This window comes from Bradyrhizobium sp. Cp5.3, assembly GCF_000426265.1.
Taxonomy (GTDB): domain Bacteria; phylum Pseudomonadota; class Alphaproteobacteria; order Rhizobiales; family Xanthobacteraceae; genus Bradyrhizobium; species Bradyrhizobium neotropicale.
In genome coordinates this window covers 57,309-105,164 of record NZ_AUFA01000024.1, presented here as the reverse complement: position 1 = coordinate 105,164, position 47,856 = coordinate 57,309, and the positions used below count along the sequence as shown (strand labels likewise).

The 47,856-nt window shown below is 60.2% G+C and carries 44 protein-coding genes and 7 pseudogenes (1 of these 51 cut by a window edge); 30 read left to right on the top strand and 21 right to left on the bottom strand.

Going from position 1 to position 47,856, the window contains the following annotated elements:
* Positions 1 to 393: 393 nt before the first annotated feature.
* From K289_RS50730 to K289_RS0127395, 9 genes and pseudogenes are all read left to right on the top strand, one after another.
* Entirely contained in the window at positions 394 to 870 is a 477-nt protein-coding gene (locus K289_RS50730) for a hypothetical protein (RefSeq protein ID WP_027554447.1), read from the top strand.
* 98 nt (positions 871 to 968) lie between these two features.
* On the top strand, positions 969 to 1,478 hold the full coding sequence (locus K289_RS0127440) for a hypothetical protein (protein ID WP_027554446.1): 510 nt from the start codon (positions 969 to 971) through the stop codon (positions 1,476 to 1,478).
* A gap of 468 nt (positions 1,479 to 1,946) precedes the next feature.
* Positions 1,947 to 2,219: a hypothetical protein gene (locus K289_RS0127435; RefSeq protein WP_035685986.1), complete on the top strand. Its 273-nt coding sequence runs from the start codon at positions 1,947 to 1,949 to the stop codon at positions 2,217 to 2,219.
* Positions 2,220 to 2,612: 393 nt separating this feature from the next.
* A complete protein-coding gene (locus K289_RS49025; RefSeq protein ID WP_084788737.1) occupies positions 2,613 to 2,879 on the top strand; it encodes a DUF3551 domain-containing protein in 267 nt (88 codons plus the stop codon).
* Between the two features lie 679 nt (positions 2,880 to 3,558).
* Positions 3,559 to 4,089, top strand: a complete 531-nt coding sequence (locus K289_RS0127425; protein ID WP_027554443.1) for a MarR family winged helix-turn-helix transcriptional regulator — start codon at positions 3,559 to 3,561, stop codon at positions 4,087 to 4,089.
* A 5-nt stretch (positions 4,090 to 4,094) separates the two neighbouring features.
* A pseudogene (dnaA, locus tag K289_RS45320) lies at positions 4,095 to 5,525 on the top strand (chromosomal replication initiator protein DnaA); the annotation flags it as partial.
* 857 nt (positions 5,526 to 6,382) lie between these two features.
* Positions 6,383 to 7,486: a pyridoxal phosphate-dependent aminotransferase gene (locus K289_RS0127405; protein ID WP_027554441.1), complete on the top strand. Its 1,104-nt coding sequence runs from the start codon at positions 6,383 to 6,385 to the stop codon at positions 7,484 to 7,486.
* An 8-nt stretch (positions 7,487 to 7,494) separates the two neighbouring features.
* The gene (locus tag K289_RS45315) at positions 7,495 to 9,273 is read left to right on the top strand and encodes a 5'-methylthioadenosine/S-adenosylhomocysteine nucleosidase (protein WP_084788732.1); all 1,779 of its coding nucleotides are present in this window, start codon (positions 7,495 to 7,497) and stop codon (positions 9,271 to 9,273) included.
* 81 nt (positions 9,274 to 9,354) lie between these two features.
* Positions 9,355 to 10,464, top strand: a complete 1,110-nt coding sequence (locus K289_RS0127395) for a hypothetical protein (protein ID WP_027554440.1) — start codon at positions 9,355 to 9,357, stop codon at positions 10,462 to 10,464.
* A gap of 42 nt (positions 10,465 to 10,506) precedes the next feature.
* On the opposite strand, the gene K289_RS0127390 is transcribed toward K289_RS0127395, so the two are convergent.
* Positions 10,507 to 11,463, bottom strand: a complete 957-nt coding sequence (locus K289_RS0127390) for a hypothetical protein (RefSeq protein WP_027554439.1) — start codon at positions 11,461 to 11,463, stop codon at positions 10,507 to 10,509.
* 69 nt (positions 11,464 to 11,532) lie between these two features.
* Here K289_RS0127390 and K289_RS0127385 point away from each other — a divergent pair, with 69 nt between their 5' ends.
* The 20 genes and pseudogenes from K289_RS0127385 to hypE all read left to right on the top strand — a co-directional run bounded on the left by K289_RS0127385 (position 11,533) and on the right by hypE (position 28,562).
* Positions 11,533 to 12,225: a hypothetical protein gene (locus K289_RS0127385; RefSeq protein WP_156918208.1), complete on the top strand. Its 693-nt coding sequence runs from the start codon at positions 11,533 to 11,535 to the stop codon at positions 12,223 to 12,225.
* Positions 12,226 to 12,388: 163 nt separating this feature from the next.
* Positions 12,389 to 13,507 (top strand): IS630 family transposase, encoded by a 1,119-nt coding sequence (locus K289_RS0127380; protein WP_027554437.1) that lies wholly within the window; start codon positions 12,389 to 12,391, stop codon positions 13,505 to 13,507.
* A 513-nt stretch (positions 13,508 to 14,020) separates the two neighbouring features.
* Positions 14,021 to 14,298 (top strand): annotated as a pseudogene (locus K289_RS49020) (bifunctional methylenetetrahydrofolate dehydrogenase/methenyltetrahydrofolate cyclohydrolase); the annotation flags it as partial.
* A pseudogene (gene purU / locus K289_RS52445) lies at positions 14,294 to 14,434 on the top strand (formyltetrahydrofolate deformylase); the annotation flags it as partial. The pseudogenes K289_RS49020 and purU, both read left to right, overlap by 5 nt.
* Before the next feature lie 375 nt (positions 14,435 to 14,809).
* A complete protein-coding gene (locus K289_RS0127370) occupies positions 14,810 to 15,901 on the top strand; it encodes a hydrogenase small subunit (protein WP_027554435.1) in 1,092 nt (363 codons plus the stop codon).
* A gap of 30 nt (positions 15,902 to 15,931) precedes the next feature.
* Positions 15,932 to 17,722: a nickel-dependent hydrogenase large subunit gene (locus K289_RS0127365; protein WP_027554434.1), complete on the top strand. Its 1,791-nt coding sequence runs from the start codon at positions 15,932 to 15,934 to the stop codon at positions 17,720 to 17,722.
* Positions 17,723 to 17,731: 9 nt separating this feature from the next.
* Positions 17,732 to 18,475 (top strand): Ni/Fe-hydrogenase, b-type cytochrome subunit, encoded by a 744-nt coding sequence (cybH, locus tag K289_RS0127360; RefSeq protein WP_027554433.1) that lies wholly within the window; start codon positions 17,732 to 17,734, stop codon positions 18,473 to 18,475.
* A gap of 17 nt (positions 18,476 to 18,492) precedes the next feature.
* A complete protein-coding gene (locus K289_RS0127355; RefSeq protein ID WP_027554432.1) occupies positions 18,493 to 19,077 on the top strand; it encodes a HyaD/HybD family hydrogenase maturation endopeptidase in 585 nt (194 codons plus the stop codon).
* A 24-nt stretch (positions 19,078 to 19,101) separates the two neighbouring features.
* Positions 19,102 to 19,398 carry a HypC/HybG/HupF family hydrogenase formation chaperone gene (locus K289_RS0127350; RefSeq protein WP_027554431.1) on the top strand — a complete coding sequence of 99 codons (297 nt, stop codon included), beginning with the start codon at positions 19,102 to 19,104 and terminating at the stop codon, positions 19,396 to 19,398.
* A gap of 160 nt (positions 19,399 to 19,558) precedes the next feature.
* Complete coding sequence (locus tag K289_RS0127345) at positions 19,559 to 20,005, top strand: hydrogenase accessory protein (protein ID WP_027554430.1); 447 nt, start codon at positions 19,559 to 19,561, stop codon at positions 20,003 to 20,005.
* Complete coding sequence (locus tag K289_RS0127340) at positions 20,002 to 20,865, top strand: hydrogenase expression/formation protein (RefSeq protein WP_027554429.1); 864 nt, start codon at positions 20,002 to 20,004, stop codon at positions 20,863 to 20,865. The genes K289_RS0127345 and K289_RS0127340 overlap by 4 nt, the downstream gene beginning before the upstream one ends.
* Positions 20,862 to 21,071, top strand: coding sequence for a rubredoxin (locus tag K289_RS0127335; RefSeq protein WP_027554428.1), 210 nt, complete (start codon positions 20,862 to 20,864; stop codon positions 21,069 to 21,071). The genes K289_RS0127340 and K289_RS0127335 overlap by 4 nt, the downstream gene beginning before the upstream one ends.
* Positions 21,068 to 21,583, top strand: coding sequence for a [NiFe]-hydrogenase assembly chaperone HybE (gene hybE, locus K289_RS0127330; protein ID WP_027554427.1), 516 nt, complete (start codon positions 21,068 to 21,070; stop codon positions 21,581 to 21,583). Before K289_RS0127335 ends, hybE begins: the two co-directional genes overlap by 4 nt.
* Positions 21,580 to 22,650 carry a nickel-dependent hydrogenase large subunit gene (locus K289_RS0127325; protein WP_027554426.1) on the top strand — a complete coding sequence of 357 codons (1,071 nt, stop codon included), beginning with the start codon at positions 21,580 to 21,582 and terminating at the stop codon, positions 22,648 to 22,650. Before hybE ends, K289_RS0127325 begins: the two co-directional genes overlap by 4 nt.
* Positions 22,643 to 22,984, top strand: coding sequence for a hydrogenase maturation nickel metallochaperone HypA (hypA, locus tag K289_RS0127320; protein ID WP_027554425.1), 342 nt, complete (start codon positions 22,643 to 22,645; stop codon positions 22,982 to 22,984). Before K289_RS0127325 ends, hypA begins: the two co-directional genes overlap by 8 nt.
* Entirely contained in the window at positions 22,984 to 23,892 is a 909-nt protein-coding gene (gene hypB, locus K289_RS0127315; RefSeq protein WP_027554424.1) for a hydrogenase nickel incorporation protein HypB, read from the top strand. Before hypA ends, hypB begins: the two co-directional genes overlap by 1 nt.
* Positions 23,889 to 26,150: a carbamoyltransferase HypF gene (hypF, locus tag K289_RS0127310; RefSeq protein WP_027554423.1), complete on the top strand. Its 2,262-nt coding sequence runs from the start codon at positions 23,889 to 23,891 to the stop codon at positions 26,148 to 26,150. Before hypB ends, hypF begins: the two co-directional genes overlap by 4 nt.
* Positions 26,150 to 26,386, top strand: a complete 237-nt coding sequence (locus K289_RS0127305) for a HypC/HybG/HupF family hydrogenase formation chaperone (RefSeq protein WP_027554422.1) — start codon at positions 26,150 to 26,152, stop codon at positions 26,384 to 26,386. Before hypF ends, K289_RS0127305 begins: the two co-directional genes overlap by 1 nt.
* Positions 26,383 to 27,525, top strand: a complete 1,143-nt coding sequence (gene hypD, locus K289_RS0127300; protein ID WP_027554421.1) for a hydrogenase formation protein HypD — start codon at positions 26,383 to 26,385, stop codon at positions 27,523 to 27,525. Before K289_RS0127305 ends, hypD begins: the two co-directional genes overlap by 4 nt.
* A complete protein-coding gene (gene hypE, locus K289_RS0127295; RefSeq protein WP_027554420.1) occupies positions 27,522 to 28,562 on the top strand; it encodes a hydrogenase expression/formation protein HypE in 1,041 nt (346 codons plus the stop codon). The genes hypD and hypE overlap by 4 nt, the downstream gene beginning before the upstream one ends.
* Before the next feature lie 631 nt (positions 28,563 to 29,193).
* Here hypE and K289_RS0127285 read toward each other — a convergent pair.
* The 13 genes and pseudogenes from K289_RS0127285 to K289_RS45310 form a co-directional block, all read right to left on the bottom strand.
* Positions 29,194 to 29,494 (bottom strand): annotated as a pseudogene (locus tag K289_RS0127285) (alcohol dehydrogenase catalytic domain-containing protein); the annotation flags it as partial.
* A gap of 59 nt (positions 29,495 to 29,553) precedes the next feature.
* Entirely contained in the window at positions 29,554 to 30,048 is a 495-nt protein-coding gene (locus K289_RS0127280; RefSeq protein ID WP_051310871.1) for a DUF3788 domain-containing protein, read from the bottom strand.
* Positions 30,049 to 30,088: 40 nt separating this feature from the next.
* The gene (locus tag K289_RS0127275; protein WP_027554417.1) at positions 30,089 to 30,832 is read right to left on the bottom strand and encodes an FMN-dependent NADH-azoreductase; all 744 of its coding nucleotides are present in this window, start codon (positions 30,830 to 30,832) and stop codon (positions 30,089 to 30,091) included.
* Positions 30,833 to 30,875: 43 nt separating this feature from the next.
* Positions 30,876 to 31,421, bottom strand: coding sequence for a carboxymuconolactone decarboxylase family protein (locus K289_RS0127270; RefSeq protein WP_027554416.1), 546 nt, complete (start codon positions 31,419 to 31,421; stop codon positions 30,876 to 30,878).
* A 34-nt stretch (positions 31,422 to 31,455) separates the two neighbouring features.
* Positions 31,456 to 32,199 carry a nitroreductase family protein gene (locus tag K289_RS0127265; RefSeq protein ID WP_245284017.1) on the bottom strand — a complete coding sequence of 248 codons (744 nt, stop codon included), beginning with the start codon at positions 32,197 to 32,199 and terminating at the stop codon, positions 31,456 to 31,458.
* 129 nt (positions 32,200 to 32,328) lie between these two features.
* The gene (locus K289_RS0127260) at positions 32,329 to 33,285 is read right to left on the bottom strand and encodes an AraC family transcriptional regulator (RefSeq protein WP_027554414.1); all 957 of its coding nucleotides are present in this window, start codon (positions 33,283 to 33,285) and stop codon (positions 32,329 to 32,331) included.
* Between the two features lie 153 nt (positions 33,286 to 33,438).
* A complete protein-coding gene (locus K289_RS50725; protein WP_156918207.1) occupies positions 33,439 to 33,612 on the bottom strand; it encodes a hypothetical protein in 174 nt (57 codons plus the stop codon).
* 470 nt (positions 33,613 to 34,082) lie between these two features.
* Positions 34,083 to 34,475: a response regulator transcription factor gene (locus tag K289_RS0127255; RefSeq protein WP_027554413.1), complete on the bottom strand. Its 393-nt coding sequence runs from the start codon at positions 34,473 to 34,475 to the stop codon at positions 34,083 to 34,085.
* A gap of 39 nt (positions 34,476 to 34,514) precedes the next feature.
* Positions 34,515 to 36,116, bottom strand: a complete 1,602-nt coding sequence (locus K289_RS0127250) for an MASE4 domain-containing protein (RefSeq protein ID WP_245284016.1) — start codon at positions 36,114 to 36,116, stop codon at positions 34,515 to 34,517.
* An 807-nt stretch (positions 36,117 to 36,923) separates the two neighbouring features.
* A complete protein-coding gene (locus K289_RS53125; RefSeq protein WP_084788730.1) occupies positions 36,924 to 37,061 on the bottom strand; it encodes a zinc ribbon domain-containing protein in 138 nt (45 codons plus the stop codon).
* 604 nt (positions 37,062 to 37,665) lie between these two features.
* Positions 37,666 to 38,025, bottom strand: coding sequence for a hypothetical protein (locus K289_RS0127235; RefSeq protein ID WP_027554411.1), 360 nt, complete (start codon positions 38,023 to 38,025; stop codon positions 37,666 to 37,668).
* Between the two features lie 554 nt (positions 38,026 to 38,579).
* Entirely contained in the window at positions 38,580 to 38,957 is a 378-nt protein-coding gene (locus K289_RS0127230) for a hypothetical protein (protein ID WP_027554410.1), read from the bottom strand.
* Positions 38,958 to 39,367: 410 nt separating this feature from the next.
* Positions 39,368 to 39,802 carry a hypothetical protein gene (locus K289_RS45310; protein WP_198024784.1) on the bottom strand — a complete coding sequence of 145 codons (435 nt, stop codon included), beginning with the start codon at positions 39,800 to 39,802 and terminating at the stop codon, positions 39,368 to 39,370.
* Here K289_RS45310 and K289_RS49000 point away from each other — a divergent pair.
* Positions 39,729 to 39,908, top strand: a pseudogene (locus K289_RS49000) (ISL3 family transposase); the annotation flags it as partial. The gene K289_RS45310 and the pseudogene K289_RS49000 overlap by 74 nt on opposite strands.
* 111 nt (positions 39,909 to 40,019) lie before the next feature.
* Here K289_RS49000 and K289_RS50720 read toward each other — a convergent pair.
* The 7 genes and pseudogenes from K289_RS50720 to K289_RS45300 form a co-directional block, all read right to left on the bottom strand.
* Entirely contained in the window at positions 40,020 to 40,337 is a 318-nt protein-coding gene (locus K289_RS50720) for a hypothetical protein (protein WP_027554409.1), read from the bottom strand.
* 94 nt (positions 40,338 to 40,431) lie between these two features.
* On the bottom strand, positions 40,432 to 41,370 hold the full coding sequence (locus K289_RS0127215; protein WP_027554408.1) for a LysR family transcriptional regulator: 939 nt from the start codon (positions 41,368 to 41,370) through the stop codon (positions 40,432 to 40,434).
* A gap of 184 nt (positions 41,371 to 41,554) precedes the next feature.
* Positions 41,555 to 41,739: pseudogene (locus K289_RS48995) on the bottom strand (2Fe-2S iron-sulfur cluster-binding protein); the annotation flags it as partial.
* A 397-nt stretch (positions 41,740 to 42,136) separates the two neighbouring features.
* Entirely contained in the window at positions 42,137 to 42,601 is a 465-nt protein-coding gene (locus K289_RS0127205) for a nuclear transport factor 2 family protein (RefSeq protein ID WP_027554407.1), read from the bottom strand.
* Between the two features lie 208 nt (positions 42,602 to 42,809).
* The gene (locus K289_RS0127200; protein WP_027554406.1) at positions 42,810 to 45,671 is read right to left on the bottom strand and encodes a winged helix-turn-helix domain-containing protein; all 2,862 of its coding nucleotides are present in this window, start codon (positions 45,669 to 45,671) and stop codon (positions 42,810 to 42,812) included.
* Positions 45,672 to 46,280: 609 nt separating this feature from the next.
* On the bottom strand, positions 46,281 to 46,985 hold the full coding sequence (locus K289_RS0127195; protein ID WP_027554405.1) for a glutathione S-transferase family protein: 705 nt from the start codon (positions 46,983 to 46,985) through the stop codon (positions 46,281 to 46,283).
* Positions 46,986 to 47,336: 351 nt separating this feature from the next.
* A pseudogene (locus K289_RS45300) lies at positions 47,337 to 47,856 on the bottom strand (FAD-dependent oxidoreductase); its annotated part runs 77 nt beyond the window's last position; the annotation flags it as partial.

Sequence of the window (47,856 nt, the reverse complement as noted above, 5' to 3'; positions counted from 1 at the left end):
GTCAGGAAGTGACAATTGCTGCTCGATCGGCGGATCGTGGCGAGCCAGTTCCTCGACCCGAGCACGCACCCGCTGTAGCGCAGCTTCCGCCGCGAGGCGCTCACCGGCAGTTCCGGCACCCGCGAACAACGCCTCGATCTTCCGAAGCTTCTCGCGTAGCTGCGACTCGCTGGTCATTCCGAGGTCCCCCGTTGCCCGCTCTAACCCGCGATCACCCCATCATCGCGCAACGGCAGCGTCAATCACCTCGATCGGGCAATCCAAAGCAATCCGCGCAAGTCAAGGCCGGGCATGGTGATCCTCTCGTGACGCTCACGATTTACAGGCGGCACGGACCGCTGGCACTGATCGGCTCGCGCGCCAAGCTTATGCAGCATTGGGCTGACCGGATCGATGGCTTTGCCGATCCAAAAAAATCGAGTCGTTCTCAACGTGTCCGCACAGTCTCCAACAACAAAAGAGGAGGAGGAGGCGGCTGGTGGGCCCGCCTGGATTCGAACCAGGAACCAGACCGTTATGAGCGGCTTCATCGATCCCGAAGACCATGAAAACATTGGAGGATGGCGTCTCGCTCCAGCCTATGATTTCAATCCGATGCCCGTTGAGATCAAGTTGCGCATTCTGACCACGGCGATTGACAAAGAAGATGGCGCCGCCTCGCTCGAAATCGCGCTTGAAACGGCTTCGCGCAACAAGCTCAATGCAATGTGGCCCGCCGCATTATGCGAGAGGTGGGTACCGCAGTTAATGGCTGGCGACAGGAGGCCCAGAGTTTATATCGGCGAAGCTATGTCGGCACAATCTCGGCCGCGGCATCGACCTTTCATCGTCTCGATTGCCGCCGCGCCGAAGATCTCGAGGTCGTCATGAGCCGTGCCCACGCGACAAGCCATCGAACGAGCTTGAATCGGTCGTGGCGTCAAGTTGTACACATCAAAAGAAGGCATATCCCACGAAGGCATAGGCGGATGAAGACATCCTTTCTCGCGGTCGTACTATGTTCGGCTTTGGCTTTGCTCGGGCTGCGCGGGGGAGCGCTTGCGGACACGGTCCGGCGCTACGACTGCTCGATAGACGGGGTTGATCGAGAGCCACTAGGTGATCGGGATGAGCACTTCATTATTAGCCTTCAATATACCTGTCACGTGGCCGAGGGGCCATTGAGAGATGCCGGGATTACGGCGATTTCGGTCAGCGAGTTGAATGGCGAGAAAGGGACGTCTATAGCGTCGCTCGATATTCACCGTGCGATCGACGGATTTGCAGTCGGACAGCTCCTGGAGGGAGTCGCCTTCCTTGTCATGCGGGACAAGAGATCTCTTGGCATAGCAGCATCCGGTAAGATGGTCTTTAAGTTCGCATCCGGCTCATTGTCGGCTCTGTCAGGAAGGACTGTCAATTTTACGACCAAGCCGGCCGGATTTGGACGGTTCGAGATGGAGTTCTCAGATTGGCCTGAAGCCGCTCAACCGAAGTGAATAGGCGTCGCGCTGGCCGGTTGGCTTTCCGGAATCGGTCAAACCGCATGGTCTATGCGAAATCGCGGCTCGTGAGAATCTGGGCAATGCTTTGATAACCCGCGACAGGATTGTCGCGTCATCGACCGGTTGGTCCTGGAGCAGCGGTTCGGGCCCGATGGGCTCGTTGCCTGACATCGAATCTCCGGTGTCCATGAATTTCCGCCGCTGAGCACACCGCGGCACCGCTGTTGGGCTGCCGTTCCCGACCTGTCTGATAGCGGGTACTGGCGATCCTCAAGCACAGCTACGACCTCTCCGATTAGGTGTTGTGCCAGCGCTGGTTGGAGAAACCAGGTAGCCCTTTTCAATAAGTGCGTTCAGAAATTGGGCCGACTTACATGCGATCGGCGTCGGTGCCCATGATCGCAGCTTGGCTTTGTGAGGAATTGGCTAGCGAGCGCGGCGGTGCCGCACGGGAGGGCGCTAATGCATGACTGGAAGAGCGAACTCGACGCGCTCGTCGCCGAAACGATAGCATTCGCCAAATCGATGAAAGTGGAGATCGAGCGGCCCCGGTCTCTACCGAAAGAAGCCGTCGAGCGGGGTGGCCTCAGCGCGCCAGACTATGACGGTAGCGAACGCGATGAGATCAAGAAACGGGTCGAGAGCTTCAAAGCGAATCAAGAGCGCTTCATGCGCGAGCGCGAGGAATATGCCAATTCCTTGCTACGCCGCATCAGGCCGATTACGAAAGTTTAGACGACCTCGATCTCGCTGAATGCCCTGCCAAGCCCTAAGTCGCTCAGCTCAAGCGATGCGTGCTCGGCGGCACACCTGAGGGCGGGGATCTTCCGCCCTTTCAATCTTTGATAAGCGCGCCGTAGATTGGCGGCCGTCCCGATCCGACCTATTCCGGAGCGCGAGAGTTCTGCCCTAAGGTTTTCCGCTGTATATGCTTCCATCACGCTTGAAAAATGCGTTCCCTTCTAAAAATAGCAGGAATGCTGCTCCAAACTCGGAGCACCTGACGCTTGGATTTCTTTCGAAGGCGATCGGTCAAACGGCCTACGAAGCTTTTTGCCATTGACCAAAATCAAAGCATCAAATCTAGATTTTCTATCCTTTCAAGACTTAACGGAGGCTAGAGGTCTCATGCGCAACCTTCTCTTTATCGGTGTGCTTGCACTTCCCATCCTCGTCGGCTTCGGATTGCCTTCGACCGCCGCTCCGCGGGGGCGTTCGTACATCCCCCCGGCTCGGCAGGACGTTTATTGCCTGCAGGGACGTACCTGGGGATATCCGGGCAATTGCCAGTTCTCGACCTATTACCAGTGCATGGCCACTGCATCCGGTACCTACGCCTATTGCGGGCTGAATCCGATCTACGCATTCCAGCGACAAGGAGGTGAATTGCGCTGATGTGTGATCGTCAAGCGTGATCGAGACATCAGTCTTCGTTCATATAAATGGAGCCGCTGCGCAAGTTACGCGTTGGGCTTCCGTCTGATTGGACGTCCCGTTCACGCTTGCGTCCTCAGTTGCATCGGGACGCCAAGCAGCAACAACGATCGGGACGCAATGGCTCATCGGCGTCACGTGCAATCGGGCATCCTTCCGCAGCGGCCTCAATCCCCAGCGGGGCAACCTTCGGCACCGGTCGATTCTCCCTTACTTCGTGCCGTCGGCGGGCTCCGGCGGTTGATTTTAGCTGGGCGCTCTTCGGTTCGGTTCGCTCAATGCCGCTGATTGTTCGACGAGCCGCGGCCGCTTGGCGCAGGCCGCAGCCAGGTACCCCGTTCGTTCAGATCAAAATTTCGAATAAAAATCCCATTCACGTCCACGCGCGTGGCGTTGATCAACTCTAAGGGCCGCGAGCGATAGCGAGCCGCCCAACGCCGGCATTCGTTTCTGATTGATATTATCTATGTGCGATAAGCCACCGTGAGCCACGAACGGTGCGAATGGACTATTGGCCGACGAGCGCCCATATGAGGCTCCGCAAAACGACTAAAGAAATCTCTACCCAACATTTGGGGGTATTTTCTCGTCAGACGACGGGTAAAATCGGATGTTGGCTCAAAGGCACGCGGGAGCTCCGATGGACAGTCAGCGATCCGATCTCGTGAGAGGCATATGGGCCGCCTTTAACTTCGAAAAGATGGCCGCGGATGCTTGGGCAGATTGCTTTCAAGGATTTACCGATCTCAGATCTGACGAATATCGCAAGATCGTCTTCATTGTTGTGTTACTTGCCGTCGAACGTCCGCACGAGTGCACTCCTTCGACCGTTCAAAAGATCATCTCGCGGCGCGACATGTTGGACGAGAAAACTGTGGCGACGCGCGTAAAGCGCTTAATCGATTGTAAGCTGTTTGAAGTGGTTCCCCATAGCAAAGATAAGCGGAAGCGGGTAATCCGCCCCACAGCCAAGTTGCTCGAACCTCTGAAGCAATACAGCCAACTTACCCTAGACATTGCGAACGAGATCGTCCGCCAGGCCATAGCCGCAGGAATTCCACGCACTGATATCGATCCCGAATTTCGGTTCAATTTGTTAGACCATTTGGACGGTTTCGAATCGCCGTCTCCAGTTTCAGATCAAGTACAAGTGCCTCCGGAACAGGAGTGACGAGGATGGATTCGAATCGAGATAAGGCAGCCGTGCTGTGGACCGAGCTCCGTAGACGGCTCGGTTCGAACAGCGGAGATGATGTTTACTCCAGTTGGTTCGCGCGAATGGAATTCGAAGGCGTTGAAGGAGATAGCGTCCGCCTCTCCGTTCCGACCCGGTTCCTGAAGACCTGGATTCAGTCGCACTACGCCGAGCGTGTGCTCTCGTGCTGGCAAGCTGAGATGCCCGAAGTGCACCGGATCGACCTCACTGTCCGCTCTGCGCCCCGCGCTACCACGCCTGCCAAGGAGGGTTCCGCGCCGGTCGATGCGCGCCACGTCGAACGCGCTAAGAACCGCCCCGTGATGGAGATGCGCTCGACCGCGACTGCACAGATCTCTGCCAATCATGACGCGCTCGGCGGCTCGCCGCTCGATCCTCGGCTGACCTTTGCGAGCTTCATCGTCGACCGCATCAATACGCTTGCGCACGCCGCCGCGCGCCAGGTCGCGGAGGGGCGTCGCGGTGATCCTCTGTTGTTCAACCCGCTCTACATTCATGCCGGCGTCGGCCTCGGCAAGACGCATCTCTTGCAGGCGGTGACCTGGGCCGGCAATTCCGGCAACGAGCGCAAGGTGCTCTATCTCACCGCGGAAAAATTCATGTACGGCTTCGTCGCCGCGCTGAAGACGCAGACGGCGCTCGCCTTCAAGGAGGCGCTGCGCGGCATCGACGTGCTCGTCATCGACGATCTGCAATTCCTTCAGGGCAAGTCGACGCAGGCCGAGTTCTGTCACACGCTGAACGCGCTGATCGATGCCGGCCGCCAGGTCGTGATCGCGGCCGACCGTCCGCCGTCCGATCTCGAGAGCCTCGACGACCGCGTTCGCTCGCGGCTTGCCGGCGGCCTCGTGGTCGAGATGGGCTCGCTGGGGGAAGAGCTGCGGCTCGGCATTCTCAAGTCGCGCGTCGCCGCGGCCCGCACTCATCATGCGACCTTCGACGTGCCGGAAGAGGTGCTGGACTATCTGTCACGCGCCATCACCCATAACGGCCGCGACCTCGAAGGCGCGATCAACCGGCTTCTTGCTCACTCGAAGCTGAACAACCAGCCGGTGACGCTGGAGATGGCCGAGCGCGAGGTGCGCGACCTGATCCGGCCGCAGGAGCCCAAGCGCATCAAGATCGAGGACATCCAGCGCGTGGTGGCACGGCAGTATAATGTCAGCCGCTCCGACCTGCTCTCCTCCCGCCGCACGGCCAACGTGGTCCGTCCGCGCCAGGTGGCGATGTACCTCGCCAAGACCCTGACGCTGCGCTCGCTGCCGGAGATCGGCCGCCGCTTCGGCGGACGCGACCACACCACGGTGCTGCACGCGGTGCGCAAGATCGAGGCATTAGCAGCAAGAGATGCTATTCTTAGCGACACCATAGAGCTACTGAAGCAGCAGCTCTATGGTGCGCTCGCCACCGTGAGAAGTTTTGAGGTTAACGCTCCGACCGCAGTGGGCAATCTTGTTCTTCTGAACCAAACGAAGGTCAAAGTACGATCAGCATTCACACAGATCATAAATGATGTCTTGAAGGGTGAGGCCGACTTATTCATTGAAGATGAAAGCCATTCGGATCCGGAAAGCAAAGCCAATCCAAGATGAGTAGCAACGGCAATTTTTACCGGAAAATCTGTCGATAGATAACAGATTCGTCTTCCTTCAAGCTGACTGCGGCACTAGCTCCGAAGAAAGCGAAAATGAAAAACTCAAGCGACAGGCTATCAATAAAGATCTTTGGAGTCGGCCATGCTGTCGCCGAAGGTGCGGGCGCCATTAGAGCCCTCATTTTCATCGCGATCTTGTTTGCTATCTGTTTGGCGGTTTGATTGTGTCTTTCTTATATGTTTCGCGCACGTCGACACGTTGATTTCTTGGTCGCTCTCAGCCGAGTTGAGCCTCAATGCAGCAGTCTCGGGCCGCGAACATCAGTCTTTTCTGGTCTTCATGAATGAGGAGACTGAGCGATTGACCGAGTCAGAAGCCTTCAAGAAGAGCCTTATAGAACTCCGATAATCCAAAGTAGGTCCGCGGTTTCGCTTTGGGGGAAGTACGCCCGCATAGACCTCCAATGCGGAAGCTGCGCGCTTCAGGCGCCGTCTCGGCCCCGTGTCGAATGATAGGCGCTCCTCTTGAGATACGCTGGAGCATTGTTGAATACGAGCCTTCGCCATTGTAAACGCTCACGGCGCGGAGTACAATTTTTCATTGCTTGAAAGACTTGTTGCACGTTAGCAGGATTTCGGATTGGTGCATAAAGCATGCTCCGCTTTGAGCTTGAGGATTTCTTCGACGAATACGAACATCAAGCCGGTCTTATCAACCTGGCATCCAGCGACGCGCTGCCGTGGAGCGCATCGGCACTGGCTAACGAAGTCCTGGCCGAAATCGCGCGCGGCTCGCTCGGCTATCCCGACCCGAAACGACTACTTAAGCCGCTCGAACGCGCTCTCATACCGCCAGCTGGTGTCGGATTGCTGCCCACGTCAGGTGCGGCCGAAGCCATCGCTCTCGCAATGCACGAAATTGCGGAATCGCGTTCGGCTGCAGAATGTCTTGTCGCGCTCCCTTCACCGAGTTATGGGGCGTTCCGGGGATTGGCCTCTCTGCTCGGTCTGAAGATGAAGCAATATGAGTATCGATCGAGCAACGATTGGCATCCGAACTTGGATGAAATGTACGCTCTTGCGAACGAATGCAGCGCATTCATTTTGAACAATCCTCACAATCCAAGCGGCTACGTCATCCCGAGGCTGCAGCTCGAGCGAATTGCCGATGTGCTCGCATCCCGCGGCGCGGTTCTTATAGTTGACGAAGTATTCAGATTTCCCGACGAGACGCGTTCGGCAATCGAACTGGGCCGCGACGTCGTCGTCCTCGGGAGCTTATCGAAGACCCACGGACTGCCCGGATTGCGACTCGGCTGGATTGCGGCGCGGCCAGAACGCCTCGCGCGATACAGGACCCTGCAACAGTATCTTTCCCTAACCTTGAACTCATTTTCTGTAGCTGTCGGTTGTTCGGTACTCGACGACTTAGCCCGATTCGATCGAGCCGAGCTCGTCAGAAGCAATCGCGGGCTAGTCATGGAATGGGCGCAGCGATTGCGCGGATTGGTCTCTCTTTCGGTCCCATCGGGCGGCACGACCGTCTGCGTAGCGACAGACCACGGGATCTCGGAGCAAGTGCTTTTCAAGGCATGTTTCGAGGCAGGCGTCCTGATCGCACCCGGCAACCGCTGCTTTGAACGGGGTCTATCGCCGACTTGGTTCCGCCTTGGCTACGGTGCCGAAACCAAGTTGCTCGAGCTAGGCCTCCAGCGTTTGGAGAACGTGATCCGCGACCAAATTGAAAAAGCATCTTAGGTGCAGACATGCTTGCTCGTAAGCCCGACCTTATTCTGATTTCCGATCTAAGGGATCACGAAGACCCCGACACAAATTGGTTTACAGAGGAGTCACCCAAAGGGCTTGCTGGACGCTGCCTCGTTGATGCGATCGAATATCTTCATTCTGCACCGAAGCTGCCCGCCAGGTTTTGGCACGTGGTGAATGCGCACGCGGTTCGACTGGTTCACCGCTGCCTCACAGATCCCCATGTCAATAGGATGGACGTTCTCGAACGTATGAAGCCGCATCTCGACGAGACTTGCCGGCAGCTTCTGAATGGACGACAGGCAAGCGTGCCGTTCTATGGCGACGACTTCTGGGATTGGGCGTCGGTGGTCAATGCATTCAACGAGGTGCGCTTCGCATCCCCTAGCGCCGAACGTGCTGCCATGCGTGAAATGGATTCATTCCGTGAAGTCGCAAGGAAACGTGCACCCGGCGGTCTATCGGTGGGAAATCCGGATCGCGAGTGGTACGGCCCCGCGACGGCGGCACTAGCGTACAGGGTCATAGGAAAGGGGCCTGACGATACGCCCGGCATGCAGCAACTTCTCGGGGAATTGAAGGCGCAGGCCTTGGAGCGTGTAGTCGATGGGAAATATCGCGATCGCGAGATGCCTTCGCGACAATTGCTTTGGCACTATGGCCAAGTCGTCGCTCTTTTCCCTGCGGAGGCAAACGAGCAGGTCGAGAAACTGACCGACTTTTCCTGGTCGAAAGATGCGATGGAAGACGACGAACGTGTGTTCGTCCTGGCTCGCGTGCTACAGGGAGCCTACGCCGCCGACAAGTCCGACACGGTCGAGAAAGCGCTCTCGCTGCTTTACAAGGCCCAAAACCTTAGTAGGCCTTTGGGCTACGGGTTGATGGGCGATGTCGTGAAGGGATCTCTGAACGTCCTCGACGCTCTGTGGCCGCACTTGAAGCCGGAGTCCAAGGCCGATATAGGCAAGATGATCGACGCACTTCTCGCCTGTTACACGAGAAACAATACCGTCGGCTTCATTGTAGCGATCGACCACGAAGTGGACGCCCTCGAGGAGGCGTTGAAAAGCGCCGGTGCGGCAATCGAGAAAAAGGGCGGGACGACAATCGTTAAGCACAAAAAATTCAGGGCTGCAATCTGCATCGGCAAATCGTTGAATGCCGCTACCACCGCTACTAGCACCCTAATAGAGAAGCACAACGCAAAATGGATCATCATGTCGGGCGTCGCGGGATCGCTCGGAAAATCAACAGCGAAGACAGGAGATGGTGCGCAGTTCAAGGGACCGGACAAAGGGGACGTCGTCGTTGCGACCTCGATGGCGCCCTTTCATATACGTGACAAGGTAAGAAAGGAGATCGAGAACGCCAAGGTGCCATTCGACGGGGATACTTGGATGGTCATTCCGACAGACCCGGAACTATTCCGGCTCGCCCACGAGGCGGCCAACGAAATGAAAGATGACCTCAGATATTTCTACGAAGGAACGATAGTAAGTGGCACCGGTATCAAGGACTCCGCGGCCGAGAAGAAGAAGATACTTGCGGAATTTCCAGGCGGACTCGCCGTGGAAGAGGAGGGCTACGCTATGGGGCTTGTGTGCCTAAGTCATCACGTGCCGTACCTCAATATTCGAGGCATTTCGGATCGCGCGGAAGGCGACAAGGCGAAACAGAAGCAGGACGTAACGGTCGAGAACAACGAACAACGCAGTGTCGCAAAACTGGCAGCGCGGCTCGCGGTGAAGGTCGCGGTGCGGCTCAGCGAACGCTGGTAATCACGGCACGTGTCGATCCCGCGTTTGCAAATTCGAGGTCTCGGGCACGACATTTCAAAAGCTAGTTGATCAGAGGAAACGATGGGGCATTCCGACTACGACAGTCTATCGTTCAAAGCCAGGCTCACAGCGTCGGAGATCGACTGGCTATGGGGACATGCGGCTTGTTTCGATCGAACCCTCAAGGTAGGGCCGCGGTCCTTTGCTCGATTGGCCGAGAAGCGCGTTCGGCCTACAACGTTTGCGCGCTCGAAGCTGTTCAACCAAATGGCGTCGAACGAACCGATTCTATTTTCGAACTTCGCGATACGCCCCTATTTCGACGGCGGTCGCCTGACTAGGGACGGCCTTCTCCGGGAACTCAAGACGGGATTTTCTGGTTCCACTCGCGCCCGCGTCAGAACGTCCGTATCCATAAACTACACCCCGATCCCTACGGTGCTCGATAGATGGTGCAGGGCCAGGTCCCGGTTCGGGGTGACAGATCTCCATTACATCGGTACGCGATTTGATAGGCGAATAGATACGTCGGGTCTGAACGACTTTAATCTTCTTCCTCGCGGGACCGACGGGTACGAGTCTCAGGATTCTCTCGTCATTAGCACAGTCGGTGGATTTACCGATTCACACTCGGACGATCATAGCGGAAGCAACCACAGCTTCATCGGCGCCAAGCTATGGCTGCTTTGGGATACGCTAGAAGGTTTCGAGCACGGTCTTGAGGACGTCGAGCGATGCACAGTCTATGATCGCGCGGCCTTCGATATGGACGCCTTTCTCGCGATGAAATCTTCGTGCTGGATATATATAGGACCGGGGCAAACGATGTTCATTCCGGCCAACCTCACTCATAAGGTGATCACTCTCGAGCAATATCTGGGTTTGGGCAGCTTTCACGCGGCGCTTCCAGGATTCCTGAATCTCCTCTCACACTGGGCAAATCTTGCGCCGTCATGGGCCGTTCCCTTCAAACCGGGAAGGCGCGGTTCAGTCGAATTCTTGGTTCGGCGCGCGATCCGAAGGGTTCGCGAACTGAGAACTCAGAGCCGAGCTGAACAGTATCGATGGGGGGTTCCGCACATGAAAGAATCGCTTCGGCGGATGCTTGTCGATCGTGCTCGAGACTCGCGTTGGACCGAAGTGGGGCGTGCCAACATCAATAAGTTCGTTGCTGCCGTTTCGCAGATATAGAGATGGAAGTAGCGTCGATACGGTTAGATAGGAGGTAAGGACCTATTTCAACTCCGGATGTGACGCGATCCAAGCTTCCAATGATTTCGTGCCCGGGTCATTCCACATCCTCAGTACGCCTGTAAAGTAGCTAGAGTGATAGTCAGCGACCGAGTTCTCAACCAGGAAGCCCGGCAGGGTTTGCGAGTTCGTTCCATTCATCTGGGGGATAAAATAGACGTAGCCTTCGTCGGCCTTAGGATCGAAGAAGTAGAGGCGCGTCTGGACCGGTTCGTCGATGATTTTCACTTGAAGCGTGCCAGGATAGTGGGATACTTTCGCTTCTTCCGAGGTCCGGTTCAGGATCCTGATGCCCGTCAGACAATCGGAGGCAAGCTCTTTTTCCGCGACGCCCAACAAGTGAGCGACTTTGCCGATTGCATCGCCATTTGGACTCAGGACAAGGAAATTGAGATCGACTCCCTCAGCTAATTTCTTCAGGATCATGTCGTGATATTGGTCGACGGAGATATAGAAGGTTGTACCCACGAACCACGCTTCTCTCTTGGCCTGCTTGAGGAGCGAAGGGAATTGTTGCTTGTCACCGGTCGCCAGAAAATCATTGGATCGCTCAAAGATTTTGGCGATGTCCTTCTTGCCCGGCGCAGGCGGAGGAGACGGCGTTTTCGATGCATCCTTGAAGACGGCGGTGATCAGTGCCGCAGCGATGCTGCCGAGCACAGGCAGGACGATAGCAAGCTTCCTCCAACGTAAGGTCAACTCTTCGGTGGAAAGAGCCTTGTCGACCTGCAAATGAACCGCAGCCTGACGAGGATGCGTCGGTTGACTCCATCTAATAAGGAGTAGGGCAGTGTTTACATCGTAAAGTTTCTCGTCGACGGCCGTGCCGTCGACGTAGACGTTTTTCACCTTGATTTCCGGGATTTGTAGCGCCGGACACCGCCAGCCGCCCTTCGAACGATCCCAGTCGTCATTAGATAAAGTGATCGTGAAATCCATTCTGGCCCCCCGGCCATCGCAATATTTGCGCAGCTCATCACGGGGGAGCGCGCAATTCAACGAAAACTTGTGGCGGGCATCGACAACGCGAATGCCAACGGAGATGCCACACTGTTACTTGGTATGTTCCGGCGAAATTTCCGAATGCCCGAAGTCAGTCCGCCTGGGACGGCAAAGTCAATACACTTGTCCGGCGGGCGACTGCCTGCGTATGTGGCGACAGGCGCGGTCCCTTTGACAAGTGGTAATCTCGAACTGTGTGCCGAACTCCAGCGTCTCGCCGCCCCGCCCAAGGACGCGGGCATCGAATGGTTCGATGTCCAGATACGAGAAATGGAGGAGCTCAATAGGCGGCTTCCCCATGGCGTCCGGCTACACACGCGGTTGTCAGAGACAATCTATGATCTCAATGGCTTCATGTTCGCACTCGACATTGCGACAGAAGCCGTGAGCGATATGCGTCTCGCTCAAATCTTCCCCGGACAGAGGTTCGTCCAATGGCTATCAGCAGATGGTCATCTCCGCGAAACAAAGGCCAAGGGTTCCATCGGCATCGACTTTATCGACGGCGTACCTGAAAAGACGCTGAAGTACGAGCTTGCAAAACCTGTCATTCAGCGGGTCGAGAACTTCACGCTGTCTCCCGGCCACTACGATACGTGGTCAGCGGACAAGCAGGCTCGAGTTCTTCAGGAGTTTGAGGTCTCGCTCAAGGAGCCGAAAGAAATTACCGTCCACCCTGATCTGAATATCTTCCTCTAAAATCAATCAAGGAACCTAACCGAGAGGCCCGTTGAGAGGCATGTATAGCCGAGACAGCGATGAATGACTGCTAGTGTCCTGAGTCACAAGTTCGCAATCTTAGATTCGCAGTAGATTCGCGTCGCTGTGCCAAGGCTGGAGGCAAACAGCGACGGAGCATCTCATGGCGGTCCAGCAACTTGCCCCCCTGACATTGAGCGAAGAAGAGCGTGCCGAACTGAAGTCGCTGACGATGCGGCGGAAGACGGCGCAGGCGCTGGCTTTGAGAGCCCGGATCGTGCTGACCTGCGCGGAAGGCGGTCAGAACAAGGAAGTGGCGGCCAAGCTGGGCCTGGACCGGGCGACGGTAGGCAAGTGGCGGCGGCGTTTTGTGGAGCGACGCGTGGCCGGGCTGCACGACGAGCCGCGCTCCGGGGCGCCACGTACGGTTGACGATGCCCGCATCGAAGCCGTGATCGTGAGGACGTTGGAGAGCTGCCCTGAGAACGCCACTCATTGGAGCTCCCGCGACATGGCGAAGACCAGCGGCCTATCGGTGTCGACGGTCCAACGCATCTGGCGGGCCTTCGGGCTCCAGCCGCACCGGATGGAGACGTTCAAGCTCTCGACCGATCCGAACTTCGTGGCCAAAGTGCGCGATGTCGTGGGCCTCTACGTCTCACCGCCGGAGCACGCCATCGTTCTGTGTGTGGATGAGAAGTCCCAAATCCAGGCGCTGGACCGCAGCCAGCCGATGCTGCCGATGCGTCCCGGCCAGGCGGCCCGAAGGAGCCATGACTACAAAAGGCATGGCACCACATCGCTGTTCGCCGCCCTCGATATTGCGACCGGACGGGTCATTGGCAAGTGCTACGGGCGCCACCGCACCGCCGAGTTCCGCAAGTTCCTTGACCAGATCGAGGCTGCCGTACCGCGCGAACTCGACGTCCATCTCGTCATGGACAATTACGTCACGCACAAGACCCCGCTGGTCCGGCGATGGCTGGCTAATCGACCGCGTTGGCGTGTGCACCTGACCCCAACCAGTTCGTCATGGCTCAACCAGGTCGAGCGCTTCTTCGCGCTCCTCACCGATAAGAAGATCAGGCGCGGCATCTATCGCAGCGTAGCCGCCCTCAGGGCCGACATCGCTTCGTTCATCGACCGACACAACGCTGATCCAAAACCGTTCCGATGGACCAAGTCCGCCGACGACATCCTTGCTTCCATCGAACGCTTCTGCCGATACAATGCCCCGCCAAAACACGATGCGATGTGGAAAACTTCTGGTTCAGGACACTAGGTCGAAAGAAGCAGTCATCCCAGGAAGCTAAGCGGATCTAGATGAGGGGCAACTGTTCTTCATCTCCAGGTTCGTTCAAGGTGAAACCGGAAACAGAGATTCCGAGCAACCGTATCGCTTTCTTTGGTGGCATCAGGGTTCAACAGGTCTAAGGCCAATCCCGAAATCGCTTGCGCTTTCGATGCTGGCGACCGACCTGTTACGGGTGATCCCGCGCGCCCGTGCTCTCGCAGTGACGCCAAACCTCTCACGTGCGGAAATCGGTTACGGCGCGGAACTCCACAACGGAGAGATACAATCGCACCGTGATGCTGAGGACCGCTAGTTGAGTGATCCGGCCGTGCGCTGGTCCTACCAGAAGCTGGCGATTACAGGACGATACCCGTACGCGCATGGCTCTCAAGATCTGCGACGTGGCATCCGGCGGCACGGTCCTCATGCTCGCATCGTCTGCACCAGCATCGGTGTTGATGAATAGTGCCCCGCCTCTGGACCCCTGCGCACAGGATCATGGGGGCCGGACAAAGAGCATTGGTGCCAAGCACGCCCTTCGGCTGCATGATGATGCTGAACGAGGTTCATGGCGACCTTTCGGACCTCGAGGCCGTCATCGTGGGCCGATCAAACATCGTCGGGAAGCCGCTGGCGCAGCTTCTTATCATGGCGGTGTGTGTGCGGTTGGCGTGGCGGACAGCCGAACACGCGATCTTCCGTCGGTGTGCCGGCGGGCCGGTATCCTGGTCGCCCCGGTCGGGCGACCTGAAATGATCCGGGGCGATTGGATAAAGCCTTGGAAGAGATGTGGAGAGCCAAGTTCTCGCACGGGCGGTCCATGCTCACATACATCGCCGAGTGCTGGTCAACGATGATAAAACAATCGTCTTTCCTGCCTCGCCGGGATCGTATGCGTCGGAACGAATGGGCTGAACGTTGAACGGTGCGTTTGGGCAAGCGCGCGTTCCTCGCTCGGCGCACCTAGGCCCATTTTCGTAAGCGCGCTGATGTTGAGTTCGCCAGCGGGATTGGGCAGCTTGCGATCTAGTAATCCGCCCACGACTTAGCCGACGCAAATCTGCAGCTCCCCTCCGCAAGCGGCCACGGCTTCGTCTCAAGGGCCACGGCAGGCCCGTATCGTAGTCGTCGGATCACGTGCATCGTCTTCTGCGGACATCGCCGTGATTGGCGCGGTTCAATCTGTAATAATTTGGAATCTTTCGACTTTCGGCGCGCGCCCCGCTGTTGGCCCGCTTCTTGCTGTCATCCTTTCTTCGTCGATAAGTCAACGTGGAGACGGGAGGATACATGGGCGCGGCGACGGAAACGTTTTACAGCGTGATCAGGCGGCAAGGGATCACGCGCCGCAGTTTTCACAAATTCTGCAGCCTGACGGCAACGAGCCTCGGGCTCGGGCCGCTGGCGGCGAGCCGCATCGCCAACGCGCTGGAAACCAAACCTCGCGTGCCGGTGATCTGGATGCACGGGCTCGAATGCACCTGCTGCTCCGAGAGTTTCATCCGTTCCGCGCACCCGCTGGTGAAGGATGCTGTTCTGTCGATGATCTCGCTCGACTACGACGACACCATCATGGCCGCAGCGGGCCATCAGGCTGAGGCAATCCTCGAGGAGACACGTGCCAAGCACAAGGGACAGTACATCCTCGCGGTCGAGGGCAATCCGCCGCTGAACGAGGGCGGCATGTTCTGCATCGACGGCGGCAAGCCGTTCGTCGACAAACTGAAGATGATGGCTGACGATGCGATGGCGATCATCGCCTGGGGCGCCTGCGCGTCCTGGGGCTGCGTGCAGGCGGCCACGCCTAATCCGACGCAGGCCACGCCGATCGACAAGGTCATCACCAACAAGCCGATCATCAAGGTGCCGGGATGCCCCCCGATCGCCGAAGTGATGACCGGGGTCGTCACCTTCATCACCACGTTCGGCAAGTTGCCGGAGATCGACCGCCAGGGGCGGCCGAAAATGTTCTATTCGCAGCGTATCCACGACAAGTGCTACCGGCGGCCGCATTTTGATGCCGGCCAGTTCGTCGAGGAGTGGGACGACGAAGCCGCGCGCAAGGGCTATTGCCTTTACAAGATGGGCTGCAAGGGGCCGACCACCTACAACGCCTGTTCGACCGTGCGCTGGAACGGCGGCGTGTCGTTCCCGATCCAGTCCGGCCATGGCTGCATTGGCTGCTCGGAGGACGGCTTCTGGGACAAAGGCTCGTTCTACGATCGCCTCACCGACATCAAGCAGTTCGGCATCGAGAAAAATGCCGACCAGATCGGCACGGCGGCGGCCGGCGCTGTCGGCGCCGCGGTGGCCGCACACGCGGCGGTGACCGCCGTGAAGCGGCGCGCGAGCAAGCGCGAACACGCAGATCACAACAGCTAAGCGCCCAATCATCTCAGGGTAGGAATAACTATGAGTGTCCAGACTCCCAACGGCTTCAATCTCGACAACTCCGGCAAGCGCATCGTCGTCGACCCGGTCACCCGTATCGAAGGGCACATGCGGGTCGAGGTCAATGTCGACGCCGACAACGTCATCCGAAACGCGGTCTCGACCGGCACGATGTGGCGCGGAATCGAAGTGATCCTGAAGAACCGCGATCCGCGCGACGCCTGGGCATTCACCGAGCGGATCTGCGGCGTCTGCACCGGCACGCACGCCTTGACGTCGGTGCGTGCGGTCGAGAACGCGCTCGGCATCACGATTCCAGAGAACGCCAACTCGATCCGCAACCTGATGCAGCTTGCGCTTCAGGTGCAAGACCATGTCGTCCATTTCTATCACTTGCATGTGCTGGACTGGGTCGACGTAGTATCTGCACTCTCAGCAGATCCGCGGGCAACCTCGACGCTCGCGCAATCGATCTCGAGCTGGCCGCTATCGTCGCCGGGCTACTTCAAGAACTTGCAGACCCGCCTGAAGAAATTCGTCGAGTCCGGACAATTGGGGCCCTTCAAGAACGGCTATTGGGGCAGCAAGGCCTATAAGCTACCGCCGGAAGCCAATCTGATGGCGGTGGCGCACTATCTTGAAGCGCTCGATTTCCAGAAGGAGATCGTCAAGATCCACACCATCTTCGGCGGCAAGAACCCGCATCCGAATTGGCTCGTCGGCGGCGTGCCGTGTCCGATCAACGTTGACGGCACCGGTGCGGTCGGCGCCATCAACATGGAGCGGTTGAACCTGATCTCCTCGATCATCGATCAGCTCATCGAGTTCAACGAGCAGGTGTACCTACCTGACGTGGCGGCGATCGGGTCGTTCTACAAGGACTGGCTCTATGGCGGCGGTCTATCAGGTCAAAGCGTGCTCTCCTACGGAGATGTCCCGGAACACGCCAACGACTCCTCCTCCGAAAGCCTGAAGCTGCCGCGCGGCGCCATCATTAACGGCAATCTCTCTGAGGTATTTCCGGTCGACCACGCCAATCCCGACGAGATCCAGGAGTTCGTGGTTCACTCCTGGTACAAGTATCCCGACGAGACCAAGGGTCTGCATCCCTGGGACGGCGTGACGGAGCCGAACTATGTGCTGGGACCGAACGCAAAAGGCACCAGGACGGCGATCGAGCAGCTCGACGAGGGCGGCAAGTATTCGTGGATCAAGGCGCCCCGCTGGCGCGGGCATGCCATGGAAGTTGGTCCGCTGGCACGCTGGGTGGTCGGTTACGCACAGAACAAGTCCGAATTCAAGGATCCGGTCGACAAGTTCCTGAAGGATCTGGACCTGCCGCTGTCGGCGCTGTTCTCGACGCTCGGCCGCACTGCGGCGCGTGCGATGGAGTCAGTCTGGGCCGGGCGCCAGATGCGCTATTTCGAGGACAAGCTCGTCGCCAACATCAAGGCTGGCGACAGCTCGACCGCGAATGTCGACAAGTGGAAGCCGGAAAGCTGGCCGAAGGAAGCCAAGGGCTTTGGCTTCACCGAGGCGCCACGTGGCGCGCTCGCGCACTGGATCAGGATCAAGGACACCAAGATCGACAACTATCAGTGCGTGGTGCCGACCACCTGGAACGGCTCGCCGCGCGATCCCAAGGGAAATATCGGCGCGTTCGAGGCGTCGTTGATGAACACGCCGATGGTCAATCCCGAGCAGCCCTTGGAGATCCTGCGCACCATCCATTCGTTCGACCCATGCCTGGCCTGCTCGACGCACGTCATGAGTCCGGACGGCCAGGAACTCGCCAAGGTCAAGGTCAGGTAGGAGGCTGCCATGATGGATGCAGTTGCGCGCCCTGCAGAGCCCGAACGGGACCTTGCCGCGATCGCGACCGATGGTTCCGGCGAGCACGCAGTGGGGCGTCCGACCGTCTATGTCTACGAAGCGCCGGTTCGCATCTGCCACTGGGTGAATGCGTTCTCGATCATCGTCCTGATGGTCTCCGGCTACTTCATCGGGACGCCGTTGCCGACGGTGGAAGGCGAGGCGTCGGCGAACTTCGTGATGGGCTATGTCCGCTTTGCCCATTTCGCGGCGGGACAGGTGCTCGCGGTGTTCTTCCTCGTCCGCATCCTGTGGGCCTTCGTCGGCAACCACCACTCCCGGCAGATATTCTACATTCCTGTGCATCGCAGGCAGTTCTGGAAGGAGGTGCTGCACGAAATCCGCTGGTACGCGTTCCTGGAGCACGAGCCGAAGATGTATGTCGGCCACAACCCTCTGGCCCAAATCGCGATGTTCGTGGGATTCACGTTGTTCGTGGCGTTCATGATCGTCACCGGATTTGCGCTTTATTCGGAGGGCACCGGCATCGACAGCTGGCAGCATAAGCTGTTCGGCTGGGTCTTTGCGATCTGGCCGAACAGCCAGGACGTGCACACGTGGCACCATATCGGCATGTGGGCGCTGGTCGTGTTCGCGACAGTGCACATCTACGCGGCGGTCCGCGAAGACATCATGTCACGCCAGAGCATCATTTCGTCGATGATCTCCGGTGAGCGGCAATTCCGGGATTGATGGTGGGAAACAAGCCGATGCCGACGTCATCGCAGGCAGACCGCATCCTGGTGCTCGGTATCGGCAATATCCTCTGGGCCGATGAAGGGTTTGGCGTGCGCGCGGTGGAGGAGTTCCACCGCCGTTACGCTGTGCCGGACAATGTCACCATCCTCGACGGCGGTACGCAGGGGCTCTACCTCGTGAACTATCTGGAGGAAGCGGAGCGCCTGATCGTGTTCGACGCCATCGATTATGGCTTGGAGCCGGGCCAGTTGAAGGTCGTTCGCGACGAGGAGGTGCCACGTTTCACTGGCGCCAAGAAGATGAGTCTGCATCAAACCGGCTTCCAGGAGGTCATCAGCGCGGCCGACCTGCTCGGGCGGTGTCCGAAGCATCTCGTGCTGATCGGCTGTCAGCCGCTCGATCTTGAAGACTGGGGCGGCCCGCTGACCACCCCAGTGCGCGACCAGATCAATCCTGCCATCGGGCTTGCCGTCGACATCCTCGCTGAGTGGGGGGTGAAGGCGGCTCCGCGAACGGCGTCGTTGCCGGAATCAGAGCGATTGCTCGCCAACGATATCGACCATCTTCATCATGAAATGAGGGCGCGTCCGGCTTGATCCGGCGCGCGCCGGAGACGCGAAATGTGCCTTGGCTTGCCGATGACGATCGTGGAGACCGAAGGAGTCTCGGCGCTCTGCGAGTTTCGCGGCGAGCAGCGGCGCGTTTCGATGCTCTTGCTTTCCAACCCGCCGGTCGGCGCCTTTGTGCTGGTCTATATCGACACCGCGATCCGGCTTCTGGATGAGGACGAGGCGCGCCTGATTGCCAGCGCGATCGCGGGCCTGGAAGCCGCGCTCGAAGGCGAGGAGTCCGGCCGCTTCTTTGCCGATCTCATCGACCGCGAGCCGCAGTTGCCGGAACACCTCCGGCTCGATTGAATGCAGCGAGGTCCGAAGCGCCCATGCCCCACGACCGGGCGCGCCCGGTGCTCGGGGCGGGCAGCTGCTAGATAGGAGGGAAAAGGTCCTATCAGATCCTGGCATGTGTCTTGCTGGCTCGTATTGCGGGCAGGATCACAAGCTTGTTAGGGGAGGTTTGATGGAATTCCAGCAGGGAAGGCATGATCTGGCACGACGAGGTTTGCCGGAGGTAGATGCTACCACCGTCGATCGTTTTCTGAACGGGACCGACGAAGCAGGCGCATTCGCGGTGCTGCTCTCAGCCGGGGACCCAGCGCGGTTTCCGGAGGCGATTGACGTTGCGGTCGTCCTGCCGGAGCTGATCGACGCATTCGCTGGAAGACTGCGTGGCGCGGTGATCGCGCACGATGCCGATAGCGAGCTCGGCAAGCGTTTCGGCGTGCGCGTTCAGCCGACACTGGTCTTTGTCGCCCGCGGCGAGACGCTGGGGCTGATCGCCAAAATTCAAGACTGGTCAGTCTATGTCGATCGTATCGGCGAGCTGATCGATCGTCCGCGTGGCGCGTGCGCTGCCGTGGCGGCGACTATCATTCCTTCCCATCGCTCGGAGGGTGTCGAACTATGAAAGCCGGTTTCTGGACCGCGCCGGAAGGCGCCGCACAGCCGATTAATGTGTTTGCGATCGGCGAGGAAAGTCTCAATGCATCGAACGGCAGCTTGGCCGCAGCCGGTGCCCTGGCAAAACTTGCAGAGCTCGACAGCGCGGAATTGGCCAAGAGCTGCCCGAACGCGATCGAATTGCTCTCGATGGTGGCGGCGGTGATCGCAAGCCAAAAGGCGGATGCGCCGACGCAACTGTTCCGGCTCGGCAACCTCAACGATCTCGAACGCAAGCTGATCGCCGACGTGCTCGGCGAGGGCGAGGTTGCAGGCGTGGTTGCGTTGCCGGACGGCTCGCTGATGCAGATCCAGGAATCGGTGCTGGCCGGGATCTGGCGCCTGCGGCTCGAGACCGGTGCCAACCACGAATATCTCGAGGTTGGTGCAGTCCCTGAGATCGTCAAGCGCGCGGCCGCCGACCTGACCGCTTCGGATTTCGAGATCGGGCAGACGCCGGAAGGCGCCATGAACGTGCTGCCGGTGCTTGCCGAACTCCGCGAACGGGCGCTCGCCTGGCGGCCGGGCATCCGCTCGCAGATCATCAATTTCACACTGCTGCCGATGAGTCCGGTCGATATGGGTTTTCTTCGGGAGACGATCGGGAACGCGCCGATCCAGCTGGTTTCGCGGGGATACGGCACCTGCCGGGTGCAATCGACGGGCATCCGCAATGTCTGGTCGGTGCAGTTCTTCAACGCCATGGACACCATCATCCTCGATACGCTGGAAGTCGGCGGCGTGCCGCGCGTTGCGCTTGCTGCAGATGAGGATTTCGAGGACTCCGCCGAGCGGCTGCAGGAAATCATCGAGGCCTATTTCAAATGAGCGGATTTGAGAATTTTGGTGTGCGCGCGAACGTTGCCGACGTCACGCGGTTGGAATGCGGGATCTGCTGGACGGTGTATGACCCGGCGGACGGCGATGAGGTGGCACAGATCGCGCCCGGCACGCCCTTCACGGCGCTGCCTGATGAGTGGCACTGTCCGAATTGCGACGCCCCGAAATCCAAGTTCATCGTGCTCGAATCATGACGGGGCGCGCGCACGGTGCTGGCGAGAACACCGACGCGGCGGCGTGGGGGAAGCTCCTTGCCGGCGCCTACCGCGAGATTGGCGAGCGCGCGATGCGCGATGTGCCGATCTACAACGATGCGCTCGGCGTCGAGGCGGTCGGTTTCCGCCCGTTCAGCGGCACGATCGTCGGCATCATGCTCACACCCTGGTTCATGAACGTGGTCATGCCGGCGAGCGCGATGGCGCAGGAAGCGCAAGCGTCGACAGTGCGTATCCACTTCTCGGCGGGTGATATCGAGTTCACGCTGAGCGAGATCGCACAGATGGGCCGCATCGCGAGCTGCTCGCTGTTTTCGCCGATGTTTCGGTTCTCGGACATGGCCGCCGCGCGGGCTACGGCCGAGGCAGCGCTCGCCGAACTGATGCTGCCGGCGGACAGCGAGGAGGCGGTCCGGCGCCGCGAGCTCGCGACAAGCCCGATCGATCGACGTAACTTCCTGCGCGGTGTTCTGACGGAGCGGCGGGAATGAGCCTGGCGTTCCGGAACGAAATCGACGTCACGGTGCTGTTGTCCGGCAGCACGATCGCCGATGTCGCGATTCTGCCGCGGAGCCGCCCGCCATTGGCGCGTCTGTTTGCCGGCAAGCCTGTCTCGTCGCTGCCCTCGGTCTTGCCGCGGCTGTTCTCGTTGTGCTCCGCGGCCCATGAGGTGGCCTTCCTGTCGGCGGTCGAAGCGGCGCGGGACGAGACCGTTGCTTCCGAGGTCCTGAAGGCGCGCATCGACGCCCTCATCGCCGAGCGCCTGACCGAATTGTTGCGCGGCTTCTTCGTCGGACGCTCGCTGGGAGGCGGCAGCGCTGCGGCCGTTCGCGCCTTGATGAGAGCAACGACCGTCCTCGGCGGCGGGCTTGCCGAGCGCCGTGAGGCGGTGTCGCAGATCAGGGAAGCGCTCACGGCGCTTGGGATCGCGGGTGGAGCGCAGCAAACCGGGCCTGGAAGCGTACTGGCGGCGCATCTTTCGGGGCTCGATGGCGATGCATTGTTGTTGCCCGCGGTCGAACAATCCTTCCTATCTGCCGCCGACGATCTCGATGTCGTCCTGCGTCTTCTGGCCGACGGTCCGGCATTCTCCGATGCGCCTGATCTCGATGGTCAAATACCCGAGACGGGCGTCTGGGCACGCCAGGGCAGGCATGCGCCGGCATCGCCGTTGGTCGCCGGGCCCGCGGACCGCTTGAAGGCGCGGAGCGCAGAGGTGGCGCTGCTCTGCACGCGGCTCGAGACGGACGAAACGGCAGCCGACGACGGCGTCGTCGCGAGCTACTGGCTTGGACGCGGCAGAGGCGCGGCCGCCGTAGAATGTGCACGCGGCCGGCTCTATCACGTCGTCGAGATCGACGGCGATCGCATCGCACGGTTCGAATTCCTCGCGCCGACGGAGTGGAACTTCCATGCGCGTGGGCCGCTCGTGCGCAGCCTGCGCGGCTCCGAACTTGGCCCCGGCCGACAGGGCCGGGATGCTGTTCGCGCGCTGGTCGATTGCTTTGATCCCTGCGTCGGCGTCAGCCTCGGCTTCCGCGAGGTTGGCCATGCATGAGATGGCGCTTTGCGAGGGCATCATCGAGATCGTCGAGGAGGAGGCGCGAAAGCGCGCATTCTCGAGGGTGCGCGCAGTGTGCCTTGAGATCGGCGCGCTGAGCCACGTTGCGCCCGAAGCGATGACGTTCTGCTTCGAAGCCGTCGCGGCGAGCACCATTGCGCGAGGCGCGAGGCTGGAGATCATCGAGACGCCGGGAACCGCCTGGTGCATGGCCTGCTCGACAAGCGCCGAGATCAAGCAGCGATATGAGCCATGTCCCGCCTGCGGCAGCTATCAATTGCAGGTCACCGGCGGGCAAGAGATGCGCGTGAGGGAATTGGAGGTCGACTGATGTGCACAGTATGCGGTTGCGGCGACGGCAAGCCCATGATCGAGCACATGCATGATCATCATCATGGGCATGATCATGCGCATCACGATCACCAACATGGCCATGGCGGGCACCATCACCACCACCATCACGATGCGCGTGACCATCGCCACGACCACGAGCCCGGGGATCTCGGGCTGGTCGATTGCAGCGCCAATCCGGCCGGGCAGGTGATCGCAGGCATGAGCAGCGATCGCATCATCCTGGTCGAGCGCGATATTCTCGGCAAGAACAACCGGCTTGCCGCCGAGAACCGCGCATGTTTTCGCGCCGACAACGTGCTCGCCCTCAATCTGGTGTCGAGCCCCGGTGCCGGGAAGACCTCGCTGCTCGTTCGCGCCGTGTCCGAGCTAAAGGACGCCTATCCGGTCGGCGTGATCGAGGGCGATCAGCAGACTTCGAACGATGCCGAGCGGATCCGCGCGACGGGCGCGCCGGCAGTCCAGATCAACACCGGCAAGGGGTGCCATCTCGACGCCGCCATGGTCGGCGAGGCCTACGAGCGGCTGCCTTGGCTCAATGGTGGCATCCTGTTCATCGAGAATGTCGGCAATCTGGTGTGTCCGGCAGCTTTCGATCTCGGCGAGGCCTGCAAGATCGTGGTGTTCTCGACCACGGAGGGTGAGGACAAGCCGCTGAAATATCCGGACATGTTTGCAGCGTCCTCGCTGATGCTGATCAACAAGATCGATCTTGCTCCCGTGCTCGATTTCGATCTTGCCAGGACGGTCGAATATGCCCGGCGAGTCAATCCGAACATCGAGGTCCTGATGGTATCGGCGCGCACTGGGGAGGGATTTGCGGCATTCTACGCCTGGATCCGCAAGCGGGCCGCGCAGAAATCGGCCGCGATAGCCGCATCGGCATGATCATGGACGGCGAAGCCACCGCACGCGAGAGACGAAGGTTGCGCCTGCACGTGCGCGGCGCCGTGCAGGGCGTGGGTTTTCGTCCCTACGTCTATGGCCTCGCCACGCGCTACCGACTCGGCGGTTTCGTTGCAAACGATCCCCATGGTGTGGTGATCGAGATCGAGGGCGACCATGCGGCCGATTTCGTTACCGCGCTACCGCTGGAAAAACCACCGCTGGCAAGGATTGACGAGATCTCGGTGCAGCCAATCGGCGCCGTCGCGAGCGCGGAATTCTGCATCCGCCCCAGCGAACAGGGCAGGGTGTCGACGCGGATCGTCGCGGATGCTGCGACCTGTCCGCAGTGCCTGAACGAATTGTTCGACCCGAACAGCCGGTTTTACCTCTATCCCTTCGTCAACTGCACCCATTGCGGTCCGCGCTACACCATCGCCGAACGGCTGCCCTATGATCGCAGCACCACGGCGATGAAGCAGTTCGCGATGTGCGCAGCCTGCGCCGCCGAATATGCCGATCCCGCAAGCCGCCGCTTCCATGCCGAGGCGATTGCCTGCCCGCAATGTGGCCCACGCCTCAGCCATCGGATGAGCGAGATCGCGGCCGCCCTTGCCGCGGGCAGGATCGTCGCGATCAAGGGGCTCGGTGGCTACCAGCTCCTGTGCGATGCCCGTGACGATGACGTCGTGCGGCGGCTGCGGCAGAGAAAGCAGCGGGATCAGAAGCCGTTCGCCGTCATGGTCGGCTCCAGGGACGTGGTCGATGAGATCGCCGCAGCCCAGGCGACCGAGTCGGCTTTGTTGGAATCGACGCCGCGGCCGATCGTGCTGATGAAGTCCCGTCAGAGTCTCGCATCCGCGATTGCGCCGGATCTGTCGCGGATCGGCGTGATGCTGCCCGTCGCGCCGCTCCATCATCTGCTGTTCCACGCACTGGCCTCGACGCATCCGCGCCCGGACGGCAGTCGCTGGGTCATTGTCGTGACGAGTGCCAATCCAGGCGGCGAGCCGCTGGTGATCGACAATGACGAGGCGGAGCGGCGGCTGGCGGGCATTGCCGACCTGATCGTGACCCATGATCGCGACATCATCACACGCGCCGATGATTCCGTGGTTTCGGTCGTCGCCGGGCATCCCCGGTTCATCCGGCGGGCCCGCGGCTACGTCCCCGACCCGATTCGGCTGCCACGGCCGGTGCCGTCCGTGCTCGCGGTCGGCGGCGCACTGAAGACAACCGTCACGCTCACGCGAGGTGACGAAGCCTTTGTCTCGCAACATATCGGGGATCTCGATACCGCCGAAGGCGTCCGCTTCTTCGAGGAGACGATCGAGCACCTGATCGCGACGCTCGATGTGGAGCCGGTCGTCGTGGCGCATGATCTCCACCCCAACATGGCTTCGACCCGCTTTGCCGATGCGACGCGCCGCAGCCTGATCGCGGTTCAACATCATCATGCGCATGCGGCGTCGGTGATGGTGGAGCACGGCATTGACCGGCCGGCGATCGCGCTGGTGCTCGATGGCTTCGGTTATGGCGACGACGGCGGCAACTGGGGGGGCGAGCTGCTGCTATGCGATGGGGGGCGCTTCCGCCGGATCGGGCACCTCACGCCCTTGAAGATGGCGGGCGGCGATCGCGCTTCGCGCGAGCCCTGGCGGATGGCGGCGAGCGCTTTGCAGGCCTTGGGTCGCAGCGAAGAGATTGGTCGTCGCTTTGCAGAGCAGCCGCGGGCTGCGGGGGTGGCGGCATTGCTTGAACGGTCCGACCTGCCCACGACCACCAGCGCCGGCCGGCTGTTCGATGCGGCCGCCGGATTGCTTGGGATCTCGACGCGCCAGAGCTACAAAGGCGAGGCTGCGATGAAACTGGAGGCGCGCGTTCGCCGCCCGCAGGTGGCCGAGGGCGGCTGGACCCTGGCGCAAGGCGTCCTGTCCCTGCTTCCGCTCTTACGGCTTCTGGCGGATGCGACTGATGCGAACGCAGGCGCGGGGTTGTTTCATGGAACGCTGGCGGCGGCCTGCATCGACTGGATCGAGCGTGCGGCGCGACAGACGGGTCACACCACAGTCGTCTTGAGCGGCGGCTGCTTCCTCAATGCCGTTCTCAGCGAAGAGGTGTTGCGCGGCTGTCGCTCGGTCGGGCTCAATGCCCTGCTGCCGCGCCAGGTGCCGCCGAACGATGGCGGCCTGAGTCTTGGCCAAGCCTGGATTGCCGCCCAGACAGTTGCGGAACAACAAGGATTTGAAGGAAACGCCTGATGTGTCTCGCCATACCTGCTGAAGTCACAAGACTTCTCGCTGATGAGATGGCCGTTGTTTCCATCGACGGGGTTAGCAAGGAGATTTCCGTGGCGCTGATCGAGAACCTCGCCGTCGGCGATTATGTGATCATCCATGTCGGCTATGCCCTCACCAAGATTGATCCCGAGGAAGCTCGACGCACGTTCGAGCTGCTACGCGAGCTCAGCATCGAAGGGCAGGGGGCCGTGCATTGAAATATGCCGACGAGTTTCGCGACAAGGAAATCGCGCTAGGGTTGGCGAAAGCGATCCGCTCCGAAGCCGATCCGCAACGGCCGTATCGTTTCATGGAGTTCTGCGGCGGTCACACCCATGCGATCTCGCGCTACGGCCTGGAAGACATGCTGCCGAAGAACGTGCGGATGATCCACGGGCCCGGCTGCCCCGTCTGCGTGCTGCCGGCGGGGCGGATCGATATGGCGATCCGGCTCGCCGAGCGACCTGACGTGATCCTTTGCGTCTACGGCGATCTGATGAGGGTACCCGGCTCGCAAGGCGCCTCGCTGTTGAAGGCGAAGGCGCGTGGCGGCGACATTCGCATGGTCTACTCCACGATCGATGCAATCCGGATCGCGGAGCAGAATTCGGAGCGGGAGGTCGTCTTCTTTGCCATCGGCTTCGAAACCACGACACCGCCGACCGCCGTCATGATCCGGCTTGCGGAGAAGAAGCGGCTCGGAAACTTCAGCGTGTTCTGCAATCACGTGCTGACGCCGCCGGCCATGCAGAACATTCTGGAGAGCCCCGACATTCGTAGCATCGGTCGTGTCGAGATCGACGGCTTCGTCGGTCCGGCCCATGTCTCGACCATCGTCGGCACCGAGCCCTACGAGTTCTTCGCCGAAGAGTTCGGCAAGCCGGTGGTGATCTCGGGCTTCGAGCCGCTCGACATGATGCAGGCAATCCTGATGCTGGTGCGGCAGGTCAACGAACACCGGCACGAGGTGGAGAACCAGTATAGCCGCGCGGTTACGCGCGAGGGCAATCTGCGCGCCAAGGAGAAAATTTCGGATATCTTCGAGTTGCGCGATCAATTCGAATGGCGCGGCCTTGGGCTCGTGCCATATAGCGCACTGAAGGTGAAGCGTGCTTACGTCGATTTTGATGCCGAGATACGTTTTGGCATGAATGAGCTTCGCGTCGCCGACAATCCAGCCTGCGAATGCGGTGCAATTCTGCGTGGGGTAAAGAAGCCGGTCGACTGCAAGCTGTTCGGTACGGTGTGCACGCCGGAGAACCCGATGGGATCCTGCATGGTCTCCTCCGAAGGCGCATGTGCCGCCCACTGGACTTACGGCCGCTTCCGCGACCATCAGCAGAGGCAGGCGTCATGAAGGCCTATCAGCACAAGCTCGACATCAGGGATGGCTGCGTCGACCTCTCCCACGGCTCCGGCGGCCGGGCGATGTCGCAGCTCATCTCCGGCCTGTTCCACGAGGCCTTCGGCAATGAATGGCTGGCGCGCGGCAACGACCAGTCGGCATTCGACGTCAACGGCGGGCGCATGGTGATGACGACCGACGGTTACGTGATCTCGCCGCTGTTCTTTCCCGGCGGCAATATCGGTTCGCTCTCGGTGCACGGCACGGTCAATGACATCGCCATGGCGGGCGCGCGGCCGCTCTATCTGTCTGCAAGCTTCATCATCGAGGAGGGCTTTCGCTTTGCCGATCTGAAGATGATAGCCGATTCCATGGGCGAGGCAGCGCGAACGGCGGGCGTTTACATCATCACGGGTGATACCAAGGTAGTCGAGCGCGGCAAGGCCGACGGCCTCTTTATCTCGACAGCCGGCGTTGGCGTCGTGCCAGACGGGTTGCACCTCTCCGCCGAGAAAGCCCGCGTCGGTGATCGCGTCCTGATCTCCGGCACGCTCGGCGATCATGGAGTCGCCATCATGTCCAAACGGCAGAATCTCGCGTTCGAAACCGCGATCGTCTCGGATTCCGCGTCCTTGCATGATCTTGTGGCGAAGATGGTGGCGGCTGGCGGCAAGGGTATCCGCCTGATGCGCGATCCCACCCGCGGAGGGCTCGCCGCGACGCTCAACGAGATCGCCTATCAGTCGGGCGTCGGCTTCCGCCTCCAGGAAGATACGATCCCGGTGAAGCCGGCCGTTGCTGCGGCCTGCGAACTGCTCGGGCTCGATCCCCTCTATGTGGCCAATGAAGGCAAGCTTGTCGCGATCGTGTCACCCGATGTCACGGAGGGAGTGCTTGCCGCCATGAAAGCGCATCCGCTTGGCCGTGATTCGGCGGATGTGGGCGAGGCAGTGGCCGACGATCATCACTTCGTGCAGATGACAACGAGTTTTGGCGGCGGACGAATTGTCGACTGGCTGTCGGGCGAGCAGCTGCCACGGATCTGTTGAGGTTCACGAAGCGCATTCTCCTCCTGGTCGCATTCCTTCAATAGCCTGACGCAGCGGCTGCATGTCGACCTTAGAGGGGGCGGCCATGAGGTCACGGTCGAGCTCGACATCCATGCCAACGTCCCCCGCGAGAGCGTGGCGTTGTACCAGCCGGACCTCATCGTCGCGCCATTCCTGAAACGGGCGATTCCGGACGATGTCTGGCGCGCAGTGCGCTGCCCTGATCGTTCATCGCGGTCCGCCCGGCGATCGCGAGCCTGCCGCGCTCGATTGGGTGATCCTTGAAGGCGTCGCGGAATGGGTGTGACGGTTGATCGGGTGTTTTGCGCCTCGAGGATGTGAACCCACTCGGGAGCCAGTTCTAAGCTGGCGACGAATTGCGTACGAACGGCGGCTTTTGGCGAACTACCAAAGATCGACGTCGCGAGTTAGGCTGCCCTCCGGCACGAAAACAGGGCTCCGGAAATAGTGGGTCTAGCGATGTAGCGGACCCCCGCTACCACCTTTCCCCACACTGCTTTGACTTGGTTTGCGTAGGCCTTTTCCCCCAGCAGGGCGTTTAGCCGGCCAGCTATCTCCACGGCTGCACCACCTGGGCGTGCTGGGTCGCGGAACACCGTGACCGTGTTTTAGCGCCCAACGTGAAGTCGACATCGCCGGGTGAGGTTGCGTGCCTCCATGGCGACGTCCTCAGCGAGCGTGCCGTCGCGATGCCAGTCCGCCAGGCCGAATACCCGCTGACCGATTGACAGCCCTGCGGTGTCGTAGCCCAGCGCGGTGACCACACCGGCCAGCTCGTGGCCGAGGATCGACGGCGTCCGGTCACGGAAGGCGCGGTCCGCCCAGGTCGAAGGCCACTCCAGTTCAGTGTTGACGAACCCCGCCGCGTGAACCCGTACGACGACGTCGTTTATCGCTGCCTGCGGCTCGGGCGACCGCTGCTCGGGCTCCTCGGAACCATCGCGCGGCGAATCTAGCATTTTTGCGAACTTCAACCGTGCGACGGCGGCGGGCGCTTCATAGTCAGAAGCTCCGTCACATCATGCAGATCATCTGCCGATGAGATGGCAACCGTCAGCCATTTTCCGTCGATGTATGTTTTGGCTTCATCGTAGAGCTTGACCAATTGCGGGCGCCAGACATAACGCCGCTCCTCAAACTTCTCTCGTTCTGCGCCACCCATGACCACCACAGCCGAAAACAGCCGATATTCCGGCACCAGGGTGCAGAACGCCCTGGTTTTCTTGTAGCGCAAGGACCAACCACGGTTCTTGCCACCGTAGAGCCAGTCCGGCGCGAAAACTCCTGGGTAGAATTCGTCGATCCAGTTCCGCAGCCTGGCCCAACGCCCGAACGCCTCTGGCCCGATCCATTCGCGGACGGCGCCGTCGTCGGGTGGTGACGATTTGTCGGTGATCCTGTCGCCGATTTGGGGAAGCGTCTCGCCATCAGCGGCTGTTGCTCTCGTACCTGAAGGTGAAATCATCAGAAGACCTCATGGTCATAGTCCGGCTGAGGCCGGAGGATTATGGTGAGGGCGTGCCAAGAGCTCGCGGCGCGCCCTTAGGGAACTCCCGGTGCGACGCTCTCCGAAGCGGGCGGTGCGCCTCGCGATGCAGTCTGCCGGTGCCTGAGAGCACTGCAGGGCGACCATCGACGCCGCGAAGCTTCCCCATCAGATCGATCGCCGCCAAAGCCTTCTCCCTCGCTAATGCAGCCTGGTCATGATCGAGGAAGGCGGTGGCTTGAATGGGAAGAAAGTGCAGGGTTTTTAGGCCAATGGAGTTCAACGCCAACGTCAGGTAGGGAGTGAGAAAGTCGGGTTGGTTGGCTCGGTCGCCGGCAAAGATGCCGCCGGAGGCGACTCCGATGAATACCGGACGGTCCCGCAGCATTCCCACCTTTCCCGTCGGCGTCGCCTTCATCGTGCGGCCGACGCGCAAGATTTGGTCGATCCACGCTTTGAGGACCGAGGGAATAGTGTAGTTGTGCATGGGCGATCCGATGACGATCACATCGGCCGCTTCGACCTCCTGGATAAGCGCTTCGGAAACATCCAGAGAAGCCTTCGGAGGGGCGGCTAACGTGGCGGGCGACGCCAACGCGGCGGCATAGTCAGCCACGGTGTGGGGTAAGGGTTCAGTCCCTAAATCACGCCGGCTGATGCGCGCCCCGGGCGCAACCTCGAGAAGCTTTTCGACGATCGCGGCCGAAAGCTCACGGCTGTGCGATTCTCGACGCGGACTGCTATCAATATGGAGAATGTGCATGTGATCGATCCCAATGACTTCGAGAGGTTGCGACGGGACAAGCTTAGATGGAGCCGGACGGCGTTACGGCGGGAAAGTCCTTCTCGGGATCAAACACGTTGTTAAGGAAGTTCGTCAGGGAGTACATGGCGACCAGCGCGACGATCTCGATGACGTTTGCATCCGTGTAGCCGACATCGCGGACGGCTTTCACATCGGCGTCGCCGACCTTGCCGCGGGTCTTGATGACTTTGCGTGCAAACTGGACGGCTGCGTCGCGTTTTGGATCGCTGGCATGGCCCTTGCGAGCGAGAATGATGTCATCTGCCGGCAACTTAGCCAAATGCTCAGCCGTAAAGCTGTGAACGGTCAGGCAGTAGTCGCACCCATTCACTTCGGAAACAGCGAGGCCGATGCTGTCACGCGTTTTCACGTCGAGCGCCTTGCTCAAGGAGCCGAGCAGGGTGGACCATGCGTTGAACGCGATCGGGCTCGCCGCGAAGGTCGCCATCATATTTGGGGTAAACCCGATGTTCTTAGTGAACGTATCGAGGGTCAGTTGCGAAGCAGCCGGCACCTGTTCCGGCTTCAGAGCTGCAACTCTTGGCATCTTACACTCCATAAGTTTGTGATTTGATTTGGAATTATGCAAAATCCAGCACATCGGCCACCGGCATGCGCGGCTTCTGCGGCCAGTTGCCATCTCGCTCCGGCCCTACGGTCAGCAGCATCACCGGGATTTCATCGTCGGCCAGGCCGAACTCGCGGTGCACGGCTTCGGCGTCGAAACCGATCATCGGCGTTGAACCCAAGCCGAGTGAGCGGGCCGTATAGATAATCGCCGCGGCGCCAAAGGTGGCGGAGCGTACCGCCTCGTCGCGCTGCCGCTGGGGTTGATCGTCATACAGGCCGCGAGCGGGCGCTTCCCATTCCGGCACCAGGTGCGCCGGCATGATGCCGGCTTCCACCACCGGCGCCAGACGCTCAGGAACGGTGCTGGCATCCGCTAACCGGCCGATGATGATGAAGGTAACGGCGGCGTCGGTGATTGCGGGCTGATTCCAGGCGATCGGACGCAATCGAGCCTTGGCCTCAGGCGTACGGACGGCGATGAACCGCCAGTTCTGCAGGTGGAAGGATGTCGGCGCGGAAGTACCGATCCGCACTAGGTCGCGGATCTGATCGTCGCTCAGGGTGGCAGCAGGGTCGTAATATTTGGCGGCACTGCGGCTCAGAATGGCTTCGATGACGACGTTCGTGGGCGCCGTCCGCGTGGGCAAATGGGAAGGCTGGGGCGCGAGAGCGATTCCGCTCGTCTCGGTCTGCGCGTGGGTTTCGGCTATTGCGCCGGTTGCCAGTTTGTCGGCGGCGATGCTGATGCAGTTCATTGGGTGGCTCCCTCATCAAGTGATTACGGAGCCCAAGTTACGGCTAGCAGTGCAATATTCGAGACTTGATTAGCTCAATATGATGCTCGAAAGGATCAAGTTGAAGCATATGAGGCCCGGGCCGCGCGTCTATTCGCTTTTGTGCGCCAGTCGGCGCCATTCCCCCGGTGTCATCCCCATCCTCTCCGCAAACACACGTCGAAATGCCGAAACGGATTGATACCCGACCGTCTCAGCCACGGCCTCAGTGCTGATCGCTGGCTTTTTCAACTCGTTGGCTGCCAGACTCATGCGCAGATCGATCAACAGATCGAGGGCGGAGCAACCTAGCCTGTCTTGAAAGTGCCTCATGAACGTAGCGCGCGACATGCCGCACAAGTCCGCCAAATCAGGCAGTTTCCAAGACCGTGTTGGATCGGCGAACAGCGCCGCAATTGCCGGAGCCAGCCGCGGATGGCCGGCCAGGGCCAACAAGCCTTCAGGTGTTCTCTCGGCTTCGCTTGCCGCACGCAATACCAGCGTGAACAGGGCCGAAGAAAGCGCGTTGAGAATGGCACGTCCTCCCGCTCTGTCACCATCGGACTCCATTCGCATCAGCCTCACTAGGCTGGCCAGTTGGCTGGAGGCGGAGCCGATTCCGTCTTCTCCATGGCCGTTCATGGCCCGCGTCACCAGATCCGCGGGCATGTAGTTGCGGATCAGCCGGTCATGGGGTGGCGCGATGAAAAATCGCCCACACATCAGATCTAGTTTTTCGCCCTCGCCATCGTTCTCGCTCAGCATCCATCCGGCCGCCCCCCGGTGTTGCCGGGTACAAATAGGTGTTTGCCCACTACCGTCGTGCAGCACATGCGCCGCACCGTGAGGCAGCAGCACAATATCTCCGCTCACCAGCTCTCGTGCTGCTCGCGTCTCCGGATCCTCGATAATGGCGCGGCCCTTGACTATGACGTGGTAAGGAATTTCGTTCGCCGCAGCCTTGCTCCAGGTAACGCGCCACGGCGCACCATAGGCGCAGCGGACCTCGAGCTGACCGGTTACGGTGACGATTTGTAGGAGACGGCTTAGCCAGTCGACTTCAGGCATTGGGCCTCGAAAACCGGAAATGGTGAAACATCTTACTGTCGCGTCGCGCGGTCCGGGCAAGCAACCTGAAGTGTAATATCCCCCGTCGGCTCCATAATATGAATTATAGGTCGGATAGCCCCAATACGAACTATAGGCGGGATAGCCCCAGTACTAAGGGTAGGGATGACCCCGCCGTACCTGATAGCGCACGTCCGTCACGGCTGGTATCGCCGCCTTGATCGACGTGCCATTGATCGGCGCAGTAGACGATTTGGCCGTGGCGGCCACTGCGATAGGAACAGCAATTGCGAGCGCAATCGCAAGGCTGCTGACTTGAATCTTCAAGGTAGCTCCTGTTCGTGTCAGAAATGACTATCCACCAACCGACGAGAATGACCTTCCAACGCCGGCGAGGGAAATCACCTCCCGCCATAGAGTCGATAGACGATCGTTATTGCCGCCGCGCCGCGTGATGCCGTAGCGAGGAATGCCACCAACCGCACCTGCAGAGACTCCCGTTGCCGCCCCTGGACCAATCGAGGTTGCGCGTGCCAGCGCGCCGACCTTGACCGTGACGCCGCTCCTACAGTGGATTTGTCGTGCGCCACGTCGCCGACCGGATGCCGGACCGAGGTAAGAGAGGGAAAGACATCGCCAAGCTGCGGATGGACAGGATGCCCACAGAAAAATTTTGGAAAGCCGGATACGTGGGTAACGACCAACATGTTACGCCTCGATGATTTGGCACCGAACCTTTGCAGACCATGACGTCGTGATTTCCTCCCTCGGTCAACGCTCCCACGTGACTGTGATCATCATGAACGATATTCATCTGGCTTGGCCCGCTCCAGAGCCGACGAGACGCATCCAAACAAAGCATCCTCATCAAACGGCTTTGTCAGGTAGCAAACGATGCCATCAGCCAACGCACGAGCCCGAACGCTGTCGTCTAGGTGAGCGCTGATCAGGATTGTTGGAATGGCATAGCCCGATTCCACCAACCGACGATGCAGCTCAATCCCGGTCATTCGCGGATACTGAAGGTCCACGATCAGGCAGGAGGTATTGCGAACATTCGGGGAGGATAAGAAAGCCAGCTCGGATGGGAAGGCCTCGACCGTGAACCCCCAATATTTCATCAGACCCACTATAGACTCGCGAAAGTCCTCATCATCATCGATGATCGAGATCAGGGTCTCCGTAGGCAATTCGGCCTCCTGCATCTTTCAAGAGTAGCACCGCGCATGCTAGTGCTCCCGGTGGGCGGGCAGCGTGAAGTGAAAAATGGCACCTTGGGGTAGATTGGCGGTCACCCACAACCGGCCCCCATGGGCCTCGATGATCGACCGGCAAATCGACAGTCCCATCCCCATCCCGTGCACCTTGGTCGTAAACTGCGGTTTGAATATCAGATCGATAGCGCGCGGCTCGACACCCTTCCCCACGTCTTCCACCGACACCATCAGACTGTCGGAGTTGTAGACTTTCGACCTTAAGGAAAGTACCCGGTCCCCATCTTCAGTGGCCATTGAATCGATCGCGTTCGTGATCAAATTCACGAGCACCTGCTGCAGCTGAACCTGGTTGCCCTCTATCGGTGGGAGCGATTGGTTGTAGTCGGCTTGAACCGCTATCCGATGCGTCTGCAGGTCGTCGCGCACGAGCGCCAGAGCTTCGCGGATCAGATTGTTGACGTCGAGCGAAGTCTGGGTTCGTGCATCATCCCTCTTGAAGAGCGTCCGAATATTCTCGATCACCGCGCCCGCCCGGTGCCCGTTGTTCACGATTCGCTGTAATGCGGCTTTGGCCTCATCGATGTTTGGCGTCGCGCGATCAAGCCAGCCCAGGCTCGTACTGGCGTTCACAGTCATCGCCGACAATGGCTGCTTGATCTCGTGCGCAACGGTGGCTGCGATCGCGTCCCCCGTCAGCAGACGCACCTCGCGCTCGCGGCGTTGGGCAAGGACTGCGCGCAGCAGTTCGCCGTATAGCATCGTCACTTCTTTCATCAGGATGAGCAGCACAAGGCTACCGGAAAGCACGCCGTAAACTCGCCCGGCATACCAGCCGACGCTAAAGCGGTACGGTATAGGAAAGGCGGTGAGGGCAATCTCGATGATGTATGCGCACAGAACCAACATCAACCAGAGATCGAGCACCGAGCGCTGCCACAGCCATAGCAAGACAAGCGCGAGGACGAATAATGCCGCCATCGGCCCGATCACGTAGTACCAGAGATAGGAAACCTCCGCCGTGTCGAGCATGATGCGCGGGAGGAGCGCATGGCCTGCTGTAACGAAAACTGTTGCACAACAGACGAGCGCAGTAACTGATCCGACAGTCGTAAGGACCCTCGCACGAATGGAGCGTGGCGACAGCCATTCCATCGGATCGGCATCCTTCAGCAGAGTATAGACGATCGCGAACAGGGCGAAGCCCACGTGCGACAGGACATAGAGCCAAACCGTACTCTGCAGGCCACCGCCAAGGCCGCCCTCCGGCGCCAATACGCCTGGAAATGTGAGCGTCCAAGGAATTGCAATGAGCGCCGTCAGGCAATAGCCATTCGCCAGCGCGAGGAGCGCAGGCGAGCGTAGGACGGAAAACTGCGCGAAGAGCAGGGCTGCGGTGATAGAGTCGATGACGAAAATCGCAGTGCCGTAGGCGGGTATAAAGGCGTCAACCCGCCTCAGTGGCAGGCCCGAGAGCGGGCCTGCCACGATGACAAAGACAACGAGCAGCACTAGCACAACGCCAAGCGCGAACCGCCTTTGAGCGACGCTGGGCGAAAGATTGGAGAGTACAAACTCCTGCGCCCGTAATCCGGCCGCTGACCTTTCCATGAACATATTCGCCTCACGTCGAAAGCCCGCGATGGGCGGCGATATCGAGATCGGCGGCCTCTAATTCGAAATCAGACTTCCAGAATGTAGTGCCTTTCCTACCCACCATTTGCTCGACGAGATCGTCCGATCTCACTAGCCCGAAGTCGCAGGGCGCCTCGATCACAGTCTAGTGCTGGCGATCACCTTTGCCAATGCCGGCACGACGCGAGTGCAATTGAGCGATATGGACGTCTCTCTGACCTGACCCAGCCGAAAGATGCGCAGCCCGCTAATGAGTGGAAGAGGCCCGGATGTGCGCGCGAGAAAGGACACGAGAGCTTCACTCAGGGCCCGCTCGCGCCGGAGGTGGGCTGACCAGGCGCGAGTCGTTAGCTAGCTCAACCGGCGACGATGGGACTCGATTCGGGCGCTGGGAGGGTTGGTTCCTCCAAACGATGCCGGCCCCTACCGTCAGTCTGCTTCGCTGCCACGAAGCGTGGCTCTAAGCACGTGACAAATTACCGGCTGCGGGCTGCATCTCAGTTCGGTCTCTGTGTAGCGGTCCAGCGTTGCCGGACGCAGTGAGATGGAGGTCGGGGCCTCCTCGAGGGCAGCCGGTTCCGCCTCGACGCGCAACCGCTCCTGCTTCAGCTCGGCGATCCGTTGCTTGGCATCCTCCTCCGTACTTGATCACGAGATCAATGTTGCGCTGACGCTCGCCTTCGATCCGGTCACGTTTGGCCTCTAATCGCAGGCGCTCCGAGGAAGCGTTCCCCGCAAGTGATCTCGCTCACTGTTCAAGTTGCGGACGTAGGTCTCGATCAGCGTCTTTCAACTAGATGATCCGGCGATTCGAGCAACTGCTGCTCTCGCGCACGGCTGAGCAACGAATCCTGGTCCTTCTGTCTTGTCGCGGTCGTGAACTGACATGCCAGATCCGCAATAACCGCACCGAAGAAGACCTGACAGGACATGCGGCGCCCCGTCGCTTCATGTGGCTGGCCTATTCCCCTTCTTCGAAGCGCGCGTGCGCACAAGAATCAGGTTACACCAGGGTAAAAGCGGACATCATTTGGCAGACAGGACTGCCTGGCTCCGTCGAGAATGACCCAAGAGCGACGTGCGCGTGACCGAGGAACGCGAAGATCTCTCAAATACATGTTGGTCTTCCTCAAACCGGAAGCATGTTGATCACTGTACCAAAAACAAAGCACAGCGATCCGATAAGGTAAAGCCAGTTCGCTAGATTGCCCATGCGACATCCCGTGGATTGACCGGCTGGAGCTCTGCAGGCTTGTTCATTTCAGCATGCATCCTCATTTGCGCCATGGCCACTTCCATCATGCAAGCGGCGGCTCGAGGAAGCCGCACGCTGCCAAGTTTTGGCGTCACCACCAGCCGTGGACACCACCGGCCGTAAGAGAAGTCGGGATAGTAATAGGTCGGCTTGCTCCAATATGATCGTCAATCCATTGGATGTCGTCGAAGGCGGTGATCTGATCGCGGATTGCCCGGAGGTCGGCGCCGACTCATTAGACGCACGCGCCAGCCATCGGGAGCGCGGAGGATATGATCAATACGGCGGACACGTCGGCGTGTCGGTCCAGGGCGCTGTCGCTAAGGCGCCGACGCGCGGTCCGGGCAGGCAACCTGTCGTGTAATATCCGTAGCCGTCGCCATAATAAGAATTATAGGTCGGATAGCCCCAATTCGAACTATAGGCGGGATAGCCCCAGTACGAATTATAGTCCCAGTACGAAGGGTAGGGATGACCCCGCCGCACCTGATAGCGCACGTCCGTCGTCACGGCTGGTATCGCCGCCTTGATCGACGTGCCATTGATCGGCGCAGCAGACGATTTGGCCGTGGCGGCCACTGCGATTGGAACAGCAATTGCGAGCGCAATCGCGAGGCTGCGGACTTGAAACTTCATGGTATCTCCTGTTTGTCTTAAACCACGCCACGAGAATGACCTTGCAACGCCGGTGAGGGAAATCACCTCTCGCCATGGAGTCGATAGACGATCATTATTGCTGCCGCGCCGCGTGAAGCCACAGCGAGGAATACCCTACAGCCGCATCCGCAGAAACTTCTAAACCCGTTATCGCCCTTGGACCAATCGAGGTTGCGCGTGCCAGCGCGCCGCCGTCCTTGACCATGACGCAAGCTCCTACGGTGGATTTGTCGCGCGCCACGTCGCCAACCGGACGCCGGACCGAGGTAAGAGAGGGAAAGATATCGCCCGTTCGCGCGAAAAAAGCCCGGAGCTCGCTTTGAGCCCCGGGTAGTCAAGGGAGGAAACGCCTGTGGCGTTGGTGCCATTCACCGGCCATCAGCCAGTCCGCCGGCACCAAGCGGGAGCTCAAGGTGGTTCAGTTCACCGTCGGGATCGAGAACTCCTTTCGCGGCTCACTCCTCGCCACATCAATTCAACGTCAAGCAGCTCCTCTCGACGCCGTCGCTGCCTTGAACTCGCCGCGCGCCTGTTCAACATCGAACCGCGATTGGCTCCTCAGACGCGTTAAGGACTGACGTCGTTAGCAGAACAGCGGCAGCGAGGATCCAGTAGTACCAGGCGTCGAGCCCGAAAAAGTTGAAGGCAAACGGGGCGACGACAAACACCACGCCGACGGCGCGATCGACCCAAAGGTGCAGCCAGTAGGGGATGATGCGGACGAGCCCGGTGGGATGGTCGGTCAGGGCGGCTAAGAGTAGTGCTGCGAGACCCACAACAACCGAGAGCCACAGTGCGACCGGTCCGCTCTGACCGAGCTTCAGCCAGAACGGCGCTGCGATCAAGACGATCGCGACTGGATAATCGATTAGGTAGGCGTGGATAGACTTAGTGATGAAGCGGAACGACATCGGCGACTCCTACGTGCTTGGTTGCTCGAGCGGGTCCTTGCGACGCGGAGACTGCTGCCACCTAAGACGACGATCACGCCGCCCTATGCTGGCTAGCACTCCGTACAACCGCGACGGGTCAGCCCAATTAGAGGCACAGAAAGGCTATGCCGATACGCCAACCATTAGAAATGCCCGGTCGTTATTGTTTCCATTCCAGTCGCGCGGTGCCATAGAGGCGGGGTAGTGTTCGTTGAGCGTCTGTCAGCCCAAGAGCGGAGCGAACTTCAGGCGCACGAGGCGACGATGCTTCAGTGTCTGGCTGTCGAGGTCGGGAAAGGCTTTGGAAGATCGCCTGGATCGTGTCATCCGCTCATTCCTGGGTATCGCGCACGGGCTCGCGACGGTCGCCGTGCGTTACGTCGCAGCTATCAGGCGACCTCCTCGATCACGAGTTCTTTTCCGTTGAATGAGATCGCGTCACTGGCGCGCTTGCCATCCAACTCAGCATAGATCGGTTCCTGGATGGAGACGCCCATCATCTCGTTGCCCTCGCACACGAACTTGCCTGTTGACACGGCAATAACGAAAGTCCGTCCGTCTAGCTTCACCACTGCGCCTTCTTCGACCTTGCTGTACGCCCCGAAGTCCATCGCCGAGAGCTTCTCGAGTTTGTCGGAGTGCGAGTGGACGGTGTCGTCAAACGGTTCGAACAGGTCGCTCGCGAGCTCTGCCTGTGCTTGCTCATCGATCTTCGATCGGCTCGCTCCTATCGAGCCGGGCGCTCCCGACGTTGCCTCATTCGCTCGCGGCGTTACGAATGATGAAGCGGCGGTTCGGGCGGCGATCACCTTGCCCTGGTCCAACGGACAAACTGAAGATCAGGTCACCCGCCTCTAGCTCGTCAGACAGCAAATGTACGGACGCGCTAAACTCGATCCGCGCCAAGCCAGACTAATCGTCGCAGAATAGAGTGGAGCTACACAAAATGCGCGTCAGAGCCAAAATTTGAAGCCGATGAGGGGCAAGTTTTGGAAGCTGATCGACACCAAAATGTCACTTCGGTCACTCGCAGCTATCAGCTCAACGATCAGTAGTTCCATCCGGTTTGGGGACCTCTTTAACAAGCCCTCGAAGTCGAAGGACGATTTCAGCTGCTCGCTTACCGCTATCTACGATGCTGACGAGCGCCTCCCGGACTTCTTCCAGAGCTAGCGGTTCCACGCGCATCCATCTTAGGCCGGCCTGCGCTTCTGCGACCACTGCCGCCATCGCGTCGATGGCCTCGTGGGCTTGCCCATCAAAGCTGCGCACGAATTCGGCCGAAGTCTGCAACGACATTTGCTCACTCGCGTAGCTTGTACTGTTTTCCTGCTGGAAGAAGTGTTGATCTGTTAGCATGACAAATCCCCTAGCGTTATAGTTGAGTCTTTCATTCGAGAATCGATCGGAGAAGAACGTTGGAAGCGGTTGGCCGTCGGCGTGCTTGTCGTGGTCATGCGGGCGCGCTCGCCATCTCCGGTAGCGTTGCGTGCGGCGGCATGCCACGGCGGGCGACCTCGACCGACCAGTCGCGAAGCCGCGCGACCTTGACGAAAGCGTCCAGCGCCGGCAAGTAGCGGCGCCCCTGCACAGCCAGCAGCCGCACCTCCCGCGAAACCGGGTCGCCTTCGAGCGGAATGGTCTTGAGCGTCGGAAGGCGCGGCATGTGCTCGGGCGCGAGTATCACGCCGAAGCCAGCCGAGGCCATGTGCTGCAGGTGCAAGTCGTGACCGCTGCAGTGGCCCAGCTGGGGCGGTTCGTCGTGGAAATACGACCGTTGGATCTTCGGGGCGACGTCGCATCCGGCGCGTTCCAGCAAGATGGTCTCGCGGAGGTCGTCGATCCCGATCGAGGGACGGTTTGCGAGCCGGTGTGTCGGCGCGAGAACCGCGACGTAGCGCTCCTCGAACAGCAACCAGTCGTCGATGCGGGCGGGCATGTCCTGCACGTCCCCGACCATTGCGGCGTTGATCTCCCCCTCCAGCAGGAGGTCGACGAGCTTCTCCGCCGCGCCCTCGCGCAGCTCGACGTGAAGCGCAGGGACGAACTTTTCGATCTCCGCGATCAGATCGAGGATAAGCGAGGCCGAGATAGAGGGGGCGAGGCCGATCTTTAGTGGCGCGACCTCCTTGCGTTGGAACTCCTTGGCTCTGCGACGCGCCGTCTCTGCGGAGGCCAGTGTGCACGCCAGCATCGGAAGGACTTCCTTCCCAAGGTCGGTAAGTTGTGTCAGCTGGCGCTCGCGGTAGATCAACTGGCCGCCGAGCTCCTGCTCGAGCTTCTGCACGCCCTTGGTCAGGGCGGGCTGCGTGACATTGCATTGCTTGGCCGCGCGGGTGAAGTTGAGTGTGGACGCGACGGCGAGGAAGTAGCGAACTTGATGAAGCTCCATGGGGTGCTCTCCGTTAAGTTGCTCCTGTCGATACTGATGAGCCTTTGCACTCGACGACGTGCTGGAGCACGCCGCGATCATCGCGCATGGATGCCACCTGCAGGCACACGTCGGAACGGACCGGTCTTTCGGTTTGGACGCATGGATACGGTTTCTGGAGCCTCTGAGAGCCAAGCTAAGGGCTTCATGTCTCAGTCCTCCACATCTTGATCGCGACATCCTTGATCGCCGCGACGATGCCGACATAGGCGCCGCACCGGCAGATATTGCCGCTTACGTATTCGCGGGTCTGTTCGGGCGAGCCGGCATGCCATTCTCGACGCACGCCACAGCCGCTATGATCCGACCCAGAGTGCAGTAGCCGCACTGCCTCAAAATTACAGGCGGTTTGCGGGTTTGCCACCGCGGTCATGCTCCATATTGCCGACTGCCAGGCCGTCGGTATGGTACTGGAAGTCCCGCTGCGCGCTTCGGGCCCGATCTGTCCATTCCTGCAGCACATGATATCCTCTCACCGGGGAGCGGGTGTCCATTGCAGGACTCGATTACATGAGGAAGCGTCGCGCAGTATTCGCGGAGAGGCGAGTTTATTGTCGTAAGTTAGAGTAAATCCTCGCTCCGGCGGCTGATTGCGAGGGGACGGCGTGCCGCGGCGGCCGATGATCGCCGCGCGGCGTGAGGCCCGAGCCGCAACCCGGAACGCTGTTTTCAGATGCCGTAGCGATTACAAAGAATGTTCAGCTGAGTGATCTGGCCGCTATGGGCCCTAAAAGTCGAAGTCGTTGAGCTCAGGGTGGCCGTCAGGCCGTGGTCCCAACGGCCATAAAAACATCCGATCTGCTTCGGCGATCGGATGTTCATTGATGCTGGCCATGCGCCGCTGCATTAGGCCATCCGGATCGAACTCCCAGTCCTCGTTTCCATAGGCTCTAAACCAATTGCCGCCGTCGTCGCGATATTCGCAGGCGAATCGCGCCGCTATCCGATTGTCGGTGAAGGCCCAGAGCTCTGCCATAAGACGATAGTCAAGTTCCTTCGCCCATTTGCGTGCGAGAAACACCTCGATGGCGGCGCGACCGGACAGAAACTCAACGCAATTCCGCCAGAAGCAGTCGATTGTGTAGTCACGGGCCACCCGGGCAGGGTCGCGGCTATTCCAACTATCCTCGATGACGCGAACCTTTCTCATTGCAGTTCCCTGGGTGAAGGGCGGTAGAGGATCGCGTGACATGGCCATTGCTCCCACGGACAGCAAGGAATCCGTCAGAGACTGAGGCAACGCCGGACTCGCCGCGAGTTGATTGGTGTTAAGAAGTGTAAATACTCGCTTCAGAGCGCCAAATGTGCCGCGTTCAGCGCGGCCGCCTGTTTCCTGTGATGGTTATTGTCCGGCTGCCACTAGCTGAACACGGTTGACGGCACTGCCAAGACAAAGGCCCTCAGCAAAGCGGCAGCTGCACCTCTAATGCGCGAAGTTGCCGTTGCGCCTCAATCAGATCAGCGGTCTCGAATCCTTCCGTGAAGCGCTCGTAAATATCTATGAGCAGACGACGCGCGTCGTCTACGCGCCCATGGTCCACCCACAAGCGACACAAGGCGATTGCTGAACGCAATTCCCAGCCGAGCGCGGACTGCTCACGGGCGCTGCCAAGTGAACTTATAAGCGAGGCCTCGGCCGCCGGCCAATTCGTCGGTGCCGCCGCCAACAGCACCTCCGCTTGGGTTCGCAGCAAGTTCGGTAGCTCAAACGTCCCGGAGCCGCGCGTAGCGTCGGTGACGAGCGAATCGATGATAGTGATCGCCTCTGCCGGGTGTCCGCTACGAGCGAGACCCTCGGCCAGCGCGCGAGAAGATGCGAATGAGAGGATATACTGCCGCTCATCTTGCAAGGTGGACAGCGCGGTACGCAGGGTCTCGACCCCAAGCGTTGTCTTTCCTCTCGCAAGCATAAGCTCGCCTCGCAAGCCCAGGCCACCGGCATGGTACGGCGCGAGCGAGTGCTTGCCAGCACAAGCGATCAGCCGTTCGATGAGATCCTCTCCTATCAGCAGATCTCCCCTCCACAGGAACACCGATGCGGCATAGAGAAGGCAGATGCAAAGAGAGACAGGGTGGTTCTCTCTCTCCGCCAGCTCGATCGCTTGTTGTGCACGTCGGGCCGCCTGGTCAGCGAAACCTCGGTCCCACAATGTGCGCGCTTCGCCGATCAATGCCCTCACGTGGTGATTGTAACCATAGGAGTGCATCTGCGTTATGCCGGCAGCCGCGGCTCGCTCGAACCCAATCCTATAATTGTGCTGCGCAGAGACTTGATCTCCTATCAGATGATAGCTTGCACCCAGCATCCACTCAGCGGCCACCATCTCTCTCGGGCGACCGAGTTTCTTGGCCACGGCAACGTAGCGTTCTGCGGCCGCTAGCGCACCGCCAAAATCAGCAAGGCGAGTGCGGAAGAGATTGAGGCCGGCCAGCAAGTGCAATTGGTACTCGGTGTCTTCCAGGGAATCGGCGAGGGTGAGCCCGCGCTCCAGCGCAGTTCCTACCTCGTCGCTGTTGCCGTGGACATAGATCGACGATATTGCCAATGATAGTTGCAGAGCCAGCTCGAGTTTCGTTCCGCGGTCTTCCTCGCCCAATGTACGTATCGTCTGCTGGCACCAGAACCGACACTCGCTCAGCATCGACAGCCCGAGGAACAGAGGCACTGCCCCGGCGCCTAATGCCACGCCGACCGAGGCATCGCCCGACGTCGAAAAGCTCCATTCGAGTGCTGCTCTGATGTCACCTACGTGGCGTGAGTATGAGGTGAGAGTTCGATCCTGCAAGATGTTGGATCGGATGGGCGCGAGGCGCTCCGCATAGTAGAGGGCATGTCGTCTCGCGATTGCATTCTCGTCTGCCCGCCGTGCCAGCTTGAACGCCGCATAGGCTCGTGTCGTATCAAGAAGTCGGTACGAGCTTGCGTCTCCAGTCTGAGAGACCGAGATAAGCGACTTTTCGACCAGACTTGCGATCACATTCGCGACTTCCGGCACTTCCAGCTCGCCAATGACGGCTTGCGCCATCTCCAATGTGAACGAGCCGACAAACACGGACAGCGTGGTGAAAATCGCCTGCTCAGACCCCGACAGTAAATTGTAGCTCCAGTCGAGCGCCACCTGGAGAGTCTGATGTCGCGGATGGCTGCGCTGTCCCCGCCAATGGAGTATCAGGCGATCGTTGATCAGCTGCGCCAATCCGCTGACGCCATATGCGCTCGCCCGGCTGGCCACGACTTCGATGGCCAGCGGATTCCCGTCGAGTTGGCGGCAAATGCCCGCTACGATCGGTGCCTCCTCGTCGGAAAGGTCGCGCCGGTATCCGCCGGCCGCTGCTCGATCCATAAAGAGCTGCACTGCAGGAGAGGCCAGCGCTTCGACCACCGTCAGGCCGACCTCGCTTCGCGGGCTGTCGAGAGGCTGAAGCATATGGATGTTCTCGCCCTCGACCCGCAGCGCTTCGCGCGTCGTCGCGATAATGTGTACGAACGCCCCTTCGCGGAAGAGACGTTCCGTCATCAAGGCGACGGGCTCCATCACGTGCTCGCAGCTGTCGAGAATCAGAAGGATTCGCTTGTCAGCAAGGAACGCCGACAGTCGCGGCAACGAGTCTTGCGTCTGACTGATGCATCCGACCGACGATGCGACGGCCGGAACAACGAGCGTTCCATCGTGGAGAGCGCTGAGGTCCACGAAGCAGACCGCGTCGCCGAAATCACTCGCCATCGCGTGCGCGACGGCGAGCGCCACGGTTGTCTTGCCGACGCCGCCGGGCCCAACGATGCTGACGAACCGCCGGGAAGCCACTTCAGCGAACACGGTTTTGACGGTTTCGTCGCGGCCAATCATCCGCTCCAAGCGCGCGGGCAGCATCTGGGTCCTGACCAACCTAACCACGGCAGCCGAAGACACGCCGCCTTGCGCCCAGGGCTGGACGGGTGCGACAAAGCAATAGCCGCGGCCCGGCACGTTAGCGATATAGCGGGCTCCGTCTCGACCATCACCGAGTGCTTTTCGAAGGTTGGCGATATGGACACGGAGGTTGGCCTCCTCCACTGTCACATCCGGCCACACGCGCGACATCAATTCCTCCCGGCTGACGACGTCTCCGGCCCGGTCAATCAGCGTGATCAGGATATCGAGTGCGCGGCCGCCCAGCTGAACCGGCTCGCCCGCCTTCTTCAGTAGTCTTTCGGCCGCAATCAGACGGAAGGGCCCAAACGAAAAGATGTCGGCAGCGTGCTGGTTGTCGCGATCATCCATGGACGCTCGTCCGCTCGCTTTCGATCACACGCCGTAGTGCAGTCTTCACCTTGATCTCTCTGACCTGTATCACCCTTGCGGCCCTAACAGCACGCAATTGAAACGCGCTGACCTCGAAGTGTAACGAGCATCCGGATCGCAGAGGCGGGCCGCCGCCTTTCAAGACGCGATCGAGAGCATACGCTGTCTACTTGAACTCGACGCCCCAGGTCGAAAGTCGTAGGAACCCGGCCTGCAGCCGTCGTACTCAGTGCGGGCTGAATACGAACTCCTGTTTGAGCCGGTGACGCTGTCCGGAACCGCGATGGTCATCCGGGGCTCGTCGGCGCAGCCGGTAAAGCTCACACTGACGCCATATATGTCCAAAAAGAGCGATAGCGAGCCGCCGGCTCATCGCCGCCACCGCGCCCGACCGGAAGGAACAAGTGAACCGCGACCCGCATTGGTCAGCGGCTTGATGGAACAAGTCCGCGAACGCGACCGCCGCACGATCGGTGGCCCCCATAGACACGCCACACCGGACGCTGAGTTTCGTGCTGGGCGTTAGGAAATGTGGTGCTGTTATCGTTTCCATTCCCGCAGTTGGGACGGATGAGACCCGGTTGCCCTCTAGTCGGTCACGGGGTAGTTCGACGGGAAGAGCGCACGCTTCGTTGCCTCGTCGTTCACCTTCTTGAACTCGTGATCCTTTCCGACAGCGCGCGCCCTCACGACCGCGGGGCGCCCGTCGATCGCGGTGAACCACCGCTTGACGTTCGGGAACGGCGCCAAGGGATCGTGTGCGCCCTTCATCACACGGGAGGCGCGATCGATCCAACCCCAGGCGGACATGTCGACGATCGTGTAGTCAGACCCGACGATGTAGTCGCGGCCGGTGAGTTGGCTGTCGAGTACGGCATAGTGGCGCTCCGCTTCGCGGCGGTATCTATTGACGGCGTAGTCGAGGCCGTCGGGGGCCGCAAACTGGAAATGCACGGCCTGTCCCGAGAAGGGCCCAAGGCCTGTTCCGAGGAAGAAAAGCCACGACAAGAGTTCACCCCGCTTGGAAGGCTGTCCAAGGAATCGGCCTGTTTTCTCGGCGAGATACAGCAGAATGGCGCTCGAGTCGAAAACCCGCACCTCTTGGCCGCCCGGACCTTCGGTGTCGACGATGGCGGGCACCTTGCCGTTGGGATTGACGGCGCGATATGAGGGCTGGTGTTGCTCGCCCTTGCTCGTGTCGACCGGCACCAGCTCATACGTTAGCCCGGACTCCTCCAAGAACAGGGCGACCTTGGCTGGATTGGGCGTCGGGTGGAAATAGAAGCGGATCATCGCGCTCACCTTCAGGATCTCAGACTGTTCGCACGCAAGGACGGCACGCGCCGGGTCGACGAACGGTTGGTTCAGGCGGCCAGCGCGACACTGCTAGCGCTCTCGCCGCTACGGAAGTGGCGTGGCGTTATCGATTTCATTCCCGGCAGCTTGAGGCCTGCAGCATCTAGTGAGCTGCTCGACGGCCGCGGCTTTCCGAGTGGGCCCTTCCGAGCACGTGCCGGCCGCGTCAAACGGCGGCGCTTGGGACGAGCGGTGTCGAGACGTCGCGCCGGTCGTAACGCACAGTCGGCGTCTGCATTGCGACGATCTCCTCGCCGACTGACGGGTGCACGGCCGTGACCGACATGAGCCAGCGAACTCCATCGCGATGTATCCGGCGCCGCCGATGACAAGCTTCCCGGGGAACGTCTTCAAGTCGAAGATGTCATCCGAGGTGGCGCCGAGCTCAATCCCGTCGAAGGGAGGCAGTTCGGGCCGTGCGCCTGTCGCGATCAGGATCGTGCGCGCCCGCACGCGACGGCCGTCTTTGAGGAGGCGCACCGTATGCGCGTCCTCGAGCACAGCGCGAGACCTCACGACCTCGACGCCCGCACTTTCTTGACCGGCGCCGTAGAGCCCCTCCAGGCGTGTGATCTCGCGGTCCTTCGCGGCGACCAATGACGACCAGTCGAAATGCGGGACCGACAAGCGCCAGCCGAATTCTGCAGCCTCGTCGAACGAGTCGCTGAAACGGCTCGCGTAGACAAACAGCTTCTTCGGCACGCAGCCGCGGATGACACACGTCCCTCCAAGCCGGTACTCCTCCGCGAGCATCACTTTCGCGCCATGCCCCGACGCCACGCGCGCAGCCCGGACGCCTCCTGACCCG

Excerpts from the sequence above, each read along its gene's own strand:
- hypA (WP_027554425.1), top strand. The coding sequence starts at position 22,643 with ATGCATGAGATGGCGCTTTGCGAGGGCATCATCGAGATCGTCGAGGAG.
- K289_RS0127395 (WP_027554440.1), top strand. The coding sequence starts at position 9,355 with ATGGGGCATTCCGACTACGACAGTCTATCGTTCAAAGCCAGGCTCACA.
- K289_RS0127355 (WP_027554432.1), top strand. The coding sequence starts at position 18,493 with ATGCCGACGTCATCGCAGGCAGACCGCATCCTGGTGCTCGGTATCGGC.
- K289_RS0127370 (WP_027554435.1), top strand. The coding sequence starts at position 14,810 with ATGGGCGCGGCGACGGAAACGTTTTACAGCGTGATCAGGCGGCAAGGG.
- K289_RS0127405 (WP_027554441.1), top strand. The coding sequence starts at position 6,383 with ATGCTCCGCTTTGAGCTTGAGGATTTCTTCGACGAATACGAACATCAA.
- K289_RS0127195 (WP_027554405.1), bottom strand. The coding sequence starts at position 46,985 with ATGATCCGCTTCTATTTCCACCCGACGCCCAATCCAGCCAAGGTCGCC.
- hypB (WP_027554424.1), top strand. The coding sequence starts at position 22,984 with ATGTGCACAGTATGCGGTTGCGGCGACGGCAAGCCCATGATCGAGCAC.
- K289_RS0127340 (WP_027554429.1), top strand. The coding sequence starts at position 20,002 with ATGAAAGCCGGTTTCTGGACCGCGCCGGAAGGCGCCGCACAGCCGATT.
- K289_RS0127390 (WP_027554439.1), bottom strand. The coding sequence starts at position 11,463 with ATGGATTTCACGATCACTTTATCTAATGACGACTGGGATCGTTCGAAG.
- K289_RS0127335 (WP_027554428.1), top strand. The coding sequence starts at position 20,862 with ATGAGCGGATTTGAGAATTTTGGTGTGCGCGCGAACGTTGCCGACGTC.
- K289_RS0127205 (WP_027554407.1), bottom strand. The coding sequence starts at position 42,601 with ATGTCACGCGATCCTCTACCGCCCTTCACCCAGGGAACTGCAATGAGA.
- hybE (WP_027554427.1), top strand. The coding sequence starts at position 21,068 with ATGACGGGGCGCGCGCACGGTGCTGGCGAGAACACCGACGCGGCGGCG.
- K289_RS45315 (WP_084788732.1), top strand. The coding sequence starts at position 7,495 with ATGCTTGCTCGTAAGCCCGACCTTATTCTGATTTCCGATCTAAGGGAT.
- K289_RS0127265 (WP_245284017.1), bottom strand. The coding sequence starts at position 32,199 with ATGAACTGCATCAGCATCGCCGCCGACAAACTGGCAACCGGCGCAATA.
- hypE (WP_027554420.1), top strand. The coding sequence starts at position 27,522 with ATGAAGGCCTATCAGCACAAGCTCGACATCAGGGATGGCTGCGTCGAC.
- K289_RS0127270 (WP_027554416.1), bottom strand. The coding sequence starts at position 31,421 with ATGCCAAGAGTTGCAGCTCTGAAGCCGGAACAGGTGCCGGCTGCTTCG.
- K289_RS50730 (WP_027554447.1), top strand. The coding sequence starts at position 394 with ATGGCTTTGCCGATCCAAAAAAATCGAGTCGTTCTCAACGTGTCCGCA.
- K289_RS0127215 (WP_027554408.1), bottom strand. The coding sequence starts at position 41,370 with ATGGAGCTTCATCAAGTTCGCTACTTCCTCGCCGTCGCGTCCACACTC.
- cybH (WP_027554433.1), top strand. The coding sequence starts at position 17,732 with ATGATGGATGCAGTTGCGCGCCCTGCAGAGCCCGAACGGGACCTTGCC.
- K289_RS0127250 (WP_245284016.1), bottom strand. The coding sequence starts at position 36,116 with ATGTTCATGGAAAGGTCAGCGGCCGGATTACGGGCGCAGGAGTTTGTA.
- K289_RS0127440 (WP_027554446.1), top strand. The coding sequence starts at position 969 with ATGAAGACATCCTTTCTCGCGGTCGTACTATGTTCGGCTTTGGCTTTG.
- K289_RS0127275 (WP_027554417.1), bottom strand. The coding sequence starts at position 30,832 with ATGCACATTCTCCATATTGATAGCAGTCCGCGTCGAGAATCGCACAGC.
- K289_RS0127235 (WP_027554411.1), bottom strand. The coding sequence starts at position 38,025 with ATGAAGTTTCAAGTCCGCAGCCTCGCGATTGCGCTCGCAATTGCTGTT.
- K289_RS0127380 (WP_027554437.1), top strand. The coding sequence starts at position 12,389 with ATGGCGGTCCAGCAACTTGCCCCCCTGACATTGAGCGAAGAAGAGCGT.
- K289_RS0127200 (WP_027554406.1), bottom strand. The coding sequence starts at position 45,671 with ATGGATGATCGCGACAACCAGCACGCTGCCGACATCTTTTCGTTTGGG.
- K289_RS0127325 (WP_027554426.1), top strand. The coding sequence starts at position 21,580 with ATGAGCCTGGCGTTCCGGAACGAAATCGACGTCACGGTGCTGTTGTCC.
- K289_RS49025 (WP_084788737.1), top strand. The coding sequence starts at position 2,613 with ATGCGCAACCTTCTCTTTATCGGTGTGCTTGCACTTCCCATCCTCGTC.
- K289_RS0127280 (WP_051310871.1), bottom strand. The coding sequence starts at position 30,048 with ATGATTTCACCTTCAGGTACGAGAGCAACAGCCGCTGATGGCGAGACG.
- K289_RS0127365 (WP_027554434.1), top strand. The coding sequence starts at position 15,932 with ATGAGTGTCCAGACTCCCAACGGCTTCAATCTCGACAACTCCGGCAAG.
- K289_RS0127230 (WP_027554410.1), bottom strand. The coding sequence starts at position 38,957 with ATGTCGTTCCGCTTCATCACTAAGTCTATCCACGCCTACCTAATCGAT.
- K289_RS0127345 (WP_027554430.1), top strand. The coding sequence starts at position 19,559 with ATGGAATTCCAGCAGGGAAGGCATGATCTGGCACGACGAGGTTTGCCG.
- K289_RS0127350 (WP_027554431.1), top strand. The coding sequence starts at position 19,102 with ATGTGCCTTGGCTTGCCGATGACGATCGTGGAGACCGAAGGAGTCTCG.
- K289_RS0127305 (WP_027554422.1), top strand. The coding sequence starts at position 26,150 with ATGTGTCTCGCCATACCTGCTGAAGTCACAAGACTTCTCGCTGATGAG.
- K289_RS0127425 (WP_027554443.1), top strand. The coding sequence starts at position 3,559 with ATGGACAGTCAGCGATCCGATCTCGTGAGAGGCATATGGGCCGCCTTT.
- K289_RS50720 (WP_027554409.1), bottom strand. The coding sequence starts at position 40,337 with ATGCTAACAGATCAACACTTCTTCCAGCAGGAAAACAGTACAAGCTAC.
- K289_RS0127435 (WP_035685986.1), top strand. The coding sequence starts at position 1,947 with ATGCATGACTGGAAGAGCGAACTCGACGCGCTCGTCGCCGAAACGATA.
- K289_RS0127260 (WP_027554414.1), bottom strand. The coding sequence starts at position 33,285 with ATGCCTGAAGTCGACTGGCTAAGCCGTCTCCTACAAATCGTCACCGTA.
- hypF (WP_027554423.1), top strand. The coding sequence starts at position 23,889 with ATGATCATGGACGGCGAAGCCACCGCACGCGAGAGACGAAGGTTGCGC.